Below are 57,671 nucleotides of genomic sequence, written 5' to 3' on the forward strand. Positions count from 1 at the left end.
TTCTATGGCGACATGGGGCCGGCGATCTACATCGCACGGCTGCATGAGGCCATTTCCGTCACCCATTTCGAAGTGGGCATCCTGAAAGCGCCGTTCATGGCGCTGGTGATCGGGATCGTCGCCTGCAGCGAGGGCTTGCGCGTCAAGGGCAGCGCCGAGTCGCTCGGGCGGCAGACGACGACGTCGGTGGTGAAGTCGATCTTCCTGGTGATCGTGCTTGACGGCCTGTTCGCGATCTTCTTCGCCTCGATCGGAATGTGACGATGGGCGAACAACAGGAAGAGCTCGCGATCAGGGTTCGCGACCTCGTGGTCGGCTTCGGCCGCCAGACCGTGCTCGACGATCTGTCGCTCGACGTCCGCCGCGGCGAGATCCTCGGGCTGGTGGGTGCGTCCGGCGGCGGCAAGTCGGTGCTGATGCGGACCATCATCGGCTTGATCCCGCGCCGGAGCGGCACCATCGAGGTCATGGGGCAGCCGATCGGCGGCCGCACGCAAGGCGCGGCCACGGCCTGGGGCATCCTGTTCCAGCAGGGCGCGCTGTTCTCCTCGCTGACCGTCCGCCAGAACGTCCAGTTTCCGCTGCGCGAAAATCTCGTCCTGTCGCAGGAGCTGATGGACGAGATCGCGATCGCCAAGCTCGAGATGGTCGGATTGCGGGCGCAGGATGCCGACAAATATCCGTCGGAGCTGTCGGGCGGCATGACCAAGCGCGTGGCGCTGGCGCGCGCGCTCGCGCTCGATCCGCCAATCCTGTTCCTGGATGAGCCAACATCCGGCCTCGATCCGATCGCCGCCGGCGATTTCGACGCGCTGATCAGGACCCTGCAAAGGACCCTCGGGCTGACCGTGTTCATGGTCACCCATGATCTTGCCAGCCTCACCACGGTCTGCGACCGCGTCGCCGCGCTCGCCGACGGCAAGATCGTCGCAATCGGGCCGATGCGCGAACTGCTGCAATCCGAGCATCCCTGGGTGCGCGCCTATTTCCACGGCAAGCGCTCGCAGATGCTGCAACACGAGATGAGATGAGACATGGAAACCCGCGCTCCCTACGTGCTGATCGGCAGCTTCGTGCTGGCCGCGATTGTCGCGGTGTTCGGCTTCGTCTATTGGCTCAACAACACCGGCGGCATCGGGCCGCGGACGAACTATCACGTGCAATTCCAGGGACCGGTGCCGGGCCTGCTGGTCGGTGCCGGCGTGCTGTTCAACGGCATCCGCGTCGGTGAGGTGACCCAGCTCGGGCTAGCGCCGGACAACCCGCGCTTCGTCAACGCGACGATCTCGGTAGCTTCAGCGACACCCGTGCGCGCCGACACCAGGGTCGGGCTCGATTTCCAGGGCTTGACCGGCGTGCCGGTGGTGACGCTCGAGGGCGGCATGATCGTCGCCAGGTCCGGCGAGCCGCTGACCTTGATCGCCGAGGCCGGTGCAGGTCAGAGCATGACGCAGGCCGCGCGCGACGCGCTGCGGCGGGTCGACACCGTGCTGGAGGATAATTCCGGTCCGCTGAAGGACACCATCGCCAATCTCAAGACATTCTCCGACGGGCTCGCGCGCAACACCGGCAAGATCGACGGCATCCTGGCAGGCCTCGAGAAGATGACCGGTGGCGGGACGCCCGCGCAGAAGATCACCTACGATCTGCGCGCGCCGCAGAACCTTGGCCCCGCCGGCAAGACTTTCTCCGCGTCGCTGGCCATTCCCGAGCCTACCGCGGTCGCGATGCTCCAGACCCAGCGCATGCTGTTCTCTCCCGTGGGTGACAACCCGGGCTTTGCCGATTTCCTGTGGGCCGACAGCATCCCGAAGCTGGTCCAGGCGCGGCTGATCGACAGCTTTGAAAATTACGACATTGCCCATGCGCCCTTGCGCACCACCGACCTTGGCCAAGCGGACTACCAGCTTCTGATCGATATCAGGCGCTTCCGGATCGCCACGGAGGGCGAGATAAGGGTCGAGATCGCCCTGTCGGCGCGGATCGTTGACAAGAACGGCAAGGCGGTCGCGTCCCGCATCATTGAGGCCAGCGAGAAGCTCGACAAGGTCGAGCCGGCGGCCGCCGTCGCGGCGTTCGACACGGCTTTCGCCCGCATCGCCAAGGAACTGATCGGCTGGACGGTGCAGGCGGTGTGAAGCTCGTTATTCCAGCGTCTTCAGGTAGGACAGCAGATCGTGGATCTGGTCCGGACTGAGCTCGAAGGCGGGCATGTCGGCGTGACCGGTGTAGATGCCTTCCGCCAGCGCCTCGCCAAGGGTCTCGATCGGATAGCGCCGGTGCAGGAAACGTAGCGGGGGCGCGATCTTGAGCGGGCTCTCCGAGACGCGGTCGATCGCGTGGCAGCGCGCGCAATTGGTCCGTGCAAAGGCCTTGCCGCGTTGTTCGGCGGTGGGGGCCGCCAGTGCAGGCGTGATCAGAAGCAGGCCAACCAGGCCCTGGCGGAGTGCGCGCTGAAACATGGAAGGCGGGGTCCCCTCGAACTCTCGGCACAGAATAAAGGGGGGGAGGGAGGCCAAAATTGATCTGGGTCAACCGCGTTTGTGGCAGCGCAGTAAAATGCAGTCGCGCGTGGCGGACTCGGCCTGGGGCGGAGCTGGGCCGACGCTTGGAGCGGTGGATGAAGCCTTCCGTGGTCACGATTGAGCCGAACGGACATTTCTGCAGCGATTGTGCCGTACGTGGATCGGCCGTCTGTTCGTCGCTGGACGCGGCAGAGCTCAAGGAATTCGAGCATCTCGGACGCCGCGTCCATTTCTCCTCGGGCGAGACCGTGTTCTCCGAGGAGGACATCACGACCTCGTTCTACAACGTCCTTGAGGGCGTCATGCGGCTGTACAAGCTGCTGCCCGACGGCCGGCGACAGATCGTGGGTTTCGCGTTGCCCGGCGATTTCCTAGGGATGAATCTTTCCGGCCGTCACAATTTTTCGGCCGATGCAATCGGTGCGGTGACCGTCTGCCAGTTCGCAAAAGCGCCCTTTGGCCGTTTCATCGAGGATCGTCCGCAGCTGCTCAGGCGAATCAACGAGCTGGCTATTCGCGAGTTGAGCCAGGCACGCGACCATATGGTTCTGCTCGGCCGCCGCTCGGCGGACGAGAAGGTCGCGGCTTTCCTGCTCGGCTGGCGGGAACGGCTGCTGGCGCTCAAGGGGCCGTCCGACACCGTTCCGCTTCCGATGAGCCGCCAGGACATCGCCGACTATCTCGGCCTGACCATCGAAACCGTCAGCCGCACCTTCACCAAGCTCGAACGCCACGGTGCGATCGAGATCATTCACGGCGGAATCAGCCTGCTCGACCCGGCACGAGTCGAGGCTCTCGCCGCAGCCTGACGGGCTTTCCACAAGGCTCTCGTTTTTTTGATCCCGATCAATGACGCTCGGCACCCGCCGCAAATAATGCCCTCAAACAATCCGGGAGGAGCATGATGCCTGCTGACGCGTTGCTGATGACCATTGTCGTCGTGGCGATCTTCGTCACTTTTGCCGCAGCTCTGGCGTGGGCGGACCGGCAAACCAGCGCAGGCCGGATTGACCCTGATTCCAAGCGCTGAAGCTCCTGATCGTAGGTCCCATTTGATATATTAGCGGTCGATTCTAGCCCGGCCGGCTTTGGGACGTTCGGCAGCGCCTCAACGCAATTGCGACTTGCGGTGTCTGCAACTCTGCATCGACCCGACTGCACTGACGCATCCTTCGGATGCCGACGACCGGCCGGGTCGAGGCAATTTCGCCGCATTTGGCTAAAACCGCGGGCATGCTTTCCGGTTGAAAAGCCGGGCAACACTGACTACGCAGGAACTCCAGTGCCTCGCAGTCTTAGGAGCCCAGCGGCGTGCCTCAGGACAAGACCGGCGACCCCCGGCAATCAGCGGGCAACAAATTATCGGTCCTGCGCAAGCACCCGATCTTCGCGGATCTGGAGCCGGAGGCGCTCGATCAGCTTTGCCGCTACGCCAAGCACACCACCGTGAAGCGCGGCGCAACGATCGCCGCCAAGGGTGATCCCGGCAACAACCTGTTCGCGGTGATCACCGGAACGGTGAAGATATCGTCCTCATCGCCCGACGGGCGGAATGCGATTCTCAACCTGATCGGCCCCGGCGAGATCTTTGGCGAGATCGCGGTTCTCGACGGTGCGCCGCGATCGGCGGATGCGACCGCCAACACCAATTGCGAGCTCTACATCATCGACCGCCGCGACTTCCTGCCGTTCGTGAAGAGTCAGCCGGCGCTGGCGATGAAGTTCATCGAACTGCTCTGCGCGCGCCTGCGCTGGACCAGCCAGCAGGTCGAGCAGGTGATCCTGCAAAATCTGCCCGGGCGGCTGGCAAGCGCGCTGCTCGGCCTCACCGAGGAGCGCAAGCTCGACTCAGGCAGCGGCACGCTCGCCATCACCCAGCAGGAGATCAGCGAGATGGTGGGCATGACGCGCGAGAGCATCAACAAGCAATTGCGCGCCTGGGCTGGTCGCGGTTGGGTTCGTCTCGAGCATGGTGCCATCGTGGTGCTCGATATCGATGCGTTGCGCGAACTCGCCGAGAGCGGCCTCGACGGCGAGTGATGCGTCGCGTCTAGTTGTCGATGATGGCGACCGCGCGGGTCCAGCCCGCGGAGGCGCGTTCGATCTTCACCGGGAAGCATGAGACCGTGAATCCGGTCGAGGGCAGCTGATCGAGATTGTGCAGCTTCTCGAGATGGCAATAGCCGATGTGCCGTCCCGCCTTGTGACCTTCCCAGATCAGGCCCGCGTCTTTCGTTTCGGCATATTTCTTTGCGGTGTAGATGAACGGCGCGTCCCAGCTCCAGCCATCGGTGCCGGTCAGCCGCACGCCGCGCTCGAGCAGATACATGGTGGCCTCATAGCCCATGCCGCAACCCGAGTTGACGTAGCTGGCCTCGCCGAATTTGGCGCCGGCGCTGGTGTTGACGACGACGATCTCGAGCGGCGATAGCGCGTGCCCGATGCGCTTGAGCTCCGCCTCGACGTCGCCGGCAGTCACGACATAGCCGTCAGGCAGATGCCGGAAGTCGAGCTTCACGCCGGGCTGAAAGCACCACTCCAGCGGCACCTCGTCGATGGTCCATGACCGCTCGCCGCGGTTCATGGTCGGGTGAAAGTGCCAGGGCGCGTCGAGATGCGTGCCGTTATGCGTCGACAGCGAGACCTGCTCCACGGCCCAGCCCTGGCCGTCCGGCAGGTCTTCCGCCTTGAGGCCGTCGAAGAACTGCAGCATGCGCGGCAGGCCCTGCCGGTGGTCGATGTACTGGATCGTCGGGTGATTGCCGGGCGGATCGGATGTCACGTCGTTTCGCAGTGGCACGGAAATATCGATCAGCTTCCGCGGCATGGGCATTTCCTCGAGGCAGTCCGGTGTTCGGGACATCTTGAGAGGGCGCCATTGGAGGCGTCAAGTCACGTGGCAGCGACGTCCAGCCAGCCCGCCAAACTCACCATAGTGCGAATTGCGCCAGAAATCGATCGATGCAACTCTTGCATTGATCGATGCTGGATTTGGCTTGGACAGAGAATGCCGCCCGCCCTAGGGACGACATTGGCGCTTGACTTCACGCCTGAAGTGGAGCGACCCAAGACGGCCCGCAGCCTGCCCGACAACGACATAATCACCTCAGGAGGAAGCCTAGATGAAGACACTCACCGGTATCATCGCAGCCGCCGTGCTGGCGGTCTCAGCGCCCCTGGCCACCGCCCGCGATTTCCGCTCCGCCGACATCCATCCCGCCGACTATCCGACCGTCGAGGCGGTCAAGTTCATGGGCAAGCAGCTCGCGACGGCGAGCGGCGGCAAGCTTGGCGTGAAGGTGTTTCCGAACGGCGCCCTGGGCTCGGAAAAGGACACCATCGAGCAGCTCAAGATCGGCGCGCTCGACATGATGCGGATCAACGCATCGCCGCTGAACAACTTCGTGCCCGAAACCATCGCCCTGTGCCTGCCCTTCGTCTTCCGGGACACGCAGCACATGCGCACCGTCCTTGACGGGCCGATCGGCGACGAGATCCTGGCGGCGATGGAGCCCGCGGGCCTGGTCGGCCTTGCCTATTACGACAGCGGCGCCCGGTCCATCTACACCGTCAAGGCCCCGGTCAAGTCGCTTGCCGACCTCAAGGGCCTGAAGATCCGCGTCCAGCAATCCGACCTCTGGGTCGGCATGATCCAGAGCCTCGGTGCCAACCCGACGCCGATGCCCTATGGCGAGGTCTACACCGCGCTCAAGACCGGCCTCGTGGACGCCGCCGAGAACAACTGGCCCTCCTACGAGTCCTCACGCCATTTCGAGGCGGCCAAGTTCTACAACGTCACCGAGCACTCGCTTGCGCCCGAAGTTCTCGTGATGTCCAAAAAGGTCTGGGACACGCTGAGCAAGGAGGATCAGGCGATGGTCCGCAAGGCGGCCAAGGAGTCGGTGCCGGTCATGCGCAAGCTCTGGGACGAGCGCGAGCAGGCCTCCCGCAAGACCGTCGAGGCGGCCGGCGTTCAGGTCGTCACGATCGCCAACAAGCAGGAGTTCGTCGACGCGATGAAGCCGGTGTACCAGAAGTTCGCCGGCGACGAGAAGCTGCAGGGCCTCGTCAAGCGTATCCAGGACACGAAGTAAGAGCACGGCGGATCGGGTCCGGCGTCGCCGCAAGGTGGCACCGGACCCTCGCGAGGGAGGCGCGCGATGACAGACCCACACGTCGCAGATCACGAGCAGGAGGAAGTCGGACGTCCGTCCACCGGCCTGTTGTCACGGATCAATGCCCCCATCGCGCGCCTGGGCATGTATCTGTCGGTGACCGGTCTGCTCGTCATCGTCACCATCGTGTTCTACCAGGTGTTCGGACGCTACGTGCTCAATTCCAGCCCGACCTGGACCGAGAACCTTGCGCTGGTCCTGATCCTCTACGTCACGCTGATCGGTGCCGCCGTCGGCGTGCGCGATGCCGGACACATCGGTATGGACAGTCTGCTGGTCATGCTTCCGGATCATGTGCGCGAGAAGATCGAGATCGTGATCCACGTCCTGGTGGCGATTTTCGGCGTCGCGATGGTTTACAACGGCTGGATCCTCGGCGCGTCGGTCGGGACCGTGCATATCCCCAATCTCGGCCTGCCTGAGGTGATCCGCTACGTGCCGCTGATCGCTTCCGGCGTCATGATCGTCTCCTTTTCAATCGAGCACATCATTGCTCTCCTGCGCGGCGAAGAGGTCGTCCCCTCATGGAACTGATCATCCTCGGCGCCACCTTCTTCGGCTTCCTGATCCTCGGCGTTCCCGTCGCCTTCGCGATCGGCCTCTCCGCGATCTGCACCATCCTCTACGAAGGCCTGCCGGTCGCCGTCATCTTCCAGCAGATGATGTCGGGGATGAACATCTTCTCCTTCCTGGCCATCCCGTTCTTCGTCTTCAGCGGCGAACTGATGCTGCACGGCGGCGTCGCCGACAAGATCGTGAAGCTCGCCAAGAATCTCGTCGGGCACATCCGCGGCGGCCTCGGCATGTCGAACGTGGTCGCCTGCACCTTGTTCGGCGGCGTCTCCGGCTCGCCCGTGGCCGATGTGTCGGCGATGGGCGCGGTGATGATCCCGATGATGAAGAAGGAAGGGTTCGACACCGACTACGCCGTCAACGTCACCACCCATGCCTCGCTGGTCGGAGCCTTGATGCCGACCAGCCACAACATGATCATCTATGCGCTAGCCGCCGGCGGCAAGGTCTCGATCGGCGCGCTGATCGCCGCCGGCCTCCTGCCGGCGCTGGTGCTGATGGTGTGTATGCTGGTCGCTGCCTACGCGGTCGCGGTGAAGCGCGGTTATCCCGCAGGCAAGTTCCCGGGCTGGGCCGAAGTGTTCCGTTCGCTCGCTGCCGCGTTGCCCGGCCTGCTGATCGTCGGCATCATCCTTGCCGGCATCTTGTCCGGCGTCTTCACGGCCACCGAATCCGCAGCCGTTGCGGTCACCTACACGATCCTGCTGACCTTCTTCATCTACCGCACCATGACCTTGCGGAACTTCCTGCGGGCCGCGGCCAAGGCAGTGAAGACGACGGGCGTGGTGCTGCTGCTGATCGGCGTCTCCACCATGTTCCAGTACCTGATGGGTCTCTACGAGGTGGCCGACTTCGCCGGCGACCTCATGAGCAAGGTCTCCACGCAGCCCTGGATGATCTTCCTGCTCATCAACGTCATCCTGTTCGTGCTCGGCACGTTCATGGACATGGCGGCGACCATCCTGATCTGCACCCCGATCTTCCTGCCGATCGCGATGAAGGCGGGCATGGATCCCGTGCAGTTCGGCATGCTGATGCTGATCAACTGCGCGCTCGGGCTGAACACCCCGCCGGTCGGAACGACGCAGTTCGTCGGCTGCGCCATCGGCGGCATTTCCGTGGGCGCGGTGATGCGCACCATCCTGCCGTTCTATGCCGCGCTGATCGCAGCGCTGATGTTCGTCACCTACGTTCCCGCCTTCTCGCTGTGGCTGCCGCGCCTCTTGATGGGATACAAGGGATAGCTGCCGTGCGTGCGCCGGCACTTGGCCGGCGCGCTCGCCTTGCGTAGTTTGCGTCACAACAACAGGGAGAATCTGTCTGTGACCGACTATCGCAAGCTCTTCGATCTCACCGGCAAGACGGCCGTGGTGCTCGGCGCCGCCTCAGGGATCGGCAAATCGTCGGCCGAGGCGCTTGCCGGGCTCGGCGCCCGAGTCGTCTGCGCCGATCGGGCGCTTGACGCGGCGGAGGCGACCGCCGCCGGCATCCGCGACAAGGGTGGTTGGGCCGAAGCAGCTAGCTGTGACGCTGCAATTGCCGCGGACGTCAATGCGCTCGCCAAAATCGTGATGCAGAAATTTCCGCGGCTCGACATCGCCGTGACGACGCCCGGGCTCAACATCCGCAAGACCATCCTCGACTACACCGAGGAGGATCTCGACCGCGTCCTCAACCTCAACGTCAAGGGCACGGTCTGGTTCTTCCAGGCCTTCGGCCGCATCATGGTCGAACAAAAGGGCGGCAGCATCATCGCCTGCTCCTCGGTGCGCGCTGTCACCATCGAGCCCGGCCTTGGCATCTACGGATCGACCAAGGCGGCGATTGGCCTCTTGGTGAAGGGCTTTGCCTCCGAGGTCGGCCATGCCGGCGTGCGCGTCAATGCCATTGCTCCGAGCATCGCCGAGACCGCGCTGACCGGCCCGTTCAAGCAGCGCCCCGACATCTACAATCTCTATGCCGGCCACACCGTGTTCAACCGCTGGAGCAGCGCCGACGAGGTCGCGACCGCTGTCGCTTATCTCGCCTCGGACGCCGCGAGCTATGTCAGCGGCAGCACGCTGTTCGTCGACGGCGGCTGGACCGCGGTCGACGGGCCGCCGACCGGCCTCACCCAATTGCACAAATAGGACGGCTGTCTAGCTGGCGAAGCCCACGCGCTGGCGCAGTTCCTTCCGGTCTGCGCCAGTCAGCAACGCAATCAGCGCGGCGGCCTCGTTCGAATGTGCGGCTCGCGCGGTGACGCCCGCCGTGTACATCGTCACGAGCTCGCAGCCCGGCGGCAACGCCCCCGACAGCGCGATGCCGTCGGTGGCGACGATCTCGGTCGCCTGCGTGCAGCCGATCGGCCGCGTGGCGGTGGAGGCCGCAAGCTCCCGCATCGCAGTCGCGCCGTTTGGAAATATCTTGAGGCGCGAGGCGACCTCGTAGGCGATGCCGAGCTGATCCAGCACTTTTGCGAAATGTTGTCCCGCCGTGGACGCCTTGATATCAGGGACGTAGATAGCGTCCGCGGAACGCAGCACCTCGCGCAAATCGGCTTCGGTCTTCGCCGTCACCCTGGGATCACGGTTGCGGACCGCCAGCGCGGTCTCGACCCGTCCGACATCCGCGATCGAGGAGGGAACGACGAGTTTCTCCCCGGCAAGCTTCGCAAGCAGGGCCTGCGTCAGGATCACGAGATCGGCCGGCGCTCCCGCGCGCAGCTTGTCGGCCATGATGCCGACCGCGCCGAATTCGCCGTCAATGCCGAAGCCGGTCTGCGCCTTGAAGGCTTCAGTGAGGCCGCGCACCAGGCCCTGCGCCGCGCCGCCGCTCAAGATGTTCACTGTCGTCACGATGCAAGCTCCATGGCTGCAATGATCCTTTCGCGCGTGATCGGCAGGTCGCGCACGCGCACGCCGAGGCAATCGAACACGGCGTTCGCGATTGCCGCCGTCACCGGGCCGTGCGCGGCTTCGCCGGCGCCGACCGGCTCGATCTCCGGCCGCTGGATGATCTCGACATCCACCGCCGGCACCTCGCTGAACGTCAGGATCGGATAGTCCGTCCACGAGGTCGAGGTGATACGCGACCGGTCGAAGCGAACGCGCTCTTTCAGCACCCAGCTCGTCGCCTGGATGGCGCCGCCCTCGATCTGGTTGATGACGCCGTCCGGGTTGATGGCCTCGCCGACATCGACGGCAAGCGTCAGCCGTTTGACGCGGATGTCGTCGGCGCCTTCGATCTCCGCAATCGCGGCGCAATAGGCGCCCGTGTTCTTGTAGCGGGCAAAGCCGACGCCGTGGCCGATGCCGGCCTGCTTCTGCGGTTTCCATTGCGCGCGTCGGGCTGCTGCGGAGACGACGTCGCGCGCCCGCTCGTCGCGGAGATGGCGCAGGCGGAATGCGATCGGGTCCTCGCCGCGCAGCGCGGCGATCTCGTCGAGCAGGGACTCGATGGCGAACACATTGCCTTGTCCGCCCAGCGTCCGCAGCGCCGAGGTGCGCACCGGCATCGTCAGCAGCCGATGGCTCGTGATCGTCCAGGCCGTGAAGTCGTAGAGCGGAACGGAGTTACGATCGCCGCCACCGCCATTGGCGGCAGGCGGATTGGTCGAGATCATGCGCGGGTGAGGGTTCGCGATCTCGGTCGCTGCGAGCAGCGCCGGCTGCGCCGCGCGCCCCGGCCTTGCGGCGTGGCCGTTGCTCCAGATCGCATGGCGCCAGCCGACGATCTCGTTGTCCGCATCGAGGTCGGCCTCGATCTCGATGGCCATGGCCGCGCCAAACGGCGCGTGGCTCATCTCGTCGTGGCGCGACCACTGGACCCGGACCGGTCGGCCGCCGGCGGCTTTCGCCAGCAGCACGGCATCGAGTGCGACGTCGTCGGCCGCGTTGTGCCCGTAGCAGCCGGCGCCCTCCATGTGCTCGACGACGATGTTGTCGGCCGGCAGCTTGAGCACGATCGCGAGATCGGCGCGCAGCAGATAGACGCCCTGGCTGTGCGTCCAGACGTGGACACGATCGCCGTCCCATTGGGCCATCGCGCAGGAGGGCGCGATCGAGGCATGGGCGATGTAGGGGCGGGTGTATTGCCGGCGAAGAGTCTGGGCGGGCTCGCGCGGCGACGAGGCCGGCCTGGTGTCGATGATGGTTGTCTCGACCGGCTGGCCTTTCAGGAAGCCCGCGAGATCATCTTGATCGGGCAGCGGCTCGCCGGCCGACCAGGTCGCGCCCTTGCGCAGGGCCTTGAGTGCGACTTCCGCCGCTGCCTCCCCGTCAGCGACGACGCCGGCAAAGCCGCCGTCGCGGGCGATCGCGACGAGGCCGGGGACGGCGCGTGCGGCTGTTTCGTCGAGCGCAATCAGCCTGGCACCCGAGATGTCCGGCCGCAGTACGCGTCCGTGCAGCAATCCAGGCAATGCCCAGTCATGGATGAAACGCGGCTGAGCGAACACCTTGTCGGGAATATCCATGCGTTGGATGGAATGTCCGGCGATGGCGCGCTTGGTCGCAAGCTTCGCTGTCACGCCTAGTGTGGCGTCGTGGTCGAGCGAAACATCGCCGGCAAGCTCCCAATAGCTGGTGCTGATATTGCCGGGACCGGAGATCGTGCCGTCATCGACATCGAGTAACGCCTCATCGACACCGAGGCGCTCGGATGCCGCAAACAGGAAGCGCTGGCGCACTTCGGCACAGACCTGGCGCAGCGCGCGGCCGGATTGCTGGATCGACAGGCTGCCCGAGGTGACACCTTCGTTCGGGCTGGCTGCCGTCGAGGCGCGGATCATCTCGACCTTGGAGATATCGACGTCGAGCTCGTCCGCTGCGATCTGCGCCAGCGCCGTGACGATGCCCTGGCCGATCTCGACCTTGCCGGGCGAGATCGCCACGCGGCCGTCGCCGCTGAATTTCACCCAGGACGACAGCCTTGGATTGGCTGCGAGACTCATCGGCAGTTTCGGGGCAGGAGAGGTCATGAGGCGGCCATCTCCGAAGCGGCGCGCAACACCGCGCGCACCATGCGATTATGGGATCCGCACCGGCAGAGGTTGCGATCGAGCGCCTCTCTGACCTCAGCCTCCGTCGGCGACGGATTGTGTTTCAGCAGCGCCGCTGCGCTGATCAGGATTCCCGAGACGCAATAGCCGCACTGCATCGCCTGTTCGGCGATGAAGGCGCGTTGCAGCGGATGCGGCTGCTCTGCCGTGCCGAGGCCTTCCAGCGTGACGACATCCTTGTCCGCGACCGACCACATCGGCATGTCGCAGGAGGTCATCGCGCGGTCACCGACTATGACATGACAGGCGCCGCACTCACCGGCTCCGCAACCGAAATGCGCTCCGGTGATGCCGAGCCGGCCGCGCAGCACGTCGAGCAGCATCTGGTCCGGATCGGCGTCCACGGCGATCGCTGTGCCGTTGAGCCGGAATTGAACGGAGGGCATGAGCAGCGCGGCCTCAGGACTTGTCGAACTTCTTGACGACATCGGCCCATTTCTCGATGTCGCCGCGCAGGAACTTGTCGAATTGCTCCGGCGTCATGGACATGGGGACGGCACCCTGTTCGGTCCAGAGTTTTACGATGTCTGGCCTCTTCACCATTGCGTTCACGGCAGCATTGAGCTTCTCGATGACAGGCTTGGGTGTGCCCGCGGGCGCCATCAGGCCGAGCCAGATCGTGGCCTCATAGCCGGGAACGCCGGCTTCGATCGCGGTCGGAGCGTTCGGCAGCACCGCGGAGCGCTGCTTGCCTGTGGTGGCGAGCGGACGAACCTGGTTCTCGGCGATGTTCGGCGCCATTGCCGGCACCGCGTCGATCATCATCTGCACCTGTCCGCCGATCACGCCGCTGCGGGCTTCGCCGCTGTTGCGGTAGGGGACATGGACGATGTCGATGCCGGCCATCGCTTTGAACAACTCGCCGGCCATGTGATACGGAGTGCCCTGACCGGAGGAGGCGTAGTTGAGCTTTCCGGGCTGCGATTTGGCGAGCGCGATGAACTCGGCAAGCGTCTTCACCGGGACTTGCGGGTTCACCACGATGACGAGATCGGAATAGTTGACCGGCGCGATCGGCGCGAGGTCGCGCATCAGTTCGTATTTGCGCTTGTCCGGTGTCAGCAGCGATTCATTCGCGGTCTGGGTGTTGGACATCATCAGCAGCGTGTAGCCGTCGGCCGGCGACTTCGCAGCTTCCACCGTGCCGATGACGCCGCCCGCGCCGGTGCGGTTCTCGACGACGAAGGGCTGGCCAAAGCTCTCCTGGAAGGCGTTGCCGATCAGCCGGGCCGCCACATCGGCCGGCCCGCCCGCCCCGAAGGGGACGACGATCCGGACCGCCCGCGTGGGATAGTCTTGCGCCGATGAGGGGGCCCCGGCGAATGCGCCGAGCAGGCCGGCGGCCAGCGCCAGCATGAAGCTTCGGGCTGTCATGCCCACCTCCCTGATGTCGTTCTTGTTGGCCGGCACTCTAGCGGCAGGCAATGCGGACTGTCGACGCCTCAGAAAGTCGATGGCGTCAGGGAATATCGGGCGGTTTTCGGTGTGGCTGCGGCCCATTTCGCGCTTGCGGCGGGAACCGGCTGCACACGCGGATTGAGCAAATCGCATGGGCATTGCCGGATAAATGCGCTCGGCTGGCTGGTATTTTGGTGTTACGAACTGAGACATGAACCAGCACGCCAAGATCGAAATCCGCCATTCGACCTGCCCGCACGATTGTCCCTCGGCCTGTGCCCTCGATGTCGAGGTGGTCGAGGGTCGCAGCATCGGCCGCGTCCGCGGTTCGAAAAAGCAGACTTATACGGCCGGCGTCGTCTGCGCCAAGGTCGCCCGCTACGCCGAGCGCATCCATCACCCTGAGCGGGTGACGTTCCCGATGCGCCGCATTGGGCCGAAGGGCTCCGGTCAGTTCGCGCGGATCTCGTGGGACGAGGCGCTCGACGAGATCGCGGAGCGCTTCAACCAGGCGGAGCGCGAGTTCGGCGCGGAATCGATCTGGCCCTATTACTACGCCGGGACGATGGGCCTCGTGATGCGCGACGGGCTCAACCGTCTGACGCATGTGAAAAAGTATTCGCGCTTCTATCAGACCATCTGCGCCAATGTGGGGCGCATCGGCTATGCGATCGGCACCGGCAAGATCGCCGGCGTCGACCCGCGCGAGATGGCGCTGTCCGACCTCGTGGTGATCTGGGGCACCAATCCCGTCAACACCCAGGTCAACGTGATGACGCACGCCTCGCGTGCCCGCAAGGAGCGCGGCGCGAAGATCGCGGCAGTCGACATCTACGACAACGAGACCATGAAGCAGGCTGACATCAAGATCATCCTGCGTCCGGGCACCGACGGCGCGTTCGCCTGCGGCGTCATGCATGTCCTGTTCCGCGACGGGTATGCCGACCGCGCCTACATGGACAAGTACACGGATTGCCCCGCCGAACTCGAGGCGCACCTGCGGACGCGCACCCCGGAATGGGCGTCTGCGATCTGCGGCGTGCCGGTCGCGGAGATCGAGGCCTTTGCGAAGGCGGTCGGCGAGACCAAGCGGACGTTCTTTCGCTATGGCTACGGTTTTACGCGCAGCCGCAACGGCGCCGTGCAGATGCATGCGGCGAATTGCATTCCGGCGGTGACCGGTGCCTGGCAATATGAAGGCGGCGGCGCATTCTTCAACAATTACGCGCTGTGGCACTTCAACGAATCCATCATCGAAGCCCATGACGCGGTCGACCATAGCGTCCGCGCGCTCGACCAGTCCAAGATCGGCCGCATCCTCACCGGCGATGCCGAGGCCCAGCTCGGCAAGGGGCCGGTCAAGGCGATGCTGATCCAGAACACCAACCCGATGACGGTGGCACCGGAGCAGGCGCTGGTCCGGCAGGGCTTTGCGCGCGAGGATCTGTTCGTGGCGGTGCACGAGCAGTTCATGACCGAAACGGCGCTGATGGCCGATATCGTGCTGCCGGCGACCATGTTCATGGAGCACGACGATCTCTATTACGGCGGCGGGCACCAGCACATCTCGGTCGGGCCGAAGCTGATCGACCCGCCCGGCGAATGCCGTTCCAATCATGAGGTCCTGCAGGCGCTGGCGCCGCGGCTTGGCGCGAAGCATCAGGGCTTCGAGATGACGCCGCGCGAACTGATCGACGCGACGCTGAAGCTGAGCAACCACGGCGATATCGGCGGCCTCGAAGCGGATCTCTGGCGCGACCTGCAGCCGGACTTCCGCACCTCGCATTTCCTCGACGGCTTTGCCCATGCCGACAAGAAATTCCACTTTAGGGCGGATTGGGCGCACCCGCCGTTCGGCGTGACGATGGGCGATTTCGACAAGATGCCGGGGTTGCCGGACCATTGGGCCGTGATCGAGCATGCCGACCAGGCCCATCCGTTCCGGCTCGCCACCAGCCCCTCGCGCAGCTTCCTCAACACCACCTTCAACGAGACGCCGTCCTCGCAGGCGCGCGAGGGCAAAGCGAGCGTGATGATCCATCCGCTGGATGCCGCGCCCCTCGATATCGCCGACGGTGACGCCGTGACGCTCGGCAACAGCCGCGGCGAGACCACGCTGGTCGCAACGCTGTTCGAGGGCGTGCGACGCGGCGTCTTGATCGCGGAGTCCGTTCACCCCAACAAGAACCACATCGGCGGCCGCGGCATCAACATGCTGACGGGCGCGGACACGATCGCGCCGATCGGTGGGGCCGCATTCCACGACAACAAGGTCTGGATCAGGAAAGCGGTCGCCTGAGTGCGCCCGGCGATCGCCACGCAATTTGTGTCGAGGCGCTAAAGCGGCGCCGCGCCGCAGTTTGCGCTTGCACCTCTCGCCCGAGCTGCCGCAAATGGCGGCAAACGGGAGCAAGGAAGCGAGCGTGCCATGACCGACACCACAGCCGTCATCACCGAAAAGCGCGGGCAGGCGTTCTGGATCACCATCAACCGGCCGGAGAAGCGCAACGCGCTGAACGGCGACGTGATCGCCGGCATCACCAAGGGCTATCGCGATGCGCATGAGGACAAGGACGTCCGCGTCATCGTGCTGACGGGTGCGGGCGACAAGGCGTTCTGCGCGGGCGCGGACCTGCAGAATTCCGGCGCGGCGTTCGCGATGGATCATTCCAAACCCAACGTCGACTATGCCGATCTGCTGCGCCTGTCGCAGAACGCGACCAAGCCGGCGATTGCGCGGGTGGGCGGCGTCTGCATGGCCGGCGGCATGGGCCTGCTCTGCATGACCGACATGGCGGTTGCCGCCGATCACGTCATTTTCGGCCTGCCCGAGGTGAAGGTCGGCGTATTCCCGATGCAGGTGCTGAGCCTGTTACAGAGGATCGCGCCGCCGCGGCTCGTCAACGAATGGGCGCTCACCGGCGAGCCATTCGATGCGAAAGCGGCGCAAGCTGCGGGGCTCCTCAACTATGTGGTGCCGGCGGCTGAACTGGACGCCAAGGTCGATTGGCTGATCGGCCGCATCGTCGACAAATCCCCCACCGCGATCCGCCGCGGCAAATACGCCATGCGCGCCATCGCCGCGATGTCGTTCGACGAGAGCATTGCCTACACCGAAAGCCAGATCGCGCTGCTGGCGATGACCCAGGATGCCAAGGAAGGGCTGAAGGCGTTCAGCGAGAAGCGGAAGCCGGTCTGGACGGGAAGGTAGGAGAGGCGGTGTCGCGCGTACTTCGTAGGGTGGGTTAGCGAAGCGTAACCCACCGCTGGTGTCACCGCGGAAGCAAAAGAGGTGGGTTACGCATTGCGGGCCGCGCGTTGCGCGCCCGCAGTGCTAACCCACCCTACGGCATCTCAGCCCGCGTTGGCCTTCAGTCCCGCCGCCTGGATGCCCGCAACGGCGCAGGCCTCGTCATTGTCGGAGGTGTCGCCGGAGACGCCGACGGCACCGAGCAGGGTCGTGCCGTCCATGATCAGCACGCCGCCGGGGACCGGCACCAGCGCGCCCTTGGCGATGGTGTTCACGGCATCGATGAAATAGGCCTGCTCCTGCGCGCGCTGGTACAGGGCGCGTGAACCCATGCCCATCGCGAGGGCGCCATAGGCCTTGCCGTGGGCGATCTCGGCGCGCATCAGGCTGGTGCCGTCCTGCGCCGCGGCGATCTTGAGCACGCCGCGCGCGTCCAGGATGGTGACGACCAGCGGCTTGAGCTTCAGCTCGGTGGATTTTGCGAAGGCGGCGTCGAGGATCTTGCGGGCGGTGTCGAGGGTGAGTTCAGCCATGGCTTGGTTCCTTTGTAACGGGAGTGGCGATTGAAGGGGTGGCGCGATCGAGGCTCATCGCCAGCACGCGCGCGACGTGAAGCGCCTCGCGCTGCGTGCCGTCGTGGATCTGATGCCGGCAGGAGGTGCCGTCGGCGACGACCAGCGTAGCCTCGTCCGCGCGCCGCACGGCGGGCAGCAGCGACAGCTCGGCCATCTCGATCGAGGCATCGTACGTGTCTGCGCCATAGCCGAAGGCGCCGGCCATGCCGCAGCAGCTCGACTCGATGGTCTCGACCTTGAGGCCGGGGACGAGGCGCAGCACCTGCTCGACCGGCTTGAAGGCGCCGAATGATTTTTGATGGCAATGGCCGTGCACCACGGCCTTCTCAGCGACGTTGCCGAGCGGCAGTTGCAATCGTCCGGCTTCGGCCTCGCGTACCAGAAATTCCTCGAAGGTCAGCGCATGGGCGCCGACCGCCTTGGCGTCGTTGTCCTTGCGCAGCGAGGAAAGCTCGTCGCGCAGCGTCAGGAGGCAGCTCGGCTCCAGGCCGACGATCGGCACGCCGCGCGCGGCGAAGGGCGCGAAGGCGGAGACTAGCCGATCCAGCTCGGCTTTGGCTTCGTCGACGAGACCAGCCGACAGGAAGGTTCGGCCGCAGCACAGAGGCCGGCTGCCGCTCACTGGCTTCGGTAGGTGCACGCGATAGCCGCCGGCCGCGAGCACGCGTAGCGCTGCGTCGAGATTCTCGCGCTCATAGATGCGGTTGAAGGTATCAGTGAACAGCACGACCTCGCGGCCGCCCTCCGGCCCGACGCTTTCGGCCGGCGGCACGAACACGTCGCTGCGGAAGGCGGGCAGCGCCCGGCGCGCGCTGACGCCGGCAAAGCGCTCGAACAGTTTTCGCAACAACGGGCTGCTGTTGCGCAAATTCGCGAGCGGCGCGAAGCGCGCAGCCAGCCCAGCGTAGCGCGGGAGGTAGCCGACCAGGCGGTCGCGCAGGGTCAGGCCGTGAGTGGCTGCGCGCGCGGCCAGCACCTCGATCTTCATCTTGGCCATGTCGACGCCGGTCGGGCATTCGTGGCGGCAGGCCTTGCAGGAGACGCAGAGTTTCAGCGTCTCCATCATTTCGTCCGACGACAAAGCATCCGGGCCGAGCTGGCCGGAGATCGCGAGGCGCAAGGTGTTCGCACGGCCTCGCGTGACATCCTTCTCGTTGCGCGTCGCGCGATAGGACGGACACATCACGCCGCCCTCGAGCTTGCGGCAGGCGCCGTTGTTGTTGCACATCTCGACGGCGCCCTGGAACCCGCCGCCGGCGCCGGGATAAGCCGACCAGTCGAGCTTCGTCTTCAGCTCGCCAACGCGATAGTCCGGCTTGAAGCGGAACAGCGAGCGGTCGTCCATCTTCGGCGCGTCGACGATCTTGCCGGGATTGAGCGTGCCATCGGGATCGAAGCGCTGCTTGACCTCCCTGAAATCGGCGACCAGACGCTCGCCGAACATGGTCTCGTGGAATTCGGAGCGCACCAGGCCATCGCCATGCTCGCCGGAATGCGACCCCTTGTACTCGCGCACCAGCGCAAAGGCCTCCTCGGCGATGGCCCGCATCGCCTTGACGTCCTTCTCCAGCTTGAGATTCAGCACCGGGCGCACATGCAGGCAGCCCTCGGAGGCATGCGCGTACATCGTGCCGCTGGTGCCGTGCTTGGCAAACACCTCGTTCAGCCGCGCGGTGTAATCGGCCAGATGCGGCAGCGGCACGGCGCAGTCCTCGACGAAGGAGACCGGCTTGCCCTCCTGCTTCATCGACATCATGACGTTGAGGCCGGCGGCGCGGAAATCGGCGATGCCGCTCTGGAGCGCCGGCTCGGTTATCTCGACCACGCCGCCCCATTTGCGCGTGTCGTTATTCCAGCCAAAGCCGAGATCGCTCATCAGCTCGGTGAGCTGCCTGAGGCGCACGAGATTGTCGGCTTGATCTTCTTCGGCGAACTCGACCACCAGCACGGCGTCCGGATCGCCCTTGATCGCGGCGGAGATGATCGGCCGGAACATCGCGATGTCGCGGCCGAGCGCGATCATGGTGCGGTCGACCAGCTCGACCGCGATCGGCTTGAGCTTGACCAGGTGCTGGGCCGCGTCCATCGCCTCGTAGAAGCTGCCGAAATGGCAGACGCCGAGCGCTTTGTTGCGGATGACGGGCCAGAGCTTCAGCTCGACCTTGGTGGTGAAGGCGAGGGTGCCCTCGGAGCCGACCAGCAGATGCGCCATGTTGTTCGGCGCGTTGCGCGGTACCACCGCATCGAGATTGTAGCCGCCGACGCGGCGCTGCACTTTTGGAAAGCGCGCGGCGATCTCGTCGGCCTCGCGGGTGCCGAGATCGAGCATGTCGCGGAACAGGGCGCGGGTGCTGTCGCTGGCCTCGACGTCGGAGAGGTCGCGCGACACCTCGCCAAACCGGCTCAGCGTGCCGTCGGCGAGCGATGCCTCCATCGAGAGCGTGTTGTCGCGCATGGTGCCGTAGCGAAGCGAGCGGCCGCCGCAGGAATTGTTGCCGGCCATGCCGCCGATGGTGGCGCGGGACGCCGTGGAGACGTCGACCGGAAACCACAGGCCGTGCTTTTTGAGCTGGCGGTTGAGATCGTCGAGCACGATGCCGGGCTCGACCACGCAGGTCCGGCCCTCGACGTCGAGCGACAGGATGCGGTTGAGATGCTTGGAGAGATCCACCACCAGCCCGTCATTGACGGTCTGGCCGCATTGCGAGGTGCCGCCGCCACGCGGGGTGACCTTCAGCCCCTCGTCGCGGGCGATCGCCAAGGCCCGAAGCGCCTCGTCCATGGTCTTCGGGACCGCCACGCCAGCCGGCATGATCTGGTAAAACGAGGCGTCGGTGGCGTAGCGGCCGCGGCTGAAGGGGTCGAACAGGACGTCGCCGGTCAATTCCGACCGCAGGCGCCGTTCGAGCGTGGAGGCGTTTGTCATCCCTGATCCCGGACTGCCTCAGCGAGGCTCAGCCTTGCTGAGTTATTCATTATGGTTCCCGATCGATTATATTATGAATGCAAAATGAGCAAGCCAGCCGCCCTCAGGCCGAGGCCGGCGCGTCCTCTTGTGGCTCGGTCAGATGCTCGATCGCGGCCGTCCGCTTATTGCGCAGGTGCTGGAACAGGATGTCGCTGAGCTCGCTGCCGGCACGGCGGCGCAGCGCATCGAGGATGGCCTCATGCTCGCGCATCGCCTCCGCCCAGCGCTGCCGCTTGCGGGCGAAATTGGCGGAGTAACGGACGCGGCGAATGCGGCCGGCAAAATTGGCGTAGGCGGTCTTCAGCGTCTCGTTGCGTGCGGCTGTGACGATGCTCTCGTGAATGCGCTGGTTGGTCTGGAAATAGCCGTGCATGTCGCGGTGCAGGTAGTGGCCGTACATCTCGTAGTGCAGCTGCTCGATCGCGGTGATTTCCGCATCTGTAATGGCCTCGCAGGCCAGGCGTCCGGCCAGGCTTTCCAGCCCCGCCATCACGTCGAAGAGCTCCTCAAGGTCGCGCTGGCTGAGCTGGCGCACGCGAGCGCCGCGGTTGGGCAGTAGCTCGATCAGGCCCTCGGCGGCGAGCACTTTCAGGGCCTCGCGCAGCGGCGTGCGGGAAATGCCGAGCATCTCGCAGAGCTGCCGCTCAGGAACGCGGGCTCCTTCCGGAATGTTGCCTTCGACCACGTAGTCGCGCAGCCGCAGCAGGATCTCACCATGAAGCGAGGCCTCCTGGCGGTCGCCGCCATTGCCAGCGGGCGGGGTGATCGGAACCCCGGTGTCGGGAATCGTGGATTTCATTTGCAGCACAGTAGTTTGCCCGTTGGATCGCGTCGACGTCCACAATCGAATACCAAATTTCGATTGAAAGGACAAAAAATGAATGCAAAATAGCCAGCAGAGCCGGCCAGAATCCGCCGACAGGGAGGTTTTCATGCATCAGGGACGCCATTTCCTTCAGATTCCGGGCCCGAGCCCGGTCCCCGAGCGCGTCCTGCGCGCCATGGACATGCCCGTGATCGACCACCGCAGCGCGGAGTTCGGCGAACTCGGCCGCACCGTGCTCGAAGGCAGCCAGAAGATTTTCCAGACCAAGGGTCCGGTGGTGATCTTCCCCTCGTCGGGGACGGGCGCCTGGGAGGCCGCGATCGTCAACACGCTGTCGCCGGGCGACAAGGTGCTGATGGTCGAGACCGGCCATTTCGCGACGCTGTGGCGGCAGATGGCCGGCCGCTTCGGCATCGAGGTCGAGTTCGTGCCCGGCGACTGGCGCCGCGGCGCCGATCCGGCGGTGATCGAGGCGAAGCTCACCGAGGACAAGGCGCGCACGATCAAGGCCGTCATGGTCGTGCATAACGAGACCTCGACCGGCGCGACCAGCCGCATCGCCGAGATCCGCGCCGCGATCGACCGCGCGTCGCATCCCGCGCTGCTGATGGTCGACACCATCTCCTCGCTCGGCTCGGTCGACTATCGTCACGACGAGTGGAAGGTCGACGTCAGCGTCAGCTGCTCGCAGAAGGGTTTCATGCTGCCGCCCGGCCTCGGCTTCAACGCGATCTCGGAGAAGGCGCTGGCGGCGTCCAAGAGCAACAAGATGCCGCGCTCCTATTTCGACTGGGAGGAGATGCTCAAGCCCAATACGAAGGGCTTCTTCCCCTACACGCCGGCGACCAACCTGCTCTACGGCTTGCGCGAGGCGATCGCGATGCTGCTCGAGGAGGGACTTCCCAACGTGTTCGCAAGGCACCAGCGGCTTGCTGCGGCAACCCGCGCCGCCGTCAATCATTGGGGCCTCGAAGTGCTCTGCCAGGAGCCTTCAGAGTTCTCGCCGGTGCTGACGGCCGTGCTGATGCCGCCGGGGCATGATGCCGATCAGTTCCGGAAAGTCGTCCTCGACAATTACAACATGTCGCTCGGCTCGGGCCTGTCGAAGGTCGCCGGAAAAGTCTTCCGCATCGGCCATCTCGGCGAATGCAATGCGCTGACGCTGCTCGGCGCGCTCACCGGCGTCGAGATGGGCCTGTCGGTGGCCGGCGTGCCGCATCGCTCCGGCGGCGTCAACGTCGCGATGAAGCTGCTGGAGCAGCGTCCGCAAGGCAACGCCTCGCCGCATCTGAAAGTGGTCGGCACTTAAGTCGCGCGGGACAGGCGGGCAGCAATCATAACAACAGCGATACGGGAGGGGTGAGATGGGGGTTCGGTTCAAGGCCACGCATGTCGTGCTGGCGATGCTCTGCGCGATGTATTTCATCACCTATGTCGACCGGGTGAACATCGGCACGGCCGCGAGCGAGATCCAGAAGGAGCTGGGTCTGTCGAACACCCAGCTCGGCCTCGTGTTCTCCGCCTTCGCCTATCCTTATCTCTTGTTCCAGGTCATCGGAGGCTGGGTCGGCGATCATTTCGGGCCGCGCAAGACGCTGTTCTGGTGCGGCATGATCTGGGCGGTCGCCACCATCATGACCGGCTTCGTCAATGGTCTCGCTGCGCTCTTCGTCGCGCGGTTTGCGCTCGGTTTTGGCGAGGGCGCGACGTTCCCGACCGCAACGCGCGCGATGCAATACTGGACGCCCGCCAACCGCCGCGGTTTTGCGCAGGGCCTGACCCATTCCTTCGCCCGGCTCGGCAATGCCGTGACGCCGCCGGTGGTGGCGCTGCTGATCCTGTGGCTGACCTGGCGCGGCGCCTTCGTCGTGCTCGGTTTCGTCAGCCTGATCTGGGGCGTGATCTGGGTCTGGTACTTCCGCAACGAGCCGAAGGAGCACGCCTCCATCACCGAGGCCGAGCTCGCCGCACTGCCGCCGCGCCCGACCGGCGAGCGGCCGCGCGTGCCGTGGAGTGCGCTGCTCGGCCGGATGTGGCCGGTGACGCTGACCTATTTCTGCTACGGCTGGTGCCTGTGGCTGTACCTGAATTGGCTGCCGCTGTTCTTCAAGAACAACTACAATCTCGACATCAAGAACTCGGCGCTGTTCGCCTCCGGCGTGTTCTTTGCCGGCGTGGTGGGCGACAGCGTCGGCGGCGTGCTCTCGGACAGGATCCTCGACCGCACCGGCAATGTCCGCCTGGCGCGGCTGAGCGTCACCGTTGCGGGGTTTACGGGGGCGCTGCTCTCGCTGCTGCCGATCCTGTTCGTCCATGACATCACGATCGTCGCGCTGTGCCTGTCGGCGGGCTTCTTCTGTGCCGAGCTGGTGATCGGCCCGATGTGGTCGATCCCGATGGACATCGCCCCGAAATACTCCGGGACCGCCTCGGGACTCATGAATACCGGCTCGGCCTTCGCCGCCATCGTCTCGCCGCTGGTCGCGGGCTTCGTGATCGACGCGACCGGCAACTGGTACCTGCCGTTCCTGATGTCGATGGGCCTTTTGCTGCTCGGCGGCTTTTCGGCCTTCCTGATGCACCCGGAGCGCCCGTTCACGGAGGCCGAGGGCAGGGGGGCGGCCGGAAAGATGGTGGCCGCGGAATAGGGGTGGCGGAGGCCCGCCGCTCATGCATGGGAAACGTCTTTAGGAGAGGGGACAAGCCGGTCAAATGGTGCTATTCGGCGGCCATCAAAATCAAGGCTAGACCGGGAAGGACGCCTATGACCGTGCATACTGGAAGGCATTTCTTACAGATTCCAGGACCGACCAACGTGCCCGACCGCGTGCTGCGGGCGATGGACATGCCGACGCTGGACCATCGCGGTCCGGAGTTCGCCGAGCTCGGTTTCGCGGTCCTCGCCTCAATGCAGCGCGTATTCCGCACCAAGCAGCCCGTGATCATCTTCCCCTCGTCCGGCACCGGCGCCTGGGAAGCGGCGATGGTCAATGTGTTCTCGCCCGGCGACAAGGTTTTGATGTGCGAGACCGGCCAGTTCGCCGTGCTGTGGCGCGGCATCGCCGACAAGTTCAAGCTCGACGTCGACTTCATCCCGAGCGACTGGCGCCATGGCGCCGACCTCGCCGAGATCGAGACGCGCCTTGCCGCCGACAAGCAGCACAGCATCAAGGCGGTCTGCGTCGTCCACAACGAGACCTCGACCGGCTGCGTCACGCCGCCCGCCGAAGTGCGCAAGATCCTCGATCGCACGAAACATCCGGCGCTGCTGATGGTCGACACCATCTCCGGTCTCGGCTCGATGGAATACGAGCACGATGCCTGGGGCATCGACGTCTCGGTTGCGGGCTCCCAGAAGGGCCTGATGCTGCCGCCCGGCCTCGGCTTCAACGCCGTCTCGGAGAAGGCGCTCGCGGTCGCCAAGGCCAACCCCGGCATGCGCTCCTATTGGGACTGGCAGGAAGTCATCTCCTTCAACAAGCTCGGCACCTTCCCCTACACACCCGCGACCAATCTGCTCTACGGCCTGCGCGAAGCGGTGAAGATGCTGGAGGAAGAGGGGCTGGAGAACGTCTGGACCCGTCACAAGCGCCACAGCGCGGCGACGCGCGCCGCGGCCAAGGTCTGGGGCCTGGAGACGCAGTGCATCGATCCTGCCGCGCATTCGCCGGCGCTGACCGGCGTGCGCGTGCCTGATGGCTTTGATGCCGACGCCTTCCGCAAGGTGGTGCTGGAAAACTTCGACATGTCGCTCGGCACCGGCCTGAACAAGGTCAAGGGCAAGGTGTTCCGCATCGGCCATATCGGCCATTTCAACGATCTGATGCTGATGGGTACGCTCGCCGGCGTCGAGATGGGCCTGGATCTTGCAAAGATCCCGCACCGGAGCGGTGGCGTGCTGGCGGCCATGGACGTCCTGAAGGGACGCGACGTGGTGCCGATGGCCAAGGCTCAGGTGGCCTGAACTAACTTGGAAAGTGAGCGCGCGATGAACGCACCGACGACGACTAGCGAAGACCTGCTCTACTCCGTCACGGACGGCATCGCGCGGATCACCTTCAACCGCCCCCAGGCGCGCAACGCAATGACCTTCGCCATGTATGACCGCATGGCGGAGATTTGCCAGGAGATCAACGCCGATCGCTCGATCAAGGCGCTGATCCTGACCGGCGCGGGCGACAAGGCCTTCGCCTCCGGCACCGACATTTCCCAGTTCCGCGCGTTCAAGACCGCGCAGGACGCGCTCGATTACGAGGCGCGGATCGACCGCGTGCTCGGCACGCTGGAGCAGTGCCGCGTGCCCGTGATCGCGGCGATCGCCGGCGCCTGCACCGGCGGCGGTGCGGGCATCGCGGCCTGCTGCGATATCCGGATCGGCACCGAGACGACGCGGATGGGCTTTCCGATCGCGCGCACGCTCGGCAACTGCCTGTCGATGTCGAACATCAGCCGCGTCGTCGCGCTGGTCGGTCCCGCCCGCACCAAGGATATGATCTTCAAGGCGCGTCTGGTCGAGGCGCCGGAAGCCCTCGCGCTCGGCCTGCTCAACGAGATCGTGCCCGACGTCGAGACGCTGCAGCGCCGCGCCGACGAGACCGCCAAGCTCGTCGCCAGCCACGCGCCGCTCACGCTGGAGGCCACCAAGGAGGCGGTGCGCCGCATCCGCCGCACGCTGTCGCGCGAGGAAGGCGAGGATCTGATCCTCAAGGCCTATATGAGCGAGGATTTCCGCGAGGGCATGGACGCCTTCCTCAACAAGCGCGCGCCTGTCTGGAAGGGCAAGTAGCGCGCGCTCTTGGCTTTTTGCGCCGGACACGCGGCGTGCCGAGCCAAAGCGCTTGCTGATTTCCATCGCCAGGCAACCGCATAAATCCAAATTGTTGTAGAAGTTACATGCGGTTCCGTCATTCGGAACCGCGATTGTGAGCGTGCGCGTCCACGCGTCTACGTTGACGGCGCGCTGAGGCCGGGCATAAGATCGCAGAGGTTGCATTCCACCGTCTCGTTTTCCGGGGCGATGGTCCAGCCGGTGGTTGAAGACCCGACGATTGAGCGACGTTATTTGTGTGAAGCGTTCCGGCAGACCGTGCTGCAACCGGACGTCATTGAACTGAAATCGAACTGTAGAAGTAGCGACCTAGTTTCCACGACGCGAGCAGCGCCAGAATTTCATTGCTGCTGACCATCCCGACGCCAGGCGCGACCTCGCGAACAAGCCAAAGCTCCTGAACCAACACCCTTAAGCCAAGGCCTTTGAGTCACAGCCGTTGAGTCTCGTCTGATTTCTCAGACCGAACAGTCACGTCGCCGCTTCCTCACGCGGCGGCACCTTCATGGCAACGCAGGCAGGGATTTTCCATGACCAACCACACGCCGGTTTTCACCTCGTCATCCGCGACGGGCAGCTTCACCGAATTCGCCAACCTCAATGATTCAACCGCGCTGCACACGCTGTCGGGAACGATGAGTTTCAAGGACAGTGACAAGACCGACACCCACACCACCACCGCGACGCTGCATTCGGCGGTGGTGTCGGGCGGAACGGTCATCCCTGCCGCCTCGCTTGCGCAATTCCAGACCGCGATGCAATCGCAGATCCTGAGCGATGCAAACGGTTCGGGCCAGCTCAAATGGACCTTCAGCGACGAGGACGAGGATTTCGACTTCCTCGCCAAGAACCAGACGCTGGTCCTGACCTACGACGTCAAGGTCGCCGACAATCACGGCGGCTTCGCGATCCAGACCGTCAAGATCACCATCACCGGAACCGACGACAAGCCCGTCATCAACATGACGACGGCGGCGACCGTCACCGAGCAGGCGAACCAGACGCTTTCGCTCACGCCGGACACGGTGCACGTCGCGCTCAACTTCAACGACGACGACCTCGCCAACACCGGGCACACCGCGACGGTTACAGGCGTGTCCGCCTCCGGCGCCACGGCCGGCCTGCTGCCGGGCCCGTTCGGCAACGCCGAGCTGATGTCGTTCTTCCAAGTCGACAATGTCATCAAGACGTCCGGCTCCTCGACCGGCACCATCAACACCACCTTCTCGGCGCCCGATCTCGCCTTCGACTATCTTTCGGCCGGCCAGCATCTCGACATCACCTATACCGTGCAGCTCGACGACCACGCCGGCGGGATATCGACCCAGACGGTCACGGTGACGGTGGTCGGCACCAACGACAAGCCGCTGTTCCTGTCGTGCCCGGAATCGGCCGCGCTCGTTGAAGACCAGAATGTCGATCCGAGCGGCAATCTCACCGCACATGACAGCCTGCTCTTCACCGACATCGATCTCGCCGACACGCACACGGTCTCGACCACGGTCACCGCGACGCGTTCCGGTGGCGGTTCGATACCCCTGACCAATGCCCAGCTGCTGGCCGCGTTCGGCACCTCGCTGCAGGATTCGACCGGTCATCTGTTCGGCGAGGTCGACTGGAATTTCGCGCTGGCCAATTCCTCGACCAATTTCCTGAACGGTGGCGAAACGCTCAAGCTCGTCTATCACGTCGCGGTGGACGACGGTCACGGCGGCTCCACCACCCAGGACGTCACCATCACGATCCTCGGTGTCAATCATCCCGTGGTCATCACCAGCGGTCCGGAATCCTCCACCGTCGTCGAGCAGGACGCCACCACCGGCTCGTCCGCGCCCGATACGACGCCGACAATTCCGGCGGGCACGCTGGCCTTCACCGACCAGGACACCAGCGACGCCCACACCGTGACGGTGACGCTGGATTCGACCTCCGGACCGACACCGCCGGCCGCGACGCAGGCCGATCTCGCCGCGGCGCTGACGACGGTGCTCAACGATTCCACGGGAACGGGCTCCGGAAGCATCGACTGGAATTTCGCGATTGCCGACAAGGATCTCGACTATCTCGCGGCCAACGAGACGCTGACGGTGAACTACAATATCAAGGTCGCCGACGGTTCGACCAGCTCCACGCAGACCGTTTCCGTCGTCATCACCGGCGCCAACGACGCCCCGGTGATCACGAGCGGACCGCAAGCCGCGTCGCTGGCGGAGCAGCCGGGCGTCACGGGATCGCAATCGCCCGACACCACGAGCCCGGTGCCGACGGGAACGCTGAGCTTCGACGACGTCGATCTGTCGGATACGCATTCGATCAGCGTGGTGCTGAATTCGGCGGTATGGTCGGCCAACACTTTTGCCGTACCAGGCCAGACGATCGTAGATCTCCAGTCGGCGCTCTCCACGGTGCTGCATGATTCCACGGGAACCGGCACCGGCAGCATCGACTGGACCTTCAGCATCACCGATGCCGATCTCGATTTCCTCAGTTTCGGCGAGACGCTGACGGTGCAGTATGACCTCAACGTCTGGGACGGTTTCACCAATTCGACGCAGACCGTGACAGTCACCATCGACGGTGCGGCCGATCCGCTGGTGCTGACACCGCTGACCATCGCGGCGTCTGACGCCGCGGGCCCGGATGCCGGCACGGCGATCGCAACCGGCGCCATTTTCGACGTGACCCAGCCGGTCGACCTGAGCACGCCGCGGACGATCATCGAGGTCAACGGCAGTGCTGCCAATGTCGGCAACTCCGTGGCTGGCACGTATGGAACGCTGGTGCTCAACGCGGACGGCTCCTACGGCTATGTCGCCAATGCGGCGGTCGACGCGCTGCTCGCCGGCGACAACGTCACCGACCAGTTCACCTTCACGGTCGACGACGGCCAGGGACATCAGGCCTCGACCAGGCTCACCTTCGACATCACCGGCGCCAACGACAATCCGTTGGTCACAGCCGCCAATGTCAGCGGATCGGTCACCGAGGACGCCGGCCCGGCGGTGATCCTCAACGGCGATTTCGAGACCGGCAATCTCGCGGGCTGGTCGGTCAGCGGCGGTGGCCACATTCACGTCGCGCAGCTCGAGCTCGGCGGCAGCTTCGGTCACTATTCGGTCGAGCTTCTGCCGACGAGCGGCAGCCCGGAAACGCTGTCGCAGAACGTCGCGACCGCGCCCGGCCAGCACTATTTCGTCAGCTTCGATCTCATCGGCGATCCCGAGGGCGTCAACACGCCGTTCTCCGTGTCATGGGATGGCGCAACGATCCTGTCGCTCGCCAATGCGCCGGCCGGCGTCAACCATTATTCCTTCGACCTGATCGGCGACCCCTCGCTCTCGTCGACGCTGCTGCAGTTCTCCTATGAGGACGATGCCACCGGCATGATCCTCGATTCCGTCAACGTCAGTCCGGCGACCGGTCCCGCCAGCGAATCCACCGCGGGCTCGCTGTCGTTCTCCGACGCCGAGACCGGAGATACGCACAGCGCGAGCTTCCTGGCGAATGGCAGCAATTATGTCGGCACCTTCACCCTCGATCCGGTCAGCGAGGCCGGCGGCACCGGATCCGTCGCCTGGCACTTCACGGTCGACAACGCCGACATCCAGTTCCTGGCGCAGGGGCAGACGCTGACCCAGGATTATCTGGTGACGATCGCCGACAACAATGGCGGCTCGACCACGCAGGACGTCACCGTCACTATCAACGGCACCAACGATGCACCGACTGCGGTGGGCGAGACCGTCATCACCGATGTCGGCGCGAGCGCAACGGTCCAGATTCCCGGCTGGGCGCTTGCCATGAACGACATCGACCCCGACACCATCGACCATCTTTCGCTCGGCATGATCACCACGAGCTCCGGCGGCAGTGCCGTCCAGTTCGGGGATGCCTTCTTCACCGACGACGCGACGCCCGGCGGCTCGTTCGGCTACACGACCTCCGACGGGACGACGACCTCGTCCAACACGGCAACGGCGACCATCATCAACAACGCAGCCGGCGCAACTGCGCTGGCCGGCACCGGCGGTGATGACATCCTGATCGCCACCAACGGGACCGAGACGATGAGCGGGGGGGCTGGCAACGACGTCCTGATCGCAACGGCCAGCGGCAACGCCATGAGCGGCGGCGCGGGCAACGACACCTTCGCCTTCCTCCAGCAGCCGTCGGCGCCGAGCACCATCGGCGATTTCAACAACACCACCGAGCACGACCGCATCGCTGTTTCCGCGAGCGGTTTCGGCGGCGGGTTGACGGCGGGCATGGACGTCACGTTCGAGACGTCCGGCGACGACGTGTTCTCGGGCTTCGCCCAATTTCATTTCGACACCGGCAACCAGACGCTCTACTACAGCGCCGACGGGACCCAGGGAGCGGCGGTCGCATTGGTCACCGTCCAGAACGGCGTGCTGCTCAGCCAGCACGACATACTGGTCGTGTAGGCCGCCGCTATCGAGCTTGACGCCTGAGGCGCGGGCCCCGAAAGGGGCCCGCGTTGTTCGTGGCGCGTCGATCTCATTCCAAAGTCATACGGGGGATGCCACGGGGTGGCTTGAACTCGGTCGGATTCACCAGCACAATGGTGCTGAATTCACCTCTGAATTTCCAATCCGAACAAGAACATAGGGAAGACGCACGTGGGACATGGAATGAAGGCGGCAATGGTGCTGGCGGCCGCGCTTTGCGGCACGCCTGCCTTTGCCGGCTGGGAGCCGACCAAACCCGTCGAGATTGTGGTAGCCGCCGGTGCGGGCGGTGCTTCCGATCAGATGGCCCGGATGATGCAGGCCGCGATCCAGAAGAACAATCTGATGAAGCAGCCCATGGTGGTCTCGCTCAAGGGCGGCGCGTCGGGTGCGGAAGCGCTGATGTACATGAAGTCCAGCGAGGGTGATCCGAACAAGGTGCTGATCGCCTATTCGCTGATCTACATGCTGCCGCTGTCGGCGAAGATTCCGTTCAACTGGCGCGAATTGACCCCGGTCTCGGTGATCGCGCTCGACCAGTTCGTGCTGTGGGACAACAGCGCCGGCCCCAAGACGGTGAAGGAATTCATCGACGCAGCGAAGGCGGCGAGTTCGCCGTTCAAGATGGGCGGCACCGGCTCCAAGCGCGAGGACCACGTGCTCACCGTGTTCCTGGAGCAGAAGACCGGCGCGAAATTCTCCTATCTGCCCTACAAGTCCGGCGGCGAGGCCGCGACCCAGCTCGTCGGCAACCACACCGAGGCCAACGTCAACAACCCCAGTGAAAATCTCGAGGTCTGGCGCGCCGGCCAGGTGCGTCCGCTCTGCGTGTTCGACAAGGAGCGCATCTCCTACACCAGCAAGGTGACGGACACCCAGTCCTGGGCCGACATCCCGACCTGCAAGGAGCAGGGTGTCGACGTGCAGTATCTGATGCTGCGCGCGATGTTCCTGCCCGGCAAGGTCACAGCTGAGCAGCAGGCGTTCTATGTCGATCTGTTCCACAAGGTGACGCAGACCGCCGAGTACAAGGACTACATGGAGAAGCAGGCGCTGAAGCCGATCTTCCTCACCGGCAAGGACATGGTGCAATTCCTCGAGGAGGACGATGCCGTCAACAAGGCGCTGATGACGGAAGCCGGATTCGTCGCGAAGTAGCCGTCTTCTTCACCTCGCCTCGCTTGCGGGGAGAGGTCGGATTGCATTGAAGATGCAATCCGGGTGAGGGGGACTCTTCGCGAGTCCAGCTTTCACCGTCCCTGCGGAGACTCCCCCTCACCCCAACCCTCTCCCCGCACGCGGGGAGAGGGGAATTGAACGCACTCCGTCCCTAACAGAGCATGTCCCAAACCGATCTTGAAATCGTCGTCGACGATCCGACCGCCCCCGAAGACGACTCGCCCTCCGTCGTCTCCTCCGGCACGATCGAGATCATCGTCTGTCTCCTTCTGCTCGCGCTCGCCGTCACGCTCGGCTATGACAATTGGCGCACCGGTGCGTCCTGGGATGCGACCGGGCCCGAGCCCGGCTATTTCCCGTTCTATCTCTCCATCATCCTCGGCGGCGGCAGCCTCTACGGCCTGATCGTGGCGCTGGTTGCCCACCGCAAGGCGGCAGAGACCTTCGTCACGCGTGCGCAGGCGCGCCGCGTGATGGCGGTGTTTGTGCCGACGCTGCTGTTCTGCCTGGTCACGCAGTTCCTCGGCCTCTATGTCGCGAGCTTCCTTTTGATCGCGGGCTTCATGCGCCTCGTCGGCAAGATCGCGCTGTGGAAGTCGCTGCTCACCGCTTTCGTGTTCACGGCGATCATGTTCGTCACCTTCGACGTCGCCTTCGACGTCATCATGCCGAAAGGGCCGCTTGAAGCGGCCCTCGGGCGCTAGGACGGATCGCGATGGAAGCTCTCGGTCTCCTGCTTCACGGCTTCGCCGTCCTGCTCACCTGGAAGACGCTCGTCCTGATGATGGTCGGGCTTGTGCTCGGCATCTTCGTCGGCGTGCTGCCGGGGCTCGGCGGGCCCAACGGCGTCGCCATCCTGCTGCCGCTCACCTTCACGATGGACCCGACCTCGGCGATCGTGATGCTGTCCTGCATCTATTGGGGCGCATTGTTCGGCGGTGCCATCACCTCGATCCTGTTCAACATCCCGGGCGAAGCCTGGTCGGTCGCAACCACCTTCGACGGCTATCCGATGGCCCAGCAGGGCAGGGCGGCGGAGGCGCTGACCGCGGCGTTCACGTCCTCCTTCGTCGGCTCGCTGGTCGCGGTGCTCCTGATCACCTTCCTCGCGCCGATGATCTCGTCCTTTGCGCTGAAATTCGGCCCGCCCGAGTTCTTCGCGGTCTATCTCTTGACCTTCTGCTCCTTTGTCGGCCTCGGTCGCGAAGCCAAGCACAAGACGGTCATCTCGATGTCGCTGGGGCTGCTGCTCGCCGGCGTCGGCATGGACACGGTGTCGGGCAATCTGCGCATGACCTTCGGCTCGGCCGACCTGCTTCGCGGCATCAACTTCCTGGTCGCCGTCATCGGCCTGTTCGGCATCAGCGAGATCCTGCTGACGATGGAGGAGCGCCTCGCGCTGCGCGGACATGCGGCGAGTATCTCGCTGCGCGTCGTGCTCGGGGTCTGGAAGGATCTGCCGAAATACTGGGTGACGCTGCTGCGCTCCTCCTTCATCGGCTGCTGGCTCGGCATCACCCCGGGCGGTGCGATCGCGGCCTCCTTCATGGGCTACAACCTGGCCAAGCGCTTCGCCAAGGATCCCGAGAGCTTCGGCAAGGGCCGCATCGAGGGTGTGTTCGCGCCTGAGACGGCGGCGCATGCCTCCGGCACCTCGGCGCTGCTGCCGATGCTGGCGCTCGGCATTCCCGGCTCGGGCACTGCCGCGATCCTGCTTGGCGGCCTCATGGTATGGGGGCTCAATCCGGGCCCGCTGCTGTTCGTCGAGCACAAGGACTTCGTCTGGGGGCTGATCGCCTCGATGTATCTCGGCAATGTGGTCGGCCTCGTGCTGGTGTTGACGACGGTGCCGGTCTTCGCCTCGATCCTGCGCGTGCCGTTCGCGGCGGTGGCGCCGATGATCGTGGTGTCCTGCGCGATCGGCGCCTATGCGATCCAGAACGCGATGTTCGACATCTGGCTGATGCTGGGCTTCGGAATCGTCGGTTACGTCTTCAAGAAGATCGGCATTCCGCTGGCGCCGTTCACGCTGGCCCTCGTGCTCGGCAACCGCGCCGAGGATGCCTTCCGCCTGTCGATGATCGGCTCCGGCGGAAACCTCAAGGTGTTCTGGTCGAACGGCCTGGTCGGCTCCATCACGACGCTGGCGATCGTGCTGCTGTTTTGGCCTGTCATCGACGGAGTGCTGAGCCGCGTCGGACTGACGCAGCGGACTAAAGCGACATCGCCGTAGCGCCGTAGACCAGCTTCTTTCCGGATCAATGGCTTAGATGAGGTGGTGGCGTCCATGTAGCGTTACCACCTCAGCTCGATTGTTTCCGGATGTTGCTGGTGCGGCACAGCCTCTGGGCAGGGGGAGGGGTATGTTCTGATCACAAAATTGTGCTGAGGGGGATTTCCATGAAGCGGATTGTGATTGGGGTGGCAGCGGCGATGTCGCTCTTCGCGACGGGCGCGCTGGCTGCTGATCTGGCGGCAAAGCCCTACGTCAAAGCACCGGTCATGGTCGAGCCGGTCTGGAGCTGGACCGGCTTCTACGTCGGCGTCAACGGCGGCTATAGCTGGGGCCGTTCGCGCACCGACGTCACCTACAACAACACTGCCACTGGTGCGGTGATCGCGCCTCCGGCCGGCTCTATCACCAGCGCTTCGTTCGACATGAACGGCGGCGTCGCCGGCGGTCAGGCCGGTTACAACTGGCAGAGCGCCAACTGGGTGTTCGGCGTTGAGGGTGACCTGCAGTGGTCTGGTGAAAAGGGCCGCGCCGCCTTCAACTGCGGCGGCGTCGCGCCTGCCGGTGGTGCCTGTCTTCCTGGGCTAACATTCCTTCCGCCTGGCGGTCTGGCCGGCACCACGCTGACGATCGACCAGAAGCTCGAGTGGTTCGGTACGGTCCGCGGCCGCGTCGGCATCCTGGCGACCCCGAAGGTGCTGTTCTACGGCACCGGCGGTCTGGCATTCGGCGAGATCAAGACCACGGGCACCATGACCGGCTTCACGCCCGCTGGTGTCGCTATCGCCTCGACCGGCTCGAGCTCAGATACGCGCCTCGGCTGGACCGTCGGCGCTGGTGTCGAAGGCAAGATCACCCAGAACTGGAGTGCGAAGCTCGAATATCTCTATATGGATCTCGGCCGTTTCTCCGCCGGTCCGTTCTCGCTCGCGCCGGCTTCTGCGATCGCGGCCAATACCTCGTCGCGCTTCACGGATCACATCCTGCGCGCCGGCATCAACTATCAGTTCGGCGGCCCGGTGGTTGCCAAGTATTGAGATCAACAAAGGCGTCACAAGAAGCAAAGCCCGGCCTTGTGCCGGGCTTTGTCGTTTTCGGCTTTAGCGGTACCTGAGCGGACTGACCGACCCACGATTTAAAAAGCCCGGCGTGAACGCCGGGCCTTTTAATTGGCAACTTCAAGCGAGGCTCTCACACCACCTTGGCGTCCCTGAGCTTGCTGATCTCGTCAGCACTGAGGCCGAATTCCTTCAGCACCTCGTCGGTCTGCTCGCCGAATTCCGGCGGTCGTGCCACCATCCTGCTCGGCGTGCGCGACAGCGTCACGGGCTGGCCGACCAGGCGGATATGGCGGCCCTCGTCGTTCGGCACATCCTGCGCGATGCCGAGATGCTTGACCTGCGCGTCCTCGAACATCTGGTCGATGGCGTAGATCGGCCCGCAGGGCACGCCGGCCTCGTTGAACTCGCGGACCCAGGTCTCGGTCGACTTCGTCACGGTGCGCTTCTCGATCTCGGCGTTGAGCGCGTCGCGATTCCTGGAGCGGGCGGGGGCCGTCGCATAGTCGGGATGGCTGTAAAGCTCCGGCGCGCCGATGGCCTGCGCACAGCGCTCCCAGATCCGTCCGCCGGTCGTGGCGATGTTGATGTAGCCGTCCGAGGTCTTGAACACGCCGGTCGGGATGCTGGTCGGGTGGTTGTTGCCCGCCTGCTTGGCGACCTCCTTCTCCATCAGCCAGCGCGCGGCCTGGAAGTCGAGCATGAAGATCTGGGCCTGCAGCAGCGAGGTTTGCACCCACTGACCCTTGCCCGAGACCTCGCGCTCGAGCAGCGCGGTGAGGATGCCCATGGCGCAGAACAAGCCCGCGGTGAGGTCGGCGACGGGAATGCCGACCCGCATCGGGCCTTCGCCCGGCGCGCCGGTGATCGACATCAGCCCGCCCATGCCTTGCGCGATCTGATCGAAGCCCGGCCGCTTGTGATAGGGGCCGTCCTGGCCGAAGCCGGAGATGCTGCCATAGACGATGCGCGGATTGATCGCGGCGAGGCTCTCATAATCGATGCCGAGCTTCTTCTTCACGTCGGGACGGAAATTCTCGACCACGACGTCGGCCTTGGCGGCGAGGCGCTTGAACACGGCGAGCCCGCGCTCGTCCTTCAGGTTCAGCGTCATCGCGCGCTTGTTGCGATGCAAATTCTGGAAGTCGGAACCCCGGCGCGGCCCGCCCGGCTGCTCGCCGCCGGCATCCTCGGTCAGTGCGTCAATCTTGATGACGTTGGCGCCCCAGTCTGCGAGCTGACGCACGCAGGTGGGCCCGGAGCGGACGCGTGTGAGATCGAGCACGGTGAAGCGCGACAGGGCTTCCGAGGCATGCGGAAAAGGCATCTTGAAAGGCTCCGGGACAGATTGCGGAGCCACCATAGTGCCGAAACATCGGGCGGCAAGTCTGCCGCGACGCGGATGCCGCCTGTCGAAATGCAGGCCTGATCGCGCTGCGCAAGGGATCAGCGCGACAGCCGCTTCAACTCGGTGCGCGCCTGCTCGGCCAGCGGGTCATCGCCATGGCGCGCGATGAAGAGCTCGAACGCCTCCCGCGTTCCCGCCCGACGGGCGGCTTCGAATTCTTCCGCCACCGCGGCGGAAGGATCGCGGGCCATTGGCATGGAGGGGGCGCGTCCCCCCTTGGTGTTCCCCTTGCTGCTTTCGTCCGCATTGGCTTTCGAGGCCATGACAGGCTGTTCTCCGATGGGCAGACGGTCCGGCCCGGCGAGCATAGCCAAGGCTCCGATCAGACCGACCGAAAGTGGGCTCAGTTTCATAGTTTCCTTTACGGAACACGCCAGGCGCGGTACTGAATGCGTCGCCGCTCCGTATCATTACGGGAGTTGATGGCTAACACGGCGTTACGGACCGACTGATGGCCCGACGCCAAAATTAAACCAAACGTATAACTCTCTAGCTAGAATCATGCCCCTGCGCAGCGAATCGCGCGATGCATTGCTTCGGAGAGTTCATTGGCTACCTCGGTTTCAGTCAGTGCCACCAACAACGCCGAGATCGACGGCCTGCTGTCGGGCTATAAATGGACCGGCACGATCAGCTACAGCTTTCCGGATTCGTCTAGCGACTACTCCAATCCTTACTACGGCGGCAGCAGCGAACCGACCTCGTCGGGTTTCGCCTCGGCGCCCTCTCAGATGCAGGCGGCGATCAACTACGCGATCGGACTGATCCTCGGCTACACCAACGCCACGATCCAGTATAACGGGACTGGAAGCGCCGACATCATGATCGCGCAGTCCCCGTCGGCCAATCCGACCTCCTACGCCTATTACCCCGGCAATTATTCAGCGGGGGGCGATATATGGTTCGGCAACCAGTACAACTACTCGCTGGCCAAGCTCGGCAACTACTATTTCACGACGGCGCTGCACGAGCTCGGCCACGCCCTCGGCCTGAAGCACAGCCAGGAGGCCGGTGGCCCCGCCAACGTCGCGGTGCCGAGCGCGCATGACGACAGCGAATACACCGTCATGAGCTATCGCAGCTATGTCGGTGCGTCGACGACCAGCGGCTACACCAATGAGTCGTATGGATATCCGCAGACCTACATGGCCAACGATATCCTCGCGCTGCAGACGATGTACGGCGCGAACTACACGACCCAGAGCGGCAGCACGGTCTACACCTGGAATCCGACGACGGGGCAGGAGTTCATCAACGGCGTCGGGCAGCTCGCGCCGGGCGGCGGCGCCGGCGGCTCGGCCAACCGCATCTATGAAACGGTCTGGGACGGCGGCGGCGTCGATACCTACGACCTGTCGAACTACACGACCAACCTGAGCATCAACCTCAATCCCGGCGCCTCGTCGCTGTTCTCTTCGACGCAGCTCGCCAATCTCGGCAACGGCCATTACGCCTCGGGCAACGTCTACAACGCCTACCTCTACAACAGCGACGCGCGCTCCTACATCGACAACGCCATCGGCGGGTCCGGCAACGACACCATCGTCGGCAACGTCATCGCCAACACGCTGAACGGCAGCTCCGGCAACGACACGATCACCGGCGGCGGCGGCAACGACACCATCGTCGGCGGAGCCGGCACGGACACGGCGGTGTATTCGGGCAATTACGCGAACTATACGGTCTCGTACAATTCGGCGACGCAGACCTTCACCATCACGGATCAGCGCACCAGTTCGCCCGACGGGACCGATACCGTCACGACCGTCGAGTATTTCCAGTTCGCCGATCAGACGGTCGCGAGCTCCACACTCACGGGTCCTCTCACCCTCGAATCGGTCGGCACGACAGCGCTCGTCCTCGACGCCCAAAACTACGAGCTGAATCCGACCGCGGGCGGTACCGGTCCCATCCTGAAGAATGGCGGAGCGGCGGTGATCGCGGGCCACTATGGCGCCTGGTCACCCGTAGCTGCCGAGCAGGTCTCGGGTGGCGGCTATGACGTCGCCTGGAAAAATGCTTCGACCGGCTATTTTTCGATCTGGAGCACCGACAGCAACGGTAACTTCCTGTCGACGCTGACGCCGGAAGTGCCGGGAACGGACTCTCGACTGATTTCGCTGGAGACGTCCTTCCATCAGGATCTCAACGGCGACGGCACCATCGGTGCTGCGGTCGTCACGATCGAAGCTCAGGGTACGACCAGCCTGGTCCTGGACGCAGGCAACTACTATCTCAACCCGACCGCAGGCGGTACCGGTCCCATCCTGAAGAATGGCGGAGCGCCCGTCGTGGCCGGCAACTACGGCGCCTGGTCGCCGGTGGCCGCCGAGCAGGTCTCCGGCGGCGGTTATGACGTCGCCTGGAAAAATGCCTCGACGGGCTATTTCTCGATCTGGAGCACCGACAGCAACGGCAACTTCGTGTCGACGCTGACGCCGGAGGTCACGGGCAGCAACCCCTCTCTGATATCGCTGGAGACGTCGTTCCATCAGGATCTCAACGGCGACGGCAGCATCGGTGCGTCGAACGGCCTGGCGAGCACCACGATCGAGAATGCGGGCACGACCAGCCTGATCCTGAGCGCCGGCAATTACTCTCTCAATCCAACCGCGGGCGGCACCGGCCCCGTCCTGAAGAATGGCGGGGCGGCAGTCATTGCCGGCAATTATGGTGCCTGGTCGCCTGTTGCCGCCGAGCAGGTCTCTGGCGGCGGCTATGACGTCGCATGGAAGAATGCCTCGACCGGCTATTTCTCGGTCTGGAGCACGGACAGCAACGGCAACTTCGTTTCAACGCTCACGCCTGAAGTACCTGGAACGGACTCCCGCCTGAAGGCGCTCGAGCCGGTATTCCACCAGGACCTCAATGGCGACGGTGCCGTGGGCGCCGCGCCGGTCGCGGTCTCCGTCGACAATTTTATCTTCAATCAGAGTGCGGGCGAAACGACACCGTCCGCCTCGTCCGAGCTGCCGGACTTCATGCCTGCGCCAGCGCAGACCGCATCAGAGCAGGGGACTGTCGCCGATGCGGCGGGGAGCCACGACACGGCTGCGATCAACGGTCTGATCGACCTTCTCCACCACCTTCACGATGCCGGTTTCATGCTCGGCTGACGGGCATGGTATCGTCGCGTCGAATCGACGCATATGGCGCGGTGATTTCCGTCACAGCTTGCGTGTAGCGTCACAATGGTAGGTTGTGTACGACATTCGTGCCATCGGCTGGTTCAGATCGTCATCGACGAGATTCCGGGGGCAAGATAAAAAAATCGGTCAAATTGAACCTTGCCTGATCCGGTGCGACCACTAGAAGGCCTGCGGCCCATCCCGCACCAGTTGCGTGATGTGAAGTTGATAAAGTCCTGAGTCTCGTATTTCCCAGTAGCGCTGCGTACCCAATAGATTTGAATGCGAAGGTCTTAGTGCGAGCCGAAGCGGCGGGGGGAAGTTCCAACAAACGTGGAGAGTGATGCCGTCGGCGGGCGCTACGCGCAGCCTGCGGCAGCAATGATTTGTGCATCTTAACGAGCTGAAATCTCAGCTCAATTTCGGGAGGACGAAATGCATCGAATTGCACTCTGGGCTCTGGTTGCAGGACTGTTCATACCATTGATTGCATCGCAACCAGCTTACGCCCAGGCGACAAGGACCTGGGTGTCCGGCGTCGGCGATGACGCCAACCCGTGCAGCCGTACCGCGCCGTGCAAGACCTTCCCCGGTGCGATTTCGAAGACGGCGGCGGGCGGCGAGATCAACTGTCTCGACTCGGGCGGATTCGGCACCGTGACCATCACCAAGGCGATCACCATCTATTGCGAAGGTGTCGTGGGCGGCATTCTGGCGTCCGGTGTCAACGGCGTCATCATCAACGCTGCGGCAACCGACCATGTCGTGCTGCGCGGCCTCGACATCGATGGTGCGGGGACCGGCCTCAAGGGCGTCACCATTCTCCAGGCGGCCTCGGTGGTGATCGAGCATTGCTTCATCCGGAATTTCAACTCCGCCGGCGGAATCGGCGTCTCCGCGGCCCCGACCAACTTCAACTCGATGATCATGATCCGCGACAGCGTGATCTCGCACAACGGCACCGCAGCCGACGGCGCCGGCGTTCAGATCACCACGAACGGCGGCAGCGCGAGGGCCACGATCAACAACACGGCGATCCACAAGAACTTCGTGGGCCTGAACGTGCTGGGAACGTCCAACGTTCAGGTCAACGACAGCAACATCTCGGAGAACGTGAGCACGGGATTCGCTCTGAGCGGCGCCGCCTCGGCGCGCATCGGCCGTTCGATGATCGTCAACAATCTGGGATCGGCGACCACCGGCAGCGTGCTGTCCTATTTGGACAACCAGATCAACGGCAACGCCCCCGACACGACCCCGGGCACCGCCGGCGGATATCACTAGGCACTGTGTTTCCAGAGAATCGTCTTGCATGACAAAAAACGTAAGTTTCTTGGTTCAATTTGGAGGTTGAAATGCGTCGCATTGCACTATGGACTCTCTTGATCGGATTGCTCTTACCGTTCGCCGCGTCGAAGCCGGCTCATGCCCAGGCGACCAGAACCTGGGTCTCCGGCGTCGGCGATGACGTCAATCCCTGCAGTCGTACCGCTCCGTGCAAGACTTTTGCCGGCGCGATTTCGAAGACGGCGGCTGGCGGCGAGATCAACTGCCTCGATTCTGCGGGCTACGGCACGGTGACCATCACCAAGGCCATCACGATCTATTGCGAGGGCGTTGTCGGCAGCATCCTGGCGACGGGCACCAACGGCGTGAACGTCAACGCCGCTGCGACCGATCACATCGTGCTGCGTGGCCTCGACATCGAGGGCGCGGGCACCGGGCTCAAGGGTGTCAACATCCTCCAGGCGGCCTCGGTGGTCATCGAGCACTGCTTCATCCGGGACTTCAACGGCGCGTCCGGAACCGGCATCTTCTCCAACCCATCGAACTTCAACTCGATGCTGCTGATCCGCGACAGCGTCATCTCGCACAATGGCGCCGCGGCCGCCGGGGCCGGGATCAGCATCAACACCAACGGCGGCAGCACCCGGGCCACGATCAACAGCACGGCCATCCACAACAACTTCGTCGGTCTGAGCGTGCAGGGTACGTCCAACGTCCAGGTCAACAACAGCAACATCTCGGAGAATCTGAGCACGGGCTTCGCCCTGAGCGGCGCCGCCTCGGCGCGTATCGGACGATCGATGATCGTCAACAATCTCGGAGCGGCGACGACCGGCAGCGTGCTGTCCTATCTGGACAACCAGATCAACGGCAACGCCCCCGACACGACGCCGGCCACCGCTGGCGGATACCACTAAACCTTCGTCCAATTGGTCAGCTCCGGGCGCAATGCGCCCGGAGCTTTTTTGTGCCCGGCACCCACTCTGGATTTCGGCATGGTCGCGGACTAGTGTGCCTGCATAGGCAGGGAGTGCGGGCGGGATGGAGACTCTCGACAACCAGGATCCGGTGTTTTTCCGCGAGGTGCCGCAGGCACGCTTGCGCGGTTTTTCGCGACGGACGGGATGGGGATGCGCCGCCATTGTCGTGCTGCTCGCGCTCGCCGCGCCGGCCCAGGCCCAGTCGCTTCGCCAGGGCGTCTCCGCGTTCCAGCGCCAGAACTATGCGGCGGCCTCCCGCATCTTCATTCCGCTGGCCGAGCGCGGCAACGCGGCGGCGCAGACCTATCTCGGCTTCCTGTTCGAGACCGGACGCGGCGTGCCGCAGAATTATACGGAAGCTGCGATGTGGTACCGCCGCGCGGCGGAGCAGGGCGACAGCCGTGCCCAATATTCGCTGGGCCTGCTCTACGACCGCGGCTTCGGCGTGCCGCAGGACATCGTCGAGGCGTCCAAATGGCTCAACCTGTCGACGGCCGCAGCGCCAGCGCCGGCGCGCGAGGCGCGGGCCCGGATCCGCGATGCCGTCACCACCAAGATGACGCGCGGCGAGATCGCCGAGGCCCGCCTGCGCGCGCTGGAATGGGCGCCGAGCCGCGAGCACTGACGGCCGTCCCGCGCCGGGCTCGCCCCGGCCGTCCGCCCCCGAAACGAAGTCCCCAGACAAAAAACTGCGAAAACAACCCCATGCACAGTAGACGGCGACCGCCGCTGCGGCGCCTCCCGCGTGCGCCGGAATGATGTTTCCTCCCGGGATTATCGTGCCTTAGCCGGGCCAGCCGCCAAGCCAGTTCGCGTACCAGGTCTCGCCCAGCCAACCGAGCCAGATCGCCGGCGCCAGGAACAATCCGAACGGCAGAAAGGCGGTCGCGCGCAGCGGCTTCCTTTGCAGCGCAGCATTGGCGGCATACGCGGCGATCGCGAACAGCGCCGCGAGCTCGATCACCGCGGCCACGGTTACAAGATCGAGCCAGGCGCCGCACACCGCGGCGAGCTTGACGTCGCCGAGCCCGAGCCCGTCACGGCCGCGCCAGCGCCGGTAGAGCGCCATCAGCAGCAGCAGCGGCAGCGCCACGGCTGCAGCGCGGGCGAGCGGCCAGAGCAGGGCCTCCAGGCCGAGATCGGGCACGAGTGCCCCGGCGCGGAGCAAGGCGAGGGCGAATGCTGCGCCCGTCAGCTCGTTTGGAATGAGGTAGTGGCGGGCATCGTACGCGGCGATCGCCAGCATCAGGGCTGCCAGGAAGGCGCCGTAGAGGCCTTCCGCCCCCGGCGCGGTGACGAGGCTCGCGAACATCCCCAGCAGCAGGGCAATGCCGAGCGCGAGCGGAGCGCCCGTGCCGTCATTCACAGCCCGGTCTGTCACGCCGTCAGCGCGCCGCCCTGGGCGGGCTCACGGTGACCACGGGATTGCTGGTCCCGACGATGCGGCCGTTCATCTTGCTGCGCATCTCCTCGGCGATGACGTGGGCATCGACGCCGTCCTTGATCACGGTCGGGCGGATGAACAGGATCAACTCGGTGCGGTTGCGCGCGGTGGTCTGATGCGAGAAGGCATCGCCCATGCCGGGAATGGAATCAAGGATCGGCAGGCCCTGGCGCTGCCTGTTCTCGGTCTCGCTGATCAGGCCGGCGAGCAGCACGGTCTGCCCGCTCGTCACCGCGATCGAGCTCTTGACCCGGCGCTGCGAGATCGTGGGCGTCAAGGAGTTGGCACTGCCGGCGGCCACGCTCGATATCTCCTGCTCGATGTCGAGCACGACGTTGCCGTTGGCGTTGGCGCGCGGCAGCACGCGCAGGATGATGCCGGTGTTCTTGTAGTCGATGGTGTTGACCACGGTGTTGTTGGCGGTCAGCACGGTCGCTGTGCCCGTCGAGAACGGCACCTGGTCGCCGACCTGCAAGGTCGCGGCCTGGTTGTCCAGCACCACCAGCGACGGGTTCGACAGCACCTTGACGTTGGTGATGCCGTGCAATGCGTCGAGCACGACGCGCGGCGAGTTCTCGGCGCCGATCAGGAAGTTGAAGCCCGGCAGCGCGCGGCCGAGCAGGGCGCCGGCGGCGGCATTGACCGGGTTGCTCGCCGGCTCGGTATTGCTGCCGATCGCGGCGCTGTTGCTGATGCCCGAAATGGTGTTGGAGATCGAGCCCTGCTTGCTGGCGAGGAAGAATTGCACGCCATAGTTCAGCTGGTCGTTGAGCGTCACCTCGGCGATCGTCGCCTCGATGGCGATCTGGCGCTGCGGCCGGTCGATTTGCCGGATGGTCTGCTCGACGATGCGCTGCGACTCCTGATTGGCGTAGACGAGCACGGCGTTGTTGGTGACGTCGGCGGTGATCCGCACGTTCTGGAGAATGCCGTTGAGGCCGGGCTTCGCCCCGCCGCCCGAGAGTCCGCCGAGACCATTGTCCTGCGCCGGCGTTGCGGCGGCGGCCGGAGCGGGACGGGCGCTGAGCGACGATCCCGGAGGCGTGGTGACCGGCGTTGCCGCACCCGCCGCAGCAGTCGGCAGTGCGCTCAGCGACGCCACGGGATTGCTGGAGGACGTCGTCGACATTCCGGCGCCGGGCGCAATCTGACTCGACGCGTTGTCGAGCGTCGAACTGCTCGCCGAGCCCTGGCTGAGCAGCATCTCGTTCAGCAGCGACACGATCAGCTTGGAATTGCCGTAGCGCAGCGGATAGGACTTCAGGTTCACCCCGTCGGTGTCGGAGCGATCGAGCCGTGCGATCCAGGTCTGGGCGCGCTTGAGATATTCCGGCTTCTGGCTCACCACGAGGATCGAGTTGAGCCGCGAGATCGGCTGGAACTTGATCACGTTCTGGCTCATGCCGCCTTCACCGGAATCCATGATCTTCTCGATCTCGGTGATGACAGGCTCCGGCGAGGAATTGCGCACCGGGAAGATGCCGACGGATTGTCCGCGCATCCAGTCGGCGTCGAAGGAGAGGATGGTGTCGACCGCGGTCGCACGGTCGGTGCCGCTGCCGCTGACGATCAGCGTGTTGCGGGCGTTGTCGGGACGCATGGTCGAGGCCTTCACGCCGAAGGCGTCGAGCAGCTTGAAGATGTTCTGCGCCGAGACATAGCGCAGCGGCACCACCGTGACGCCCTGGCCGGCCGCGGCATTCATCGAACGGTCAATGCCGCCGGGGCCGGCTTCCGGCGCCGGGAGCAGCCGATAGCCGGTGCGGTCACGGACCAGCGCGACACCGGACATGCGTAGCGCGTTCTCCAGCACGTAGAGCGCGTCTGCCTTGGGCACGGGGCGCACCGAGGCCAGCGTCACGGTCCCCTGCACGCGCGGGTCGATCGTGTAGCCGACGTTCAAAACGTCACCAAGAATGACCTTTGCCACGGTGGCGACCGGTGCATTCTCGAAATTGAGGTCGTAGCCGCTGCCGCCGCCATCGTCGCGCTCGGCCAGCGCGCCACCTTGCGGCGTCGCACCATCGCTGAGATAGATCGCGGGCTTGGACGATTTCGCCTGGGCATTGCCGCTCGCGCCCGCATCCGCAGGTTGCCGCGGCTGCAGGTCGAGCGAGCGGATCTTGTCGGCGATGTCCTGGGCGCGCGGATCCTTTGGATCGGCCTCGATCGACTGATCGGCGGTGACGATGCAGGCGCCAAGCAGGAAGGCCGACGATAACAGGACGAGCGTTCCAGGCAACGCTGAGCGAAGGCGCAAAAGCGGCTGGAGCACCCTAAACAAAATACGCCTGCCAACGCTAGGAGTGATTGGAAAATTGCATCCGATCCCCCGCGGTTCGGACGCGCAATTGTTTGCGCCACGATTATGTTTTTGCTAAGAAATAAGTCAAGGGCAAAGGGTCGTCCATAACCCGCCGAAGTTGTTGCATTCAGGTAACAAGGTCAACGCTGTGAATGCGATGCGCGACCGCTCCGCAGATAGCTTCCGGCAGCACCTCTTGGAAAAATATTCACTGCCGCAGCGGGCGCACGCCCATATCGACAAGTCAGCCAATCCCGCCCTGACGCGCCCCTTGCGCGAATTGTGGGAGGCCACCGATCTTTCCGCGGCCGAATTCGCAGATGAGGTCTCCGATTATTTTGCCCTGCCGCGGCTCAGCCTTCCGCAATTGCTCGCGGCCACGCCTCGACTCGACGGCTTTTCGCGCCGTTTCCTGCGTGAATCCACTATTTTCCCGTTCAGTTCGAGCAATGACGGATTTCGGCTGGCCGTCGCCGATCCTTCCGACACCGCTGCCATTCGCGCCGCCGAAATCGTGTTCGGGACACCGGTCGATGTCGTCGTAGCGTCATATGAGGACATTACGACGGTGCTCGATCAACGGGCCGAGGCCGACGACGCGAATGCCGATCGAAGCGGCAGGAGCGTCGCGCAGCAGTCCGACGATGACATCGAAAGCCTGCGCGATCTCGCCAGCGGTGCGCCGGTGGTGCGCGCGCTCAACGATCTCCTGGAGCGCGCGGTGGACTTGCGCGCGAGCGACATCCATGTCGAGCCGTTCCGCGCCGGACTTGCCGTGCGCATGCGCGTCGACGGCCTCTTGCGCGCACTGCCGTCGCCGCACGGCATCCCGCCGCAGGCGTTGATCTCGCGCATCAAGATTCTCGCCAGCCTCAACATCGCGGAGCGGCGGCTGCCGCAGGACGGCGCCGCGCGCGTGCGCGTCGGGCGCAGCGAGATCGACGTCCGCGTCGCCACCATGCCGACGCAGCACGGCGAGAGCGCCGTTATCCGCCTCTTGCCGCGCGACCGCGGCCTCCTGGAGATGAGCAAGCTTGGCCTCGCCGCACGCGACGAGAGCGTGATGACGCGCCTCCTGGCGATGCCGCACGGCATGATCGTCGTGACGGGCCCGACCGGCAGCGGCAAGACCACGACGCTCGCGACCATGCTGTCGATCCTGAACGAGCCGACGCGAAAGATCCTCACGATCGAGGATCCCGTCGAATACGAGATCCCCGGCATCAATCAGTCCCAGGTCAAGCCGTCGATCGGGCTGACCTTCGCCTCGGCCATGCGCGCTTTCGTGCGCCAGGATCCCGACGTGATCATGGTCGGCGAGGTCCGCGACGCCGAGACCGCCCATATCGCGATCCATGCCGCGCTGACCGGCCATCTCGTGCTGACGACGCTGCACACCGAGACGGCGGCGGCCGCCGTGCCGCGCCTGATCGATCTCGGCATCGAGGGCTTCCTGCTGAAGTCGACGCTGCGTGCGGTGGTGGCGCAGCGCCTGGTGCGCATGCTTTGCGACCGCTGCAAGGTGCCGCATGCATTGACCGAGGCCGATCTTGCCAAGGACCCGCGCCTTGCGGTGATCGGCTTCAAATGCGGCGAGGTCGTGCATGAGGCCGGCGGCTGCGAGCGCTGCGGCGGCACCGGCTATCGCGGCCGCAACGGCGTGTTCGAGATCCTCGAAATGTCCGACGAGGTGCGCGCGCTGGTCGGACCGCAGACCGACTCCCATTCGATCGATGCGGCCGCAATGCGGGGCGGCATGACCACGATGCTGGAGGACGCGGTGGCCAAATGCCGGACCGGGCTCACCACCGTGCCCGAGGTCTTCCGCGTCACGACGGTGCGCTGACGCCCATGCCGAACTATCGTTACCGCGCGCTCAACGCCAACGGCGAACTGGTCTCCGGCGCCATCGCCGCGCCGGCGGCGAGCGACGTCGCGCAGCGGATCGAGCGGCTCGGCCTCGTCCTGGTCGACAACGTGACGCCGGAGGAGGGCGGCGCGGCCGGCCGCGTGACCAGCCTCTTCAACCGGCCGAAGCCGGAAGACGTCACCATCTTCACCCGCGACCTCGCGCTGCTCCTGCGGGCCGGCGCCCGCATCAACGACGGATTGGAGCTGCTCGCGGCCGATCCCGATTTCGGCCGGCTGCGGCCGGTCGTTGCCGACATCCGCTCCCGCGTCGTCTCGGGCGAGAGCTTTGCCGAGGCGCTGGCACGGCATGAGGGGCTGTTTCCGCCGATGTACATCGCGCTGGTGCGGGTCGGTGAGGCCTCGGGGTCCCTCGATCAGGTCCTGGAGGTGCTGGCCGGTGAACGCGCGCGCAGCGAGGCCTTGAGGCGCCGGCTGTCGGATGCGATCCGCTATCCGTTGTTCGTGCTCGGCGCGGCCGGCTGCGTGCTGCTGTTCTTCCTCACCTTCGTGCTGCCGCAGTTCGCATCGGTGTTGCAGGATTTCGGTGCCAAGGTCGATCCGGTCGTCGGTGTCTTCCTCAACATCTCGACCTTCCTGCGCGGCAATTCCGACGTGATGCTGGCCGGCCTTGCGACCGTCATCGCCGCGACATGGCTTCTGCTGCGGCAGGAGCGTATCCGCCGCGGCATCACCAATGCGATCACGCGGCTGCCGGCGATCCGCAACATCATGAGCGCGTACCGCACGGCGCTGTTCTGCCGCAATCTCGGCCTGCTGCTCGGCAGCGGCGTCAATCTCACCACCACGCTGCGCATCCTCATCGACATGATGGCCACGACCGGCCCGTCCACGGTCTGGAGCGAGGCTGCCGATCGCGTCCGCCATGGCTCGAAGCTTTCCGATGCGCTGGCCGAGACCGCGGCGCTGCCGGCGATGGCGGTGCGCATGCTCCGGCTCGGCGACGAGACCGGGCAATTGCCGATGCTGTCCGGGCGGGTCGCCGAATTCTACGAGGCCAAGTTGCAGCGTACGCTGGACCGCGCCGTCGGCATTGCGGGACCGGCGGCCATCATCGCGATCTCGCTGGTCGTCGGCGGCCTGATCACCTCGGTGATGACGGCGCTGATGTCGGTGAGCCAGATTGTCGGATAGGCAGGGAACGGGAGAAGCTTGAAGTGACCAAACATCCAACAGCAAGCCGCGGTCGGCGGCGCGCACGCCGAGGGGAAGCAGGCTTCACTCTCGTCGAGATGCTGGTCGTCATCACCATCATCGGGATGATCATGGCGCTGGTCGGCCCGCGCGTGCTGAACTATCTCAGCGAATCCAAGGCGAAGGCGGCGAAGATCCAGATCGAGAGTTTTTCCAGCGCGCTCGATCTCTATTATCTCGATCTCGGCCGTTATCCGACATCCAATGAAGGCCTTGTGGCGCTGACCCGCAACAACAACCAGTCCGGCTGGAACGGGCCCTATTTGCGCGGCGGCGTGGTGCCGAGCGATCCCTGGGGCCACATCTACGTCTATCGTTCGCCGGGCGCGAGCGCACCCTACGAGATCATTTCGCTCGGATCGGACGGCCAGGAAGGCGGCAGTGGAACGGCAGCCGACATTGTCAGCGGCGCGCGCTGAGGACATCCGCGATGCGCGCGGCTTCGCGCTGATCGAGATCCTGTGCGTGCTCGCGATCATCGGCCTGCTCGCGGCGATCATCCTGCCGGCTATACCGCGCTCGACGACCCGGGCGAGGCTGGAAAGCTACGCGGTCGAGACCGCGGCGCTGCTGAAGGCCGACCGCAGCGCGGCGCTGCGCCGGCAGGTCAGGGTGGCGACGCAGGTGGATGCGGAGGCGCGCGCGATCCGTTCCGGCGTCACCGGGCGGACCATTCGCCTGCCGGGCGACGTGGTCATGCAGGCGATGCTGGCCTCGCGCTGTGCCGATCGCGCAGCGGGGCGGTCGATCGACTTCTTTCCGTCGGGCATGTCGTGCGGTGGAACGATCGCGCTGGCGCGGCCCGGCATGGGCTATGAGGTGCGCGTCAACTGGCTGACCGGAGGCGTCGAGATTGTCCCGCAGAAGCTGCTCTGACGCCGCCGGCTTCACGCTGATCGAGGCGCTGGTCGCGCTCGCGATCATCGCCGTCGTGCTCGGGACGATCGGCTCGGTCATCGCCACGACGACGAAGGCCACGCGTGCGATCGACCAGCGTCTCGTGCTCGCTGGCACGGCCGAGACCCTGCTTGCGAATCTGTCGGCGCGGTCCTTGCTGAAACCGGGGCGGCAGAGTGGCGAACTCGCCGGCAGCCGCTGGCGCGTCGACGTCACACCGATGAGCGTGACGGGTGGCAATCCCGAGACCGATCGCTTCGTGCCGTTGGCCGTCAATCTGCGCCTGCAGCGCGCCGACGGCGCTGCGATCCAGGTCACGACGGTGAAGCTGGTGCCGAGGGCTTCGCAGTGAAGGGCTTTTCCATGAAAGGCTCTGTTGAAGGCTTGGCCATGAAGCGCCTGCGCCGCGCACTCGCGGACGAGGCGGGTTTCACCCTGCTCGAAGTGTTGCTCGCGACGCTGCTGATGACCGTCATCCTGGCGGCACTCGCGACGGTGACGGCGCAATGGCTGCCGAACTGGAACCGCGGCATCGCCCGCGTGCAGCGGGCCGAGCGTCTCGCGACCGGGCTCGACCGCATCATCGCCGACCTGTCGGTCGCCGAGCAGATGACGGTCAACGGCGATGCCAAGGCGCCGCTGTTCGAGGGCGCCGAATTGTCGGTGACGTTCCTGCGCACCGCGCTCGGCCCGAGCGCGCGTCCCGGGCTCGAATTCATCCGCTTGATCGAGAAGGCCGACGCGCAGGGGCTCGCGCTGGTGCGCGAGCGCGCGCCGTTCCAACCGATGCCGACGGACGGACAGATTCGCTTCGTCGATCAGGTCGTGCTGATCCGGGCGCCGTTCCGCGTCAGCTTCGCCTATGCCGGGCAGGACGGTCAGTGGCAGCCGACCTGGCGCGGCCAACCGCAACTGCCGGCCCGCATCCGCATCACCGTGCGTGACGGCGCCAGTGGGCAGGTGCTGGCGGTGTCGGGCGCGGTGGTCCCGCACATCACGGCACCGGCCGAATGCGCGCGAGCCAAGAATCCGGTGACATGCGTCGCGGCGGGCGGCCGGCCGCAACAGCCGACGAAAGAGGAGCAGCAGCTGTGAGCGGCGCGAGGCCCGACCACGCGAGGCCTGGTGATGGCCGCGGCTTCATCGTCGTCGCGGTGCTCTGGATGCTGGCGGCGCTGGCCGCGCTGGCGCTGATCTATCTGACCTATGTCACAAACACCGCGGTCACGGTCGCCGTCAACGCCGACCGGCTGCAGGCCGACGCGCTGGTGAACGCCGGACTCGAGCTCGCCGCCTACCGGTTGACGGCGCAGAACGAAGCGGCGCGTCCGACCAGCGGCACCTTCAATGCCCGCGTCGGGGCCGGCCGGGTGAGCGTGACGTTCCGCGCGGAGGCTGCGCGCGTCGACCTCAACATGGCGCCGAAGCCGATGCTCGCCGGCCTGATGATGGCGGTCGGCGTCTCCGCGAGTGATGCGCTCGTCTATGCCGACCGGATCCTGGCCTGGCGTTCGTCGACGGAGGCCGGACAGGACAATCCGGAGGATTCCTATTATCGCACGCTCGGCGCATCGTACTTGCCGCGTCACGCGCCGTTTCCGCACAGCGACGAGCTCTGGCTCGTGCGCGGCATTCCGTCCGCCGTGGTGGAGCGCGTGATGCCGTTCGTCACCGTGTTCAGCAACATGCGCACCGTGAACGTGCTCGATGCCGCACCGCAGGTGGTGGCGGCGCTGCCCGGCATGACGCCGGAGACGCTGCAGCAGGTGCTGCGCGACCGCGCCGATCCCAAGGTCGACCCGCGCTCCCTGGTCGGCCTCGCCGGCAGCGCCAATGCGACGATCGAGGGCTCGAAGGCCTACCGGATGACGGTCGCCGTCGAGGCCCCGTCGCATCGCCGCAGCTCGGCCGAGGTCGTCATCCTGCTTCTCGAAAGCGGCGATGAGCCCTATCGTGTATTGTCGTGGCACAACGCCTTCGACGGCTCTGCCGGAAAGCCTCTGTGAGATGAGTTCGCTCAATTCCCTTCGCGGCATTCTCGATGCCTGGACCGGCACCGTGGCCGGCACGATCGTGGCCACCATGGAGCGGGTGGTGGCGCCGCGCGTGGTGCGGCTGGTCGAGACCGGGACCGGCGCCTTCGCGCTGGAGGTCCTGAAGTCGGAAAACGCGCCCAAGGAGATCACCTTCGAGGACGGCAAGTTCGTGGGCGCCAATCTCGCCCAGATCGTCCGCGGCAGCCGCATCGAGATCGTGCTGCAGCCGACGCGCTTCCTGTTTCGCCCGCTGGAGCTGCCGGCCCGCGCGGCCGATTTCCTCGACGGCATCGTGCGGGCCCAGATCGACCGGCTGACGCCGTGGAGCGCCACCGAGGCGGTGTTCGGGTGCAGCCCGCCGGTAGCGCATGGCAGCGAGAGTATCACCACCGAGATCGCCGCGGCGCCGCGCCGGCTGGCGATGGGCTATGTCGAGGCGCTGTCGGGCTTCCACCCCTCGGCGATCGCGATCGTGACGGAGGCCGCCGAGGGCCCGCGCATCAAGGTGTTCGAGCAGAAATCGCGCGGCGCCGTCGACCCGGTGCGGCTGAGCCGCACGCTGCAAGCCGTTCTGGCGCTTGCTGCGGTCGCTGCGGTGACCGGCTCGGTCGCAGCCGGCTATCTGGCCGACAGCCTCAGCACGCAGCAGAGCGAGCTCGATCGGCAGATCACCCAGCGCCGCGCCGCGCTGCGCGGCAGTGACGGCGGCGAGCGCTCGCCGCTCGCGCTGCTCGAGCGGCGCAAATACGAGACACCGGCGAGCGTGATCGTGCTGGAGTCGCTGAGCCGGCTGCTGCCCGATCACACCTATGTCACCGAGCTGCATGTTGCCGGCAACAAGATCCAGATCGGCGGCATCACCCGCGATGCGCCCTCGCTGATCCCGCTGATCGAGCAGTCCCAGCATTTCACCCGCGCGACCTTCTACGCCCCGACGACGCGCAGCCCCTCCGAACCCGGCGAGCGCTTCCACATCGAGGCGCAGATCGAACCGAGGAACGTGCCATGAGCAGTGGCAAGAACAGTGTCATGGGCAGCAAGGTTGCGAGCGGAAACGCCGTGGCGCGGGCGCTGACCGGCTCGCCGCTGATTGCGGTCTCGCTGTACATCGCCATCGCCGGCGGGCTGTTGCTGATGGCCGGCCTCTCGATCGCCGACGTCATCTCTCACCGTCAGGCGCTGGCAGAGAGCTCCGACCTGCTCGATCAGCTGCGCGGCCGCAAGAGCGGCGCGAAGAACGCAGCGACATCGCCGGCCGAGCATCCCGGCACGCCGTTCCTGGAAGGGCCGACCGTGACGGTCGCGGGCGCCAATCTGTTGCAGCGGGTTGCAGCCGCCGTCGGCAATGTCGGCGGCTCGGTGCAGTCTTCGCAGGTGGACGTATCAGGTGCGCAAACCAAGGACGGCTTCGTCGGCCTCGTCGTGAGCTGCGAGCTGGAGCAGCCCGCGCTGCAGAAGCTGCTCTACGATCTCGAGGCCGGCATGCCGTTCCTGTTCGTCGACCAGCTCGACGTCCAGGTGCCGCAGACCACCGCGCTCGGCGATGCGCCCACCGGCCGCGTCAGGGTGATTTTGGGTGTGTCCGGCCAGTGGCAGGCCGGGAAGTAGGAAGGCGTGGTCAAGTCACCTTCTGTTGATCATCGATGGGCTCGGCTACCAATTTGACGCCGAGCGAGTTCATCACCTTGCGGACGGTCTCAAATTCGGGTTTTGCGGTCTCTTTGAATGTCTTGTAGAGACTCTCACGAGAGAGGCCGGTCGCTTTCGAGATGTCACCCATTCCCTTCGCGCGAGCGGCGGTGTCGAGCGCGTTACAGATATAAGCGTGGTCATTTGTCTCGAAGGCTTCAGTGAGATAAGCGGCGATCGCCGTCGGTGTCTTCAGATAGTCCGCTGCATCAAACTTAGTTACTCTTACCTTCGCGCTCTGCTTAGAGCTGGCTTGCGATCGCTTTGGCATGTCTGATGTCCCGGTCCTGGGTCGACTTGTCTCCGCCGCAAAGGATCAACACGATCCTGTTGCCGACTTGCTTGTAATACACGCGGTAACCCGGCCCATAATCGACGCGCAGTTCACTGACTCCCGCGCCCACGGCCTTCACGTCGCCTGCATTGCCCATGGCGAGCCGCTCAATGCGAGAAGCGATCTTCGCGACCGCTCGCTGGTCTCTGAGCGCAGCCAGCCATTGATCGAATTCGTCAGTCTTCTGAACCTCAAACATAAGTATCCTATAGGATACAGTCAAGGGCGCGTGGGAGAATTTGTTTCGTCGGGAAGAAAGATGTGTCAGCTCACCAGCTGTACTTGAACACGCCCTTGCCGGAATAGCTGGTGACGTTGCCGGAGAATTCGCCGTCGAAGGTGCCGGCTATCGAGAAGCCGCTCAGCCATTTCATCTCGGCGCTGGCGCTGACGAGCGCGGAATCGGCATCGACCCTGGCGCCGTTCACGACGAAGCTGGTGCCCGGCAGGGTCTGGAACAAGGCTGTGACGGCGCGGCTCGGATTGTAGTCGTGCGCCCAGGCGGCGCGGCCGCGCAAGGTCAGCACGCCGTTCTGCATGGCGTAGGACTTGTCGGTGCGCAGGCCGAGCTCGGAGCGGGTGTCGGTGAGGGATTGCGCGGCGTAGTTCAGCGCGAACAGGCCGCCGCCATTGAGGCTCGTTTCGGAATAGTTCGGCAGGTTGAAATTCGTCACCTGCGCCGCCGCATAGGGCGTGATGCCGATCATCGGCGTCGCGAAGCGGTAGCCGCCCTCGAAACGGGCCGAGAAGCTGTCGGCCTTGTAGCGGGCCTGGAGCTGGTCGGCGCCGGCGAGCGCCACGGTGCGGTTGGTGGTGACGTCGTGCCAGCCATAGGCGAGGGCGGCCGAGATATAGGCCGGTCCGAAATTGTGCCGGCCATAGACGCCTGCCTGGAACAGGTCGGACGAGCCCGAGCCCATCGCATTCGCAACCGAGTAGTTCAACCCGCCGCCGCCGAGCGCGAAGCCGACGAGGGTGTCGAGCGAAATCCTGTAATCGGCGCCGGCCGCGCCGCCCCAGACCCGTGCGGTCAGGTCCTGCGAGCCGACCGCGGCGTTGCCGCCGACCTCGGCCGAGCCGCCATAGCCCGCCGCCCAGACGCTCCAGCGGCTGCTGGGCTGCGAGGAGAGCAGCGGCGCCTTGGTCGCCATTGCATAGGCTTCGCGCTCGCGCGCGTTGGCCGGACGCATCCTGGCGTAGGCGGTGGCGTCGTCGCTGTCGGCGAATTGGGCGACGCTGCCCGCCTTGGCGAAGCCGCCGGAGCGGCCGATGACAGTGGGGTCGAGCATCAGGTTCATGAACTGGCCGTCGGCATTGATCGCGGCCTGCAGGATGCCGGTGCCGAGCTCGCCCGAGGCGGTGGTCAGCCCCGCCGGTCCCAGCGCGGCGAAGGCGGCGGGAATGCCCCCGGTCGTGTTGAAGAAATTGGTCAGCGTGTTCGCGACGCTCTGCTGGTTGGCGTTGAGGCCGCCGCTAGGTGCGAAGTTGACGTTGACGTTGAGGTACACGTTGTTGATGTCGTAGCTCAGCGTCGTGTTGAGCGTCGGCATGTTAGAGAGGACGGTCGGATTGAAGCTGGTACCGCCGAGGCTGCCGGCCGCAGTCAGGATCGTGTACTGCTTCTTGACCGTGCCCGAGGTGAAGTTCGCGCGCACCGTCGCGCCGCCGAGGTCGGTCGCGCCCGTGACCTGGGTGAGGCTGGCGCTGGTGGAGGAGACCTGCACCAGATAGGTCGAGGCGGCGGTGAAGATCAGGCTGCCGGTCACCGTCAGCGGGCCGTACGGGTTCGCCGCGCTGCCCGGCGCCAGCGTGCCGCCGCTGACCTGGACGCCGGCGACCGTGCCGCTGCCGGCGAGCGTGCCGCCGGCATTGACGGTGATCGGGCTGTTCAGGATCGAGCCGTCGACCACCAGCGTGCCGCCATTCACCGTGGTGGCGCCGGTATAGGTGTTGGCGCCGGACAGCGTCTGCGTGCCGCCGGCGATGATCAGGCCGCCGCCGAAGCCGGCATCGTCGATGACGCCGGAGAAGGTTCCGCTGGCGTTGGTGATGGTCAGCGTGTTGAAGCCGAGATTGACGGTGCCCGAGCCTGACAGCGACTTGATCGAGGTGCCGCCGTTGAGCAGGCCCGAGATGTCGAAGGCGCCGTTGGCAATGACGCTGCTGGAGGTCGCAATGCTGCCATTGAGGCCGCCGAAATCGATGAGATCGAGCTCGCCGCCGGCCACGATGGTCGTGGTGCCGGTATAGGTGCTGGTACCGAACAGCTGCTGCGTCGCGCCGCTTGCGATCACGAGGTTGCCGCCGGTGCCGCCGCCGATGCCGCCGTCCTGGATCACGCCGCCATAGAAGCTGCCGTTCGTGATCGTCAGCGTCTTCGATCCCAGCGAGACGAAGCCGGCGGTGCTGGCGGAGAGAAGGCCGCCGACCGAAGCCCCTGAATTGGTCTGGGAAATATCGAGCGTGGCGCCGGCGCCGGCGAGGGCGACATAGAGCGAGCTTGCGATCGAGCCGGCGCCCTTCAACGCGAGCGTCGCGCCCCCGTCGATCTGGGTGACGTTGCTGTAGGTGTTCACGCCCGAGAGCGTCTGAGTGCCGCTGCCGACTTCAAATCCGCCAGTGCCCTGGATGACGCCCGCGAATTCGGTCGAGCCGTTGCTGATGAACAGCCCGTGGGCGCCCATGTTGACGACGCCGCTCGAACTGCCGGCGAGCGTCGTGATGGCGATGATCGGGAACGAGGCCGCAGAGATGTCGAATGTCCCATTCACCGTCACGACACTGGAACTCGCGATGCTGCCGGCGCCGGATAATGCCAGCGTTCCGGCCGAGATCGTCGTCGCACCGGTGTAGGTGTTGACGTTGGTCAGGGTCAGCGTGCCGGTGCCGACCTTGGTTAGGCCGCCGCCGGCGCCGGAGATCACGCCGTCGACCTGGGTCGAGGTGTTGAGGCTGCCGGTGGTGAGCGTGTTGGCGCCGAGCACGTAATTGCCCGCGCCTTCGATCGAGCCGCTGGTCATCCCGCCGCTGGTGAGACCGGAAATGTCGACGGTGCCGCCGCCATTGGTGATGAAGCGCGCGCTGCCGCCGGTCGCCGCGCCCGAGAAGTTCGTCATCGCGCCGTTGTTGGTGGTGATAGTGGCGCTGCCGGCGGAGGCGGAGCCGTCGAAATTCACCGTTCCGTCGTTGGTGATGGACGAGGTGGCGGCGGTGGTGGCGTTGTGAAAGTTCAGCATGGCCGATGCGGCATTGCTGATGGTGGCGCTGCCGGCCGAGGCGCTGGTGAAGAAATCGATCTGGCCGCTGTTGGTGATCTGGGCGCTGCCGGCGGTGCTGGAATCCTCGAAGGTGAGGAAGCTGCCGTTGACGATGCTGGCCGTTCCCGCCGTGCTGTTCTGGAGGAACGAGACAGTGCCGCCGGAACTGTTCGTGATGGTCACCGCACCAGTGCCACCGCTCGCGGTGCTGCTGCCCTGGAACACCATATTGATGCCGCCGGACGCGGACACGAAGTTCTGCGTGTTGCCCGAATTGTTGATCATGCCGGTGCCGTTGACGATGAACGCGTCGCCGATCGTGACCGTGTAGGCCTGCGCGGTGTTCGTGAACAGCACCGTGTCGATGACCACGACGCCGTTGAAATTGTCGACGTTCGCGCTGCCGGTGTTGGTGAAGGTCGCGGTTCCGTCCGGCACGCTCGGGTTGGATGACCAGTTGGTCGGGTCGGTCCAGTCGGTGCTGCCGCCGGTCCAGGTGCCGTCGACGGCGTGGGCGGCGACGACGCCGAGCGCGGTCGTGGCGAGCAGGGTCGCCAGCGCGTGGCGGGTGATGGACCCCAGCCGGTATCCGATCCTCTCGGGCGCCATTTTCGGTCCGGCCATTGGTGCTCTCAAATCAGAAAACAATATTCGCAATGGTGCAACTTTTGCGTGCAACGAGACT

General features: G+C 65.1%; 50 protein-coding genes (1 of these 50 only partly in view). 34 read left to right on the top strand and 16 right to left on the bottom strand.

Features of this window, described 5'->3' with window-relative positions:
- The 3 genes in view from JQ603_RS22415 to JQ603_RS22425 are tightly spaced (at most 3 nt apart) and all read left to right on the top strand, a layout consistent with a single transcriptional unit that may run on beyond the window.
- Positions 1-261: the end of an ABC transporter permease gene (locus tag JQ603_RS22415; protein WP_212342603.1), read on the top strand. 876 nt of this gene lie to the left of the window's left edge; only the last 261 of its 1,137 coding nucleotides appear in the window; its start codon lies off the left edge, out of view; its stop codon occupies positions 259-261.
- 2 nt (positions 262-263) lie between these two features.
- Entirely contained in the window at positions 264-1,031 is a 768-nt protein-coding gene (locus JQ603_RS22420) for an ABC transporter ATP-binding protein (RefSeq protein WP_212342604.1), read from the top strand.
- A 3-nt stretch (positions 1,032-1,034) separates the two neighbouring features.
- Positions 1,035-2,138 (top strand): ABC-type transport auxiliary lipoprotein family protein, encoded by a 1,104-nt coding sequence (locus JQ603_RS22425; RefSeq protein WP_212342606.1) that lies wholly within the window; start codon positions 1,035-1,037, stop codon positions 2,136-2,138.
- Positions 2,139-2,144: 6 nt separating this feature from the next.
- Here the strand turns inward: JQ603_RS22425 and JQ603_RS22430 are convergent, their stop codons facing one another.
- Entirely contained in the window at positions 2,145-2,462 is a 318-nt protein-coding gene (locus JQ603_RS22430; RefSeq protein WP_212342608.1) for a c-type cytochrome, read from the bottom strand.
- Between the two features lie 158 nt (positions 2,463-2,620).
- Between JQ603_RS22430 and JQ603_RS22435 the strand changes: the two genes are divergently transcribed.
- The 3 genes from JQ603_RS22435 (at position 2,621) to JQ603_RS22440 (ending at position 4,565) form a co-directional block, all read left to right on the top strand.
- Positions 2,621-3,334 carry a Crp/Fnr family transcriptional regulator gene (locus JQ603_RS22435; RefSeq protein WP_212343291.1) on the top strand — a complete coding sequence of 238 codons (714 nt, stop codon included), beginning with the start codon at positions 2,621-2,623 and terminating at the stop codon, positions 3,332-3,334.
- A 92-nt stretch (positions 3,335-3,426) separates the two neighbouring features.
- Positions 3,427-3,555 (top strand): hypothetical protein, encoded by a 129-nt coding sequence (locus JQ603_RS38330; protein WP_271585193.1) that lies wholly within the window; start codon positions 3,427-3,429, stop codon positions 3,553-3,555.
- A gap of 281 nt (positions 3,556-3,836) precedes the next feature.
- Positions 3,837-4,565, top strand: coding sequence for a Crp/Fnr family transcriptional regulator (locus JQ603_RS22440; RefSeq protein WP_212342610.1), 729 nt, complete (start codon positions 3,837-3,839; stop codon positions 4,563-4,565).
- Positions 4,566-4,575: 10 nt separating this feature from the next.
- Here JQ603_RS22440 and JQ603_RS22445 read toward each other — a convergent pair whose 3' ends face one another.
- Positions 4,576-5,352 (bottom strand): cyclase family protein, encoded by a 777-nt coding sequence (locus tag JQ603_RS22445; protein WP_212342612.1) that lies wholly within the window; start codon positions 5,350-5,352, stop codon positions 4,576-4,578.
- 295 nt (positions 5,353-5,647) lie between these two features.
- Between JQ603_RS22445 and JQ603_RS22450 the strand changes: the two genes are divergently transcribed.
- From JQ603_RS22450 to JQ603_RS22465, 4 genes are all read left to right on the top strand, one after another.
- Positions 5,648-6,619, top strand: a complete 972-nt coding sequence (locus JQ603_RS22450) for a TRAP transporter substrate-binding protein (RefSeq protein ID WP_018643162.1) — start codon at positions 5,648-5,650, stop codon at positions 6,617-6,619.
- A 66-nt stretch (positions 6,620-6,685) separates the two neighbouring features.
- Positions 6,686-7,234: a TRAP transporter small permease gene (locus JQ603_RS22455; protein ID WP_212342614.1), complete on the top strand. Its 549-nt coding sequence runs from the start codon at positions 6,686-6,688 to the stop codon at positions 7,232-7,234.
- Entirely contained in the window at positions 7,225-8,517 is a 1,293-nt protein-coding gene (locus JQ603_RS22460; protein ID WP_212342615.1) for a TRAP transporter large permease, read from the top strand. Before JQ603_RS22455 ends, JQ603_RS22460 begins: the two co-directional genes overlap by 10 nt.
- Before the next feature lie 78 nt (positions 8,518-8,595).
- On the top strand, positions 8,596-9,402 hold the full coding sequence (locus JQ603_RS22465; protein WP_212342616.1) for an SDR family NAD(P)-dependent oxidoreductase: 807 nt from the start codon (positions 8,596-8,598) through the stop codon (positions 9,400-9,402).
- Positions 9,403-9,411: 9 nt separating this feature from the next.
- Here the strand turns inward: JQ603_RS22465 and JQ603_RS22470 are convergent, their stop codons facing one another.
- Genes JQ603_RS22470 through JQ603_RS22485 form a run of 4 tightly spaced genes read right to left on the bottom strand, consistent with a single transcriptional unit; the run spans position 9,412 to position 13,688 of the window.
- Positions 9,412-10,110 (bottom strand): molybdate ABC transporter substrate-binding protein, encoded by a 699-nt coding sequence (locus tag JQ603_RS22470; protein ID WP_212342617.1) that lies wholly within the window; start codon positions 10,108-10,110, stop codon positions 9,412-9,414.
- Entirely contained in the window at positions 10,107-12,233 is a 2,127-nt protein-coding gene (locus JQ603_RS22475; RefSeq protein ID WP_212342618.1) for a xanthine dehydrogenase family protein molybdopterin-binding subunit, read from the bottom strand. Before JQ603_RS22475 ends, JQ603_RS22470 begins: the two co-directional genes overlap by 4 nt.
- The gene (locus JQ603_RS22480) at positions 12,230-12,700 is read right to left on the bottom strand and encodes a (2Fe-2S)-binding protein (RefSeq protein ID WP_212342619.1); all 471 of its coding nucleotides are present in this window, start codon (positions 12,698-12,700) and stop codon (positions 12,230-12,232) included. The genes JQ603_RS22475 and JQ603_RS22480 overlap by 4 nt, the downstream gene beginning before the upstream one ends.
- A gap of 13 nt (positions 12,701-12,713) precedes the next feature.
- Positions 12,714-13,688, bottom strand: a complete 975-nt coding sequence (locus tag JQ603_RS22485; protein ID WP_212342620.1) for a tripartite tricarboxylate transporter substrate binding protein — start codon at positions 13,686-13,688, stop codon at positions 12,714-12,716.
- A gap of 235 nt (positions 13,689-13,923) precedes the next feature.
- Here JQ603_RS22485 and JQ603_RS22490 point away from each other — a divergent pair, with 235 nt between their 5' ends.
- Both JQ603_RS22490 and JQ603_RS22495 read left to right on the top strand, forming a co-directional pair.
- Positions 13,924-16,011 (top strand): molybdopterin-dependent oxidoreductase, encoded by a 2,088-nt coding sequence (locus JQ603_RS22490; RefSeq protein WP_212342621.1) that lies wholly within the window; start codon positions 13,924-13,926, stop codon positions 16,009-16,011.
- Positions 16,012-16,140: 129 nt separating this feature from the next.
- Positions 16,141-16,923 carry an enoyl-CoA hydratase/isomerase family protein gene (locus tag JQ603_RS22495; RefSeq protein ID WP_212342623.1) on the top strand — a complete coding sequence of 261 codons (783 nt, stop codon included), beginning with the start codon at positions 16,141-16,143 and terminating at the stop codon, positions 16,921-16,923.
- Between the two features lie 143 nt (positions 16,924-17,066).
- Here the strand turns inward: JQ603_RS22495 and JQ603_RS22500 are convergent, their stop codons facing one another.
- The 3 genes from JQ603_RS22500 to JQ603_RS22510 form a co-directional block, all read right to left on the bottom strand.
- Positions 17,067-17,495 carry a GlcG/HbpS family heme-binding protein gene (locus tag JQ603_RS22500; protein WP_212342625.1) on the bottom strand — a complete coding sequence of 143 codons (429 nt, stop codon included), beginning with the start codon at positions 17,493-17,495 and terminating at the stop codon, positions 17,067-17,069.
- Positions 17,488-20,463: an FAD-binding and (Fe-S)-binding domain-containing protein gene (locus tag JQ603_RS22505; protein ID WP_212342627.1), complete on the bottom strand. Its 2,976-nt coding sequence runs from the start codon at positions 20,461-20,463 to the stop codon at positions 17,488-17,490. The genes JQ603_RS22500 and JQ603_RS22505 overlap by 8 nt, the downstream gene beginning before the upstream one ends.
- Positions 20,464-20,566: 103 nt before the next feature.
- Positions 20,567-21,304, bottom strand: coding sequence for a GntR family transcriptional regulator (locus JQ603_RS22510; protein ID WP_212343292.1), 738 nt, complete (start codon positions 21,302-21,304; stop codon positions 20,567-20,569).
- A gap of 133 nt (positions 21,305-21,437) precedes the next feature.
- On the opposite strand from JQ603_RS22510, the gene JQ603_RS22515 reads away from it, so the two are divergent.
- The 9 genes from JQ603_RS22515 to JQ603_RS22555 all read left to right on the top strand — a co-directional run bounded on the left by JQ603_RS22515 (position 21,438) and on the right by JQ603_RS22555 (position 35,077).
- A complete protein-coding gene (locus tag JQ603_RS22515) occupies positions 21,438-22,640 on the top strand; it encodes a pyridoxal-phosphate-dependent aminotransferase family protein (RefSeq protein WP_433996651.1) in 1,203 nt (400 codons plus the stop codon).
- Between the two features lie 55 nt (positions 22,641-22,695).
- Positions 22,696-23,979 (top strand): MFS transporter, encoded by a 1,284-nt coding sequence (locus JQ603_RS22520; RefSeq protein WP_212342631.1) that lies wholly within the window; start codon positions 22,696-22,698, stop codon positions 23,977-23,979.
- Between the two features lie 116 nt (positions 23,980-24,095).
- Positions 24,096-25,295, top strand: a complete 1,200-nt coding sequence (locus JQ603_RS22525; protein WP_212342633.1) for a pyridoxal-phosphate-dependent aminotransferase family protein — start codon at positions 24,096-24,098, stop codon at positions 25,293-25,295.
- Positions 25,296-25,319: 24 nt separating this feature from the next.
- Positions 25,320-26,117, top strand: coding sequence for an enoyl-CoA hydratase/isomerase family protein (locus tag JQ603_RS22530; protein ID WP_212342635.1), 798 nt, complete (start codon positions 25,320-25,322; stop codon positions 26,115-26,117).
- 572 nt (positions 26,118-26,689) lie between these two features.
- Entirely contained in the window at positions 26,690-30,604 is a 3,915-nt protein-coding gene (locus JQ603_RS22535; RefSeq protein ID WP_212342637.1) for a beta strand repeat-containing protein, read from the top strand.
- A 207-nt stretch (positions 30,605-30,811) separates the two neighbouring features.
- A complete protein-coding gene (locus JQ603_RS22540) occupies positions 30,812-31,786 on the top strand; it encodes a Bug family tripartite tricarboxylate transporter substrate binding protein (RefSeq protein ID WP_212342639.1) in 975 nt (324 codons plus the stop codon).
- A 182-nt stretch (positions 31,787-31,968) separates the two neighbouring features.
- Complete coding sequence (locus JQ603_RS22545) at positions 31,969-32,511, top strand: tripartite tricarboxylate transporter TctB family protein (RefSeq protein WP_212342641.1); 543 nt, start codon at positions 31,969-31,971, stop codon at positions 32,509-32,511.
- Between the two features lie 11 nt (positions 32,512-32,522).
- Entirely contained in the window at positions 32,523-34,040 is a 1,518-nt protein-coding gene (locus tag JQ603_RS22550) for a tripartite tricarboxylate transporter permease (protein ID WP_212342645.1), read from the top strand.
- Positions 34,041-34,207: 167 nt separating this feature from the next.
- The gene (locus JQ603_RS22555; RefSeq protein WP_212342647.1) at positions 34,208-35,077 is read left to right on the top strand and encodes an outer membrane protein; all 870 of its coding nucleotides are present in this window, start codon (positions 34,208-34,210) and stop codon (positions 35,075-35,077) included.
- A gap of 154 nt (positions 35,078-35,231) precedes the next feature.
- Here the strand turns inward: JQ603_RS22555 and JQ603_RS22560 are convergent, their stop codons facing one another.
- Positions 35,232-36,425 (bottom strand): CaiB/BaiF CoA transferase family protein, encoded by a 1,194-nt coding sequence (locus JQ603_RS22560; RefSeq protein ID WP_212342648.1) that lies wholly within the window; start codon positions 36,423-36,425, stop codon positions 35,232-35,234.
- Between the two features lie 119 nt (positions 36,426-36,544).
- Entirely contained in the window at positions 36,545-36,769 is a 225-nt protein-coding gene (locus JQ603_RS22565) for a hypothetical protein (protein WP_433996652.1), read from the bottom strand.
- A 285-nt stretch (positions 36,770-37,054) separates the two neighbouring features.
- Here JQ603_RS22565 and JQ603_RS22570 point away from each other — a divergent pair, with 285 nt between their 5' ends.
- From JQ603_RS22570 to JQ603_RS22585, 4 genes are all read left to right on the top strand, one after another.
- A complete protein-coding gene (locus JQ603_RS22570) occupies positions 37,055-39,622 on the top strand; it encodes a M10 family metallopeptidase C-terminal domain-containing protein (protein ID WP_212342650.1) in 2,568 nt (855 codons plus the stop codon).
- Positions 39,623-40,069: 447 nt separating this feature from the next.
- On the top strand, positions 40,070-40,918 hold the full coding sequence (locus JQ603_RS22575) for a right-handed parallel beta-helix repeat-containing protein (RefSeq protein WP_212342651.1): 849 nt from the start codon (positions 40,070-40,072) through the stop codon (positions 40,916-40,918).
- Between the two features lie 71 nt (positions 40,919-40,989).
- A complete protein-coding gene (locus tag JQ603_RS22580; RefSeq protein ID WP_212342652.1) occupies positions 40,990-41,838 on the top strand; it encodes a right-handed parallel beta-helix repeat-containing protein in 849 nt (282 codons plus the stop codon).
- 124 nt (positions 41,839-41,962) lie between these two features.
- Complete coding sequence (locus JQ603_RS22585) at positions 41,963-42,526, top strand: tetratricopeptide repeat protein (protein ID WP_212342654.1); 564 nt, start codon at positions 41,963-41,965, stop codon at positions 42,524-42,526.
- A gap of 159 nt (positions 42,527-42,685) precedes the next feature.
- On the opposite strand, the gene JQ603_RS22590 is transcribed toward JQ603_RS22585, so the two are convergent.
- Entirely contained in the window at positions 42,686-43,282 is a 597-nt protein-coding gene (locus JQ603_RS22590; protein ID WP_212342656.1) for a prepilin peptidase, read from the bottom strand.
- A 4-nt stretch (positions 43,283-43,286) separates the two neighbouring features.
- Positions 43,287-45,620 (bottom strand): type II secretion system secretin GspD, encoded by a 2,334-nt coding sequence (gene gspD / locus JQ603_RS22595; RefSeq protein ID WP_349630752.1) that lies wholly within the window; start codon positions 45,618-45,620, stop codon positions 43,287-43,289.
- A gap of 187 nt (positions 45,621-45,807) precedes the next feature.
- On the opposite strand from gspD, the gene JQ603_RS22600 reads away from it, so the two are divergent.
- From JQ603_RS22600 to gspM, 9 genes are read left to right on the top strand one after another with little or no spacing between them, the layout of a single operon-like run.
- The gene (locus tag JQ603_RS22600) at positions 45,808-47,496 is read left to right on the top strand and encodes a GspE/PulE family protein (protein WP_245003781.1); all 1,689 of its coding nucleotides are present in this window, start codon (positions 45,808-45,810) and stop codon (positions 47,494-47,496) included.
- A 5-nt stretch (positions 47,497-47,501) separates the two neighbouring features.
- Complete coding sequence (locus JQ603_RS22605; RefSeq protein ID WP_212342672.1) at positions 47,502-48,713, top strand: type II secretion system F family protein; 1,212 nt, start codon at positions 47,502-47,504, stop codon at positions 48,711-48,713.
- A 23-nt stretch (positions 48,714-48,736) separates the two neighbouring features.
- The gene (gspG, locus tag JQ603_RS22610; RefSeq protein ID WP_212342673.1) at positions 48,737-49,192 is read left to right on the top strand and encodes a type II secretion system major pseudopilin GspG; all 456 of its coding nucleotides are present in this window, start codon (positions 48,737-48,739) and stop codon (positions 49,190-49,192) included.
- Positions 49,155-49,649 (top strand): prepilin-type N-terminal cleavage/methylation domain-containing protein, encoded by a 495-nt coding sequence (locus JQ603_RS22615; RefSeq protein ID WP_212342674.1) that lies wholly within the window; start codon positions 49,155-49,157, stop codon positions 49,647-49,649. Before gspG ends, JQ603_RS22615 begins: the two co-directional genes overlap by 38 nt.
- Positions 49,627-50,022 carry a type IV pilus modification PilV family protein gene (locus tag JQ603_RS22620; protein ID WP_212342675.1) on the top strand — a complete coding sequence of 132 codons (396 nt, stop codon included), beginning with the start codon at positions 49,627-49,629 and terminating at the stop codon, positions 50,020-50,022. The genes JQ603_RS22615 and JQ603_RS22620 overlap by 23 nt, the downstream gene beginning before the upstream one ends.
- A gap of 38 nt (positions 50,023-50,060) precedes the next feature.
- Positions 50,061-50,765, top strand: a complete 705-nt coding sequence (locus tag JQ603_RS22625) for a general secretion pathway protein GspJ (protein WP_245003782.1) — start codon at positions 50,061-50,063, stop codon at positions 50,763-50,765.
- The gene (locus tag JQ603_RS22630) at positions 50,762-51,676 is read left to right on the top strand and encodes a general secretion pathway protein GspK (RefSeq protein WP_212342677.1); all 915 of its coding nucleotides are present in this window, start codon (positions 50,762-50,764) and stop codon (positions 51,674-51,676) included. Before JQ603_RS22625 ends, JQ603_RS22630 begins: the two co-directional genes overlap by 4 nt.
- Before the next feature lies 1 nt (position 51,677).
- Positions 51,678-52,715 (top strand): PilN domain-containing protein, encoded by a 1,038-nt coding sequence (locus JQ603_RS22635; RefSeq protein WP_212342678.1) that lies wholly within the window; start codon positions 51,678-51,680, stop codon positions 52,713-52,715.
- Positions 52,712-53,314, top strand: a complete 603-nt coding sequence (gspM, locus tag JQ603_RS22640; protein WP_212342680.1) for a type II secretion system protein GspM — start codon at positions 52,712-52,714, stop codon at positions 53,312-53,314. Before JQ603_RS22635 ends, gspM begins: the two co-directional genes overlap by 4 nt.
- 10 nt (positions 53,315-53,324) lie before the next feature.
- Here gspM and JQ603_RS22645 read toward each other — a convergent pair whose 3' ends face one another.
- The 3 genes from JQ603_RS22645 to JQ603_RS22655 form a co-directional block, all read right to left on the bottom strand.
- Entirely contained in the window at positions 53,325-53,666 is a 342-nt protein-coding gene (locus tag JQ603_RS22645; RefSeq protein WP_212342682.1) for an addiction module antidote protein, read from the bottom strand.
- The gene (locus JQ603_RS22650) at positions 53,638-53,928 is read right to left on the bottom strand and encodes a type II toxin-antitoxin system RelE/ParE family toxin (protein WP_212342684.1); all 291 of its coding nucleotides are present in this window, start codon (positions 53,926-53,928) and stop codon (positions 53,638-53,640) included. The genes JQ603_RS22645 and JQ603_RS22650 overlap by 29 nt, the downstream gene beginning before the upstream one ends.
- Before the next feature lie 70 nt (positions 53,929-53,998).
- Positions 53,999-57,610, bottom strand: a complete 3,612-nt coding sequence (locus tag JQ603_RS22655) for an autotransporter domain-containing protein (protein WP_245003783.1) — start codon at positions 57,608-57,610, stop codon at positions 53,999-54,001.
- Between the last annotated feature and the right edge of the window lie 61 nt (positions 57,611-57,671).

This window comes from Bradyrhizobium liaoningense, from assembly GCF_018130825.1.
GTDB classification, from domain to species: Bacteria; Pseudomonadota; Alphaproteobacteria; order Rhizobiales; family Xanthobacteraceae; genus Bradyrhizobium; species Bradyrhizobium liaoningense_B.

What these genes read in the sequence shown, in the direction of transcription:
- JQ603_RS22490 (WP_212342621.1), top strand. Translation starts at nt 13,924, where the DNA reads ATGAACCAGCACGCCAAGATCGAAATCCGCCATTCGACCTGCCCGCAC.
- JQ603_RS22560 (WP_212342648.1), bottom strand. Translation starts at nt 36,425, where the DNA reads ATGCCTTTTCCGCATGCCTCGGAAGCCCTGTCGCGCTTCACCGTGCTC.
- JQ603_RS22645 (WP_212342682.1), bottom strand. Translation starts at nt 53,666, where the DNA reads ATGCCAAAGCGATCGCAAGCCAGCTCTAAGCAGAGCGCGAAGGTAAGA.
- JQ603_RS22500 (WP_212342625.1), bottom strand. Translation starts at nt 17,495, where the DNA reads ATGGCTGAACTCACCCTCGACACCGCCCGCAAGATCCTCGACGCCGCC.
- JQ603_RS22650 (WP_212342684.1), bottom strand. Translation starts at nt 53,928, where the DNA reads ATGTTTGAGGTTCAGAAGACTGACGAATTCGATCAATGGCTGGCTGCG.
- JQ603_RS38330 (WP_271585193.1), top strand. Translation starts at nt 3,427, where the DNA reads ATGATGCCTGCTGACGCGTTGCTGATGACCATTGTCGTCGTGGCGATC.
- JQ603_RS22505 (WP_212342627.1), bottom strand. Translation starts at nt 20,463, where the DNA reads ATGACAAACGCCTCCACGCTCGAACGGCGCCTGCGGTCGGAATTGACC.
- JQ603_RS22655 (WP_245003783.1), bottom strand. Translation starts at nt 57,610, where the DNA reads ATGGCCGGACCGAAAATGGCGCCCGAGAGGATCGGATACCGGCTGGGG.
- JQ603_RS22520 (WP_212342631.1), top strand. Translation starts at nt 22,696, where the DNA reads ATGGGGGTTCGGTTCAAGGCCACGCATGTCGTGCTGGCGATGCTCTGC.
- JQ603_RS22550 (WP_212342645.1), top strand. Translation starts at nt 32,523, where the DNA reads ATGGAAGCTCTCGGTCTCCTGCTTCACGGCTTCGCCGTCCTGCTCACC.
- JQ603_RS22455 (WP_212342614.1), top strand. Translation starts at nt 6,686, where the DNA reads ATGACAGACCCACACGTCGCAGATCACGAGCAGGAGGAAGTCGGACGT.
- JQ603_RS22515 (WP_433996651.1), top strand. Translation starts at nt 21,438, where the DNA reads ATGCATCAGGGACGCCATTTCCTTCAGATTCCGGGCCCGAGCCCGGTC.
- JQ603_RS22460 (WP_212342615.1), top strand. Translation starts at nt 7,225, where the DNA reads ATGGAACTGATCATCCTCGGCGCCACCTTCTTCGGCTTCCTGATCCTC.
- JQ603_RS22420 (WP_212342604.1), top strand. Translation starts at nt 264, where the DNA reads ATGGGCGAACAACAGGAAGAGCTCGCGATCAGGGTTCGCGACCTCGTG.
- JQ603_RS22435 (WP_212343291.1), top strand. Translation starts at nt 2,621, where the DNA reads ATGAAGCCTTCCGTGGTCACGATTGAGCCGAACGGACATTTCTGCAGC.
- JQ603_RS22525 (WP_212342633.1), top strand. Translation starts at nt 24,096, where the DNA reads ATGACCGTGCATACTGGAAGGCATTTCTTACAGATTCCAGGACCGACC.
- JQ603_RS22605 (WP_212342672.1), top strand. Translation starts at nt 47,502, where the DNA reads ATGCCGAACTATCGTTACCGCGCGCTCAACGCCAACGGCGAACTGGTC.
- JQ603_RS22475 (WP_212342618.1), bottom strand. Translation starts at nt 12,233, where the DNA reads ATGACCTCTCCTGCCCCGAAACTGCCGATGAGTCTCGCAGCCAATCCA.
- JQ603_RS22565 (WP_433996652.1), bottom strand. Translation starts at nt 36,769, where the DNA reads ATGGCCTCGAAAGCCAATGCGGACGAAAGCAGCAAGGGGAACACCAAG.
- JQ603_RS22425 (WP_212342606.1), top strand. Translation starts at nt 1,035, where the DNA reads ATGGAAACCCGCGCTCCCTACGTGCTGATCGGCAGCTTCGTGCTGGCC.
- JQ603_RS22430 (WP_212342608.1), bottom strand. Translation starts at nt 2,462, where the DNA reads ATGTTTCAGCGCGCACTCCGCCAGGGCCTGGTTGGCCTGCTTCTGATC.
- JQ603_RS22585 (WP_212342654.1), top strand. Translation starts at nt 41,963, where the DNA reads ATGGAGACTCTCGACAACCAGGATCCGGTGTTTTTCCGCGAGGTGCCG.
- JQ603_RS22535 (WP_212342637.1), top strand. Translation starts at nt 26,690, where the DNA reads ATGACCAACCACACGCCGGTTTTCACCTCGTCATCCGCGACGGGCAGC.
- JQ603_RS22495 (WP_212342623.1), top strand. Translation starts at nt 16,141, where the DNA reads ATGACCGACACCACAGCCGTCATCACCGAAAAGCGCGGGCAGGCGTTC.
- JQ603_RS22635 (WP_212342678.1), top strand. Translation starts at nt 51,678, where the DNA reads ATGAGTTCGCTCAATTCCCTTCGCGGCATTCTCGATGCCTGGACCGGC.
- JQ603_RS22575 (WP_212342651.1), top strand. Translation starts at nt 40,070, where the DNA reads ATGCATCGAATTGCACTCTGGGCTCTGGTTGCAGGACTGTTCATACCA.
- JQ603_RS22580 (WP_212342652.1), top strand. Translation starts at nt 40,990, where the DNA reads ATGCGTCGCATTGCACTATGGACTCTCTTGATCGGATTGCTCTTACCG.
- gspM (WP_212342680.1), top strand. Translation starts at nt 52,712, where the DNA reads ATGAGCAGTGGCAAGAACAGTGTCATGGGCAGCAAGGTTGCGAGCGGA.
- JQ603_RS22555 (WP_212342647.1), top strand. Translation starts at nt 34,208, where the DNA reads ATGAAGCGGATTGTGATTGGGGTGGCAGCGGCGATGTCGCTCTTCGCG.
- JQ603_RS22510 (WP_212343292.1), bottom strand. Translation starts at nt 21,304, where the DNA reads ATGAAATCCACGATTCCCGACACCGGGGTTCCGATCACCCCGCCCGCT.
- JQ603_RS22625 (WP_245003782.1), top strand. Translation starts at nt 50,061, where the DNA reads ATGAAGCGCCTGCGCCGCGCACTCGCGGACGAGGCGGGTTTCACCCTG.
- JQ603_RS22450 (WP_018643162.1), top strand. Translation starts at nt 5,648, where the DNA reads ATGAAGACACTCACCGGTATCATCGCAGCCGCCGTGCTGGCGGTCTCA.
- JQ603_RS22480 (WP_212342619.1), bottom strand. Translation starts at nt 12,700, where the DNA reads ATGCCCTCCGTTCAATTCCGGCTCAACGGCACAGCGATCGCCGTGGAC.
- JQ603_RS22545 (WP_212342641.1), top strand. Translation starts at nt 31,969, where the DNA reads ATGTCCCAAACCGATCTTGAAATCGTCGTCGACGATCCGACCGCCCCC.
- JQ603_RS22445 (WP_212342612.1), bottom strand. Translation starts at nt 5,352, where the DNA reads ATGCCGCGGAAGCTGATCGATATTTCCGTGCCACTGCGAAACGACGTG.
- JQ603_RS22600 (WP_245003781.1), top strand. Translation starts at nt 45,808, where the DNA reads ATGCGCGACCGCTCCGCAGATAGCTTCCGGCAGCACCTCTTGGAAAAA.
- JQ603_RS22530 (WP_212342635.1), top strand. Translation starts at nt 25,320, where the DNA reads ATGAACGCACCGACGACGACTAGCGAAGACCTGCTCTACTCCGTCACG.
- JQ603_RS22485 (WP_212342620.1), bottom strand. Translation starts at nt 13,688, where the DNA reads ATGACAGCCCGAAGCTTCATGCTGGCGCTGGCCGCCGGCCTGCTCGGC.
- JQ603_RS22540 (WP_212342639.1), top strand. Translation starts at nt 30,812, where the DNA reads ATGAAGGCGGCAATGGTGCTGGCGGCCGCGCTTTGCGGCACGCCTGCC.